The following is a 57,671-nucleotide window of genomic DNA, read 5'->3' as shown; positions in this document are numbered from 1 at the left end:
TTTTGTCGTCTTTTATGTATCTTTGTTCGCTTGACCATGATTTGCCATAGGGGGGATTTGAAAGCATAAAGTCAAATTTCATGTCAGCAAATTCATTGAGTGAGAGTGTGGAGCCGTTTTTGATATTTTCTGGGTCGTTACCCTTTATCATCATGTCTGATTTGCATATAGCGTAGGTTTCGTCGTTTATCTCTTTACCGTATAGATACACGTCGCTTTTAGCTCTTATCTCGCCGTTTTCGTCTTTGATGAAATTTTGAGACTCGGTTAGCATTCCGCCGCTTCCGCATGCGGGATCGTAGATGGTGATAACTGGAGGAAGGGTGTTTTTGATAGGGTTAAAGACGATATGCGTCATCAAATTTATAACTTCTCTTGGGGTAAAGTGCTCTCCTGCTTCTTCGTTGTTGTCTTCATTAAATATTAAATTTTCTTATAAGTTCTTCATAAACGTATCCCATGCCAAGATTTGTAAGTGCAGGCAGTTTTTTGCCATCTGGATCAAGCGTCTCTTTGTCGGTTAAATTTATATATCGCGATGTAAATTTTTCCAAAACATCTAGCAATACGTCTTTGCTTGCCATGTGTTTTATCTGCGCTTTTAGTTTAAATTTGTCGATTATTTCTATAACGTTTTGGCTAAAGCCGTTTAGATACTCGGTAAAATTTGCCTCTAAAATAGCCGATGAGTTTGTCGCGGTGTTGTAGAGTTTTTGAAGCGTCCATTTGCTAGTGTTGTAAAAGACATAGCCACTCGCATCTTTTAGGCCGCTATCATCTAGCTCTTTAAGCCCAGCCGTGTTTATTTGAAAATCTATTTCATCTAACACGGCCTCTTTTGTGGGCTCTAAAAGTGCGTCAAGCCTTCTTAAAACGACCATAGGCAATATCACATCTCTATATTTGCCACGCTTGTAGACATCTCTTAAACAATCATCGGCGATCGACCAAATAAAACTAACTAATTTATTATGCACTGCTTGGTTCATCGGTTAATCCTAAATTTGTATTTTGTAGAATATATTCTGCCCTAAAATAGATTTAAAAAACATATAAAATCATCTGTTTCCCAAAGCACTTTTTGTATATACTGTATTAAGAATTAGCATTAACTTATGTGGCTCTAGAGATAATAAAAGAGTATCATCTAAGCAAAGCAGTAGATACTGCTCTAGCAAGTGATGAAAAACCAGTAAAAGTAAACATGGATGAGCTATGAGCTAGAATTTCCACCAAGCGCTTTAAAAGAGTGGCAAAAGCTTGACAATAGCATAAAAATACAGTTTAAAAAGAAGCCAAGTGATCACTAAAAAACCAAAAGGTTGCTAAAGGTCAGCTGCGAGGCTATGAAGATGTCTACTTGAGGTAAAATTTTATCTAATCAGCAAAAATAAAAGCAAATTTATAGAAAGGATCTTGTAAAATAAATCAATCCTGAAAAATGTACCACTTTTTATAAAAACTGTACCATACTTTTAGGAAATTTTAAAGAAAGGGAAACTGCAAAAAGGGCAGTTAAAGTATCGATAAGTAGGACATTTATGGTGTCACGGGGGAGACTTGAACTCCCGACCTCCGGCTTATGAGACCAGCGCTCTAACCAGCTGAGCTACCGTGACACTTTAAAATAAGTTTCGGATTATATAATTTTTAAACTTATTTGTAGATAAAAACCATCTTTATATACAAACACAAAGTAAAAGTACCAAGAATCAACAAAATGTCTATTTTACAAAATAATTTTGAGCTAGAGATTTATCCTCAGGTGTGATGCTAAATTTCTCGCTATCGATGCTAACTTCAAATTTATTTTCTCTGCTTGCTTTTGTATAAGCAAGTGCGAGCCTTGCTGCTAGCTCTTTGTCGGCTTTACTAGCGTTTTTGCTTATGAAGCTAATAGCTCCTACGATGTCATCGCTCTCTTTAAATTTTACTTGTTCAAATTTATCATTTGGATGCGCTAAAAGAGCGTTATTATCGCTCTCGTCACGCCCTATTATCATTTTTGCACCATCTGGCAAGCGCATATGCCTACCAAGCTTTAGCCACACGACATCGATATCTCGCATCTCTTTATCAAAATTTAGATAATCCTTTATCTTCACAGCAAAGCTCTCGATCGTTAGCAAACATCCGCCTCCAGGCGTTGCAAAGTCCTCAAAGCCAAATTCCTTTGCCAAAGCAAGTTGCGGCTTTCTGTCGCGTCCGCTTATATCAAGCAGCTTCTCTCTATCGACCCAGCCCTCGCGCTCTGGCTTTGTTGGTGGCAAAAGCTTAGCACACATCGGACGAAGCACCAAATCATCCTCATCATCAGCTAGGCGCTTAACTTGAAAGAGTGCGTCTCTTCGCTGACTCATCGGTCTTTGACCCAAAACTTCGCCCGTGATGATGAAATTTGCATTTTCACTTTTTAACATATTTAGAGCTGTTTTAAACATATATCCGTGGCAGTCAATACATGGGTTAAACTGCTTGCCGTAGCCGTATTTTGGGTTAAAAAGTACATCACGAAGATACTCATTTCTCATATCAACCACTTTTAAACTAGCCCCAGCCAAAGCTGCACGGCGTCTTAAAATTTCATGTTTTTCTTCATCTACGCCAAATCCAGTATCCATATAAAGTGCGACCACTTCGATGTTTTGATCGCTTATTATTTTCATAGAGAGCATGCTATCAAGCCCTCCGCTAAACAAAGCTAAAGCCTTCATTTTTGTCCTGAAAGTAAAATTTAAAGCCTAAATTTACTAAATCTAGGCTTTTATGAAGTTTATTTAGCAGCGTTAATTACGATTTTTTTAATGACTTCGCTTGCGGCTTTTAGGCTGCTAACTGGCAAGTACTCGTAGATAGAGTGAAAGTTATTTCCGCCTGTGAATAAATTTAGCGTTGGCACGCCCTTTGCAGAGATCGCAGCGCCGTCATATCCGCCTCGCATTGGCTTTATATTTGGCGTGATATTTAGCTCGCTAAAGGCATCTTTTGCTAGTTTTATAGGCAGTGAGTTTTCATCTTTTAAGAACTTAAAGACGTTTTCATAGCGTGTTTTTAGCGTGATCTCGCAACGATCTCCATAAATTTTATTAAAAGAGCTTGCCATCTCACTTAAAAACTCAAGCCTTTTTTGAAATTTCACCTCATCAAATTCTCTTATGTCGATCTTGAGCGTCGTTTTCGCGCTATTTCCGCTAAGCTCTTTTACCCAGAAATAGCCCTCTTTGCCCTCGGTGCACTCTGGCACTTCGCCGCCTGGCAAAAGCGAGATAAATTTATGCGCAAGAAGTAGCGAATTTACAAGCTTACCTTTTGCATTCATCGGATGAGCCGAAACGCCTTTAAAGACCATCGTGCAGTCAGCTGCGTTCCAGTTTTCATATATTAGCTCGCCTATCTCGCAGCAGTCTAAGCAGTAGCCAAAGTTGGCTCCTAGCAAATTTACATCAAGCGCCTTTGCACCAAGCAAGCCCTGCTCCTCATCAGGCACGAAGCAGATCACGATCTTGCCATGCTTGATCTCAGGATTTTGCATGAAAAAGCTAGCCATATTTACGATACTAGCGATCGCAGCCTTATCATCAGCGCCAAGCAAGCTAGTGCCGTCAGTCACGACTATGTCGTCGCCAACGTATTTTTTAAGCTCTGGGTTGTCGCTAAATTTTAGATAAATTCCTTGCTCTTCGTTTAGGCAGATGTCGCCACCTGTGTATTTTACTATCTTAGCTTTTGTGTCATTTTTTTGCTCACTACTTGTATCTAAATGCCCAAAGAAGGCAATGCTTGGAGCATTTTCGCAATTTGCAGGAATTTTTGCTATCAAGATAGCATTGTCTTGCGAGATGATATCTTTTATGCCTAGCGAGCTAAGCTCATCTTTTAAAAACTTAGCTAGCTCATACTCGGTTGGATTAGAAGGCATGACACCTTTTAACCCATTTTCTTTATTTGTTGTTGTGTTAAATTTTGTGTAGTTTAAAAATCTCTCTACGATATCCATTTTTTATCCTTTTAGATGACAAAAAATGCAATCGCTACAACAGAGACAAACATACCCAAAAATGTTCTTTTAGCGATTTCAACTGGACTAACCATCGCAATGCCTGCACAAACGATAGCAGCACCGGCAATTGGAGAAGCTGATCTACCTAAAGCACCAGCAATAGCTGCTGCCATACCAAGCTTATCTTGCTCAAAGCCAAGTGCAGCGGCGTTTGTTGTGACGGCTTCATTAAATGCAAATGTAGCGGCGTCGCCTGAACCTGTAACTATACCCATGATAAAAGGCACAAATGTTCCGCCAAATTTAACGTAACTTTGATCTGTTTTGAGCCATGCGATGACCACATCAACGGCTCCACATGCCTTTAAGCCAGCGACAAAGACACCAGCTGCGATGATGATACCCATAACATCAGCATAAGCATGGCCCATTCCGTTAAAAAATTCTTTTGTGATCTTTTGGGGATTTGTAAGCGTAGCAAAGATAGCTATGATAGCACCTAGTATCATCGCCTCAGCAACGCCCATCTTTGTCCACGCAAGAAAGCTATAATCTTTCGCAAGGCTTGTTCCGCCAATAACCAAGATAACAAGTGGAACTAGAGGCATAATAGCGTAGATGAAATTTACTTTAAATAGTGGCTTCTCTTCGCTAGCAGCACTACTTTCAAGAGTGAAATTTGTATTTTTTTGATAGTCTTTAAGCAGTATCGCAACAACAACTAACGCGATCACTACGATAACAAGAGCAGTAAATGCACTTGGAATTTGCACTTTTATGACATCTTGAACTGTGTAGCCCTCGACCGTTTTTTTAACAAGATCAGCCACATAGACGTTGTGAGCCGATCCCGGGCTTAAAACTCCACCAAATGTCCCCGCAAAAACAGCAGCGCCAGCCATAGCTGGGCGGATACCTGAAGCCATTAGAAGCGGTATAAGTGTCGCACCAACAGCAGCGGAGCATCCTGCAGCTGAAGGGATAGCGATATTTATAAAATAAGTTAGCACTGTTGTTGCGGGGATCAATATAAAACCCACATTTTTAAGTGGCTTTGTAAGAAGCGCAACAAGGTGTTTATCGCACATTGTGTATTTCATAACAAATGCAAAGCCCATACTCGCACAAATCGCCTTTATAAGCCCTGCTTTAGTCATATAGTCAGTAAAAGCACTTAGTGCCCCCATCGGTTTTAGTGCGATTATACAAAGCACCAAACCAACACCTATTAGCACCGTTCTTGTCTCTTTTTTTAAGATTAGAAGTGCTACAACAGCTGCGATGCCAAGAATGGCAGCAATTAGCTTAAATGTTTCCATGCCTCTCTCCTTGCTTAGATTTTAAATTTAGTTCCAACTTCTATTTTTTCTATCTCTTTTTGATACTCAAATTTTAAAATTTCACTGTGTCCTATGACCTGAGCCTCGTTGTCCGCTATAAGCAGAGCCGTGCCCTCAGGCAGTGCGTAAATGGTCTCTTTTGGATTAGCTATTAAAAATTCCTCCAACCTCTCCTCTCTACTCTCGCCGTTATGGCCTGCTAGCTTGCCACTTATGAAGTGCGGATTGATCTGATATGGGAAGATATTTAGACTATCAAAGGACTTTGGCATGATGATAGGCATATCATTTGTCGTCATCATCGTCTTGCCAGCGATATTTGCACCTGCTGACCAGCCAAAGTATTTTGCTCCATTTGCCACAGCCTCTTTTATAGGCTCGACTAAATTTAGCTTATAAAGAGTGTAAAGCAGCATAAAGGTATTTCCGCCGCCAACTGCGATACTGCTAGCATTTTTGATAGCTGAAATTTTATCCTCGTAGTGATGGATTGATTTTATATTGCTATTTTTTAATCTATCAATTACTTTTTGCTCATACTCGTCATTTGTTCGCCTAACTCCAGCGTAAGGGATAAATAAAATTTCTTCCTTGCCGCATTCATCTAAAAATTCCTTAACCCAGTTTTTGCAGTGCCTTAAATAGCCAGTATCTTGATAGCTTGAAGCACTGATTAGTAAAGCATTTTTCATTTTTTTACTCCATTTAGTTTGTAAGCAGATCTTAGATAGACATCAACCCCAGCCACCAAACACTCCTCATCAAAGTCAAATTTGCAGTTGTGATGGCCTGCTTTTAAATTTGTTCCTATCATCATATAGCCACTCTTTGCGCCCCTATCTTGCAAAGCTCTCATAAAATGAGCAAAATCTTCACAAGCACCAAAATCAAGCTCTTTTACGATCTTGTCATCATCTATAAATGGACTCTCTTTTGCTGCTTCATAGAAAATTTCAGTTACTTCTTTGTCGCTATCGGCTCCGCTTGTGCCACCAGTCATTACGACTTTACTCTCTACTCCGTAAATTTGGCTAACGCCTTTAACGATATCCATGCATCTTTCATACATGAAATCATTTAAATTTGTATCCTCGCCTCTTGTTTCGCAAGCTAGATAGCCGTTTGGTGCTATGACGTTTCTGCCTTCACCTGCTTTTAAAACGCCTACATTTATCCTGGTCACACCCTTTGCATGTCTTGTGATACCATGCATGCTTAGTGCCATTTGAGATGCGGCTAAAAGGGCATTTGCGCCATCTTGTGGTGCTCCTGCTGCGTGAGCTGAACGACCAGTGATATGTACGTCAAATTTTGAAGTTGCAAGTAGCTTATTTGTCCCACAAATGATACCTCTATTGGTTTTTGCTTGAAAGCCGATATGACCGCCCAATAGGTACTCTACACCATCAAGCACACCAGCAGCTTCCATAGCCACAGCTCCTCTTGTGCCCTCTTCTGCTGTTTGGAAGATAAATTTAAATTTACCGTTAAACTCATCTAAATTTTCAGCTATAAGTTTTGCTACACCAAGGCCTATCGATATGTGACCATCATGCCCACAAGCATGCGTGATACCAGCGATATCTGCGCCAAAACCCTCTTTATAAGGTCTGTGAGTAGGCTCATCACTCTCTGTCACATCAACACTATCAATGTCAAATCTAAATGCTGTAAATTTACCAGGCCTTTTTGTGTCGATAAAAGCTGTTAGGCCTGTTAATCCATCTTTCATATAAGAAAGATATTTTGCCTCTTCAGGACTTAGGAGTTTTTTGGCTCTTTCTATTGCTTTTTCGCATTGCTCTTTTGAGCCAAGGCCAAGCCTTGCATCAGCTTTAACGACTTTTTCACCAAGGCTTATTTCATAACCAAGATCACTAAGCCTCTTTGCTAATACGGCGGTTGTAAAAAATGTAAACCAGCCAGTCTCTGGATGTGAGTGAAAATACCTGCGATCCTTGATCAGCTCATCTTTTAAAGAAAGAGCCAAATTTGCTATCTTATCCATAGGTTTCTCCTTATTCATTTGATAGTTTAATTAGTGCATTTGTTAAAATTTGTGTAGCTTTGAAAGCATCATCAAAATTTATAGCTTCTGCTATATTGTGACTGATGCCACCAACGCAAGGTATAAAAAGCATGCCAACGCTACTTGCGAGTTTTGTTAGATTCATCGCATCGTGTCCAGCTCCGCTTGGCAAAGTAAGCGTTTTTATGCCCAGTTTAGCAGCCTCTTCGCTTAGTAAATTTATAGCATGCTCGCTTAGTTTTACTGGCTCATCACTGCTTAGTTCTCTTATCTCATAACTAAATTTTAGCTCACCGCTTAGCTCTTTTATAAAATTTCTAAGCTCTAAATTTAGCTCTTCTAAGCTTACCTTATCAATATCTCTTAGATCAACTCCAAGCCTCGCCTCGCCTGGTACGACATTTAAAACGCCTGGCTTTGCATGTGCGTAACCAACAGTAGCCACAGCTGTTTTTTTATTTTTAGCAAATTTATTGGCTGCGATTATGATGTGTGAAGCAGCTAGCAAAGCATCACTACGCATATTCATCGGCGTTGAACCGCTGTGATCTGCCTTACCATGAATAATAATTTCAAATCTAATAGGAGCGGCGATACCGCTTACTACGCCAACGCTTATACCACTTCGCTCAAGAACTGGGCCTTGTTCAATGTGAAGTTCTAAATATGAATGAAGTGAGTGTTCTTTTAAAATAGAGTCATTTAAATTTTGTGGCTCAAGCCCAAATTTAATCATCGCTTCAAAGAGCGAAATGTCATCTTCGTCTTTTAATTCATGAAGTCTTTGTAGGCCAAGTTTGCCGCTTATTATCTTGCTGCCAATGGTTGCTGTTTTAAACCTACTTGACTCTTCACAGCAAAAGTTAATTAACCAAAGTGGGCGCTTTAATTTAATGCCAGCTTCTTTTATCGAGGTTAGCGCCTCAAGTCCTGCCATGACACCAAGAGTGCCATCATAAAAGCCACCATTTGGCACACTGTCGATATGAGAGCCTACGCAAACCGGCTTTTCACCTGGCTCACAGCCATCATCATAGATGGCAAAGATGTTGCCAACATTGTCAATTTTAAGTTTAAAGCCATTTTCTTCTATTAAATTTATAAGAAAATTTCTAGCTTCCAAGTCTTCTTTGCTAAATGCAAGCCTTGTTAGCCCTCCACCTTTTAATGCTCCAAATCTGCTTATAGCATTAAAATTCGCCTCAAATCTTTTAAAATTTATCATAATAAACCCTTAAAAATAAAACTAATCTTAAAAATATTTATTACTTTGAACATTTTACATTTAGTTTTATGATTTAAAGCTGAATAAGTGTTAAATTTTGAAATCTAATTTTTTTGTAGCTTGTTGTGTAAGCCTTTAATGATCTCTGAAATTTTTTGCATTATTTCGATTTTATTTGGTTTTTGTGATTTTCTGGTATCTTCGCGAAACTTCTCATAGTATTTTAGTTTTAGCTTTAAAATGGCCTCTTTAAGGCTATCTTCACTAGAAGCTATGTTTGAGCTTTCATCAACATAAATTTCTCTAACAAGTACCGCATTATCTTCAATATTTGGCAATAAAACAGCTTGAAAATAATCTTTATGATGCAAGAAGAATTTCTCCTCAAGCTCGTTTAAAACGATAGCTTCGTAATTTTTATTTGCTAGCATGCTCTTTAAAACACTAAATTCCAAAATATCAGTTTTATCTTTTTTTTGAGCCACTTGTTTATTTGTTGTTGCAGCATTTGTAAAATTTTGATCTTGTCTATTTATATATCTTTGTCCATGAAGGCTAAAAGTATTTAGCTCTATTTTGAGTAAATTTGATACCAGCAATTCGTAACTTTTTGCGATTATTGGCTTTAGAGAATTTGTAAATTCCACTATCTCTTCTAAGCATTTTTGCTTTTGCACTGGGCGCGTAATATCATATTTTTTTACAATTTGCTCGATATAAAACTCGCCAAGCTCAGTCCCGGATCCAAACATCTCTTTTAGCTCGTCACTTCTACCTACAAAGACCATATCCGCAGGGTCTGCACCATCTTTTATAATAACAACGCTTCCATCTATTTCGTTTTGCACCAAAAGACGAGATGATTTTATAGCGGCATTTATACCAGCCGAGTCACCATCAAAACAAAGTACTACGCTTATCTCTCCTCTTTTTAAAAGTGGCAAGTGATTAGTCGTAAGCGCAGTCCCAAGCACGGCAACGGCGTTTGTGAAGCCAGCAAAGTGCAGCATGATAACATCTAAATATCCCTCTGTGATGATAATCTGCTTTTTTTCAAAAATACTTTGTCTAGCTAAATGATAGCCGTAAAGTAGCTTTGACTTGTCAAAAACTATGCTTTGTGGAGAATTTACATATTTTGCAGGATGATCTGAGATCGTTCTACCGCCAAAGCCAACTAATTTTGCCGTATGCGCATATATTGGAAATGTGATACGCTCGATAAAACTAGCATAAATTCCCTTCTCGTTTTGCTTTACGATTCCAACTTCAAGCGCCTCTTTTGGTTCGATATTTTCATTTTGCAAAAGTCTAATGGTACTAGCGCTCTCCCCTGCCCAGCCAAGCTCAAATTTCTCGATCATCGCGTCATTTATACCACGAGAATAGATATATCTCACAGCGGCTTCATGCTTGAAAAATTCGCTCCTATAAAAGGCATTTGCCTTTTCTAAAATATGCTTATTTTCTTTTTGTGTTGGGGCTTTGTCGCTTGTGTATTCAAGGCTAAAATTTACAAGACTAGCTATTCTTTCGATAGCTTCTGGATAGGTTAATTTCTCATAATCCATTACAAATTTGATCGCATCTCCGCCGGCCTTGCAAGCAAAACAGTGAAAAATTTGCTTACTTTGGCTTATGCTCATACTAGGATTTCTATCATCGTGAAATGGGCAGACGCATTTATAGTTTGCACCCATTTTTTTGACTGGCAAATAGTGCTCTATAATGTCAACGATATCGATTTGATTTTTGAGTTTTTCTATGGATTTTGGATCTATCATAAGCAAAATTATACAACCGCTTTGTTATAATTAAAGTAAAATTTTATTACAAAGTATGAGCGTGGATATTTTTTTTATTGGGCATAGAGATCCGATATTTAGCCTTATTATTTTATTTAGCATTATTTTGATGATAGCCGCATTAAGCTATGCTTGGGGTATCTTTTCAAGCAAAGATGAGAAAAAACGCATTGAAAAATTTATAAGAAAATTTGATAGCAAAGATGGCATAAGTAGCGAGCATAAACAGATGCTACAAAGCCCAGAGATAGATGCTCAAAGCCTTTGCATGCTAGGACAAACTTTTGCCAAAAATGGTGATTTTGAAAAATCAATTAGTGTTTATCTCATAGCGCTTGGCAAAGTTAGAGATAAAAATGAAAAAGAATTTATCCTAAACGAGCTTGGAGAGGTCTATTTTAAGGCCGGATTTTTGAAAAAAGCTAGCGAAGTCTTTGAAAAAGTGCTTGAACTAAGCCCAAGAAATGTGCTTGCACTTCGCTTTTTAACGATGATAGATGAAAAACTTAAAAACTACAAAGAAGCCCTTTATGCGCTAAATTCTCTTGAAGAACTTGGTGTAAATATAAAAGATCAAAAGGCCTATATAAAGGCGATCAGCACGCTTGATGATAGAAATTTAAGTTTTAATGAAAAGGTAGAAATTCTCTCCCATCTTAGCCAAAATTTTGAGCTTTTAAAACGTATGATCTTAGCACTTTTCATAAGGCACAATGAAAATTTAGAAAATTTAAAAGATTTTGCTCGTTTTGAAGATGTGATCGATCTGCTTTACAACCTAAAAACGCCTATAAATTTAAACGATCCAAAGTACAAATCACTCTTTTACGCAAAGGGCGATATAGATGAGCCATGTGAAATTTATGGCTTTGAGCTAAATGTCATCAAAAAGCTAAAAGACGCTAAATTTGACGCGGCTGGGTTAAGCTTTAACTACGTTTGCAAAAGCTGCAAAAACTCATTTCCTATGCACTTTTACCGCTGTCCGGTCTGTCACGAGCTAGGAAGTGTGAAAATTTTATCCCACATCACAGAAAAACCAAGTGAAGATAGTAACACTTTTTAGCGATGGCTCATGCCTTGGAAACCCTGGAGCTGGCGGCTGGGCTTACATTTTGAGATTTAACGAAGCGCAGAAAAAAGAAAGTGGCGGCGAGGCACATACTACAAATAACCAAATGGAGCTAAAAGCTGCGATAATGGGGCTAAAAGCATTAAAAGAGCCCTGCGAAGTAAGGCTCTTTACAGATAGCTCATACGTGGTAAATAGCATAAATGAGTGGCTTGCAAACTGGCAAAAGAGAAATTTTAAAAATGTAAAAAATGTCGAGCTTTGGCAGGAGTATTTAGAAATTTCAAAGCCTCACAAAGTCGTGGCTAGCTGGGTCAAGGGGCACGCTGGACACCCTGAAAACGAGGAGTGCGACCAGATGGCGAGAGATGAGGCATTAAAAATAAAAGATGAGAATGAAAGATGAAAATTTTAGAAGAATTTGAAAAGAGTCTTGGATATAAATTTAAAAAAACTGAACTTTTAGAAGAGGCGCTGACCCACAAGAGTACCAAGCAGGCGCTAAATAACGAAAGACTCGAGTTTTTAGGCGATGCGGTGATGGATCTGCTTGTGGCTGAGTATCTTTTTAAGAAATTTAGCAAGATCGCAGAGGGCGACATGAGTAAGCTAAGAGCCGCGCTTGTAAATGAAAAAAGCTTTGCAAATATGGCAAGGCATCTAAAAATGGGTAAATTTTTAAGGCTAAGTACGGCTGAAGAGAACAATGGCGGACGCGAGAAAGATAGCATTTTAAGCGACGCATTTGAAGCTGTGATGGGTGCTATCTACCTAGAGGCTGGACTTGATAAAGTTAGAGAAATTTCTATTAGTCTGCTTGAGCTTTGCTATCCGCAGATCGACTTTGCACACCTTGAAAAGGACTACAAAACCGCTCTTCAAGAGGTCACTCAGGCCAGTCTTGGCGTTATACCAACATACGAGCTCATCAGCACGTCAGGTCCTGATCACAAGAAAGAATTTGAGATAGCCTTGCTACTAAATGGCAAAGAAATTTCACGCGCCGTTGGCAGCTCTAAAAAGCAAGCCCAACAGCTTGCAGCAAAAATCGCACTAGAAAAAATCAAAAAATAGGAAAAATTTTGAATACATTTGGCAAAAAACTAACCTTAACAACCTTTGGCGAGAGCCACGGAGTGGCGATCGGTGGCGTGATAGACGGCCTACCTGCTGGGCTAAAGATCGATACAGATTTCATCCAAAGTGAGCTAGATAGACGCCGCCCTGGACAAAGCAACTTTACAACCGCAAGAGATGAAGCCGATAAAATAGAAATTTTTAGTGGCGTCTTTGATGGCATAAGCACTGGGGCACCGATAGGTTTTGCCATTTTTAACAACAACCAAAAATCAAACGACTATGAAAATTTACGTGAAATTTTCCGTCCCGGGCATGCTGATTTTACATATTTCAAAAAATATGGCTTTAGAGATCACAGAGGCGGCGGACGCTCAAGTGCAAGAGAAACGGCTATTAAAGTAGCTGGTGGAGCTTTTGCACAGATGCTTTTAAATGAGTTTAATATAGAAATTTTAAGTGGAGTACTTGGTATCAGCAAAGTTTTTAGCGATAAAATAGACTTTAACTTTGCTAAAAATTCTCAAATTTATGCTCTTGGCAATGAAGAAGCGATGAAAGAAGTGATAAATAAAGCTAGAAGCGAGCACGATAGTGTAGGAGCTGTGGTTTTAAGCGTGGCTAGAGGAGTGCCAGCTGGTCTTGGTGAGCCACTTTATGATAAGCTAGATAGCGCTTTAGCAGCGGCTTTGATGGGAATAAACGGTGTAAAGGCCGTTGAGATAGGTGCTGGCGTGAATGTAAGCTCTATGCTTGGCTCGGCAAACAACGACGAGATGGACGAGCTTGGCTTTTTGAGCAATAACGCTGGTGGCATACTTGGCGGCATAAGTAGCGGCGCTGAGATCGTGTTAAAGAGCCATTTTAAGCCAACACCTTCGATATTTAAAGAGCAAAAGACACTAAATTTAGCTGGCGAAGTGGTAGACTTTGAACTAAGAGGCAGGCATGATCCTTGTATAGGCATACGTGGCAGCGTCGTTGCAACCGCGATGATAAGGCTAGTTATCGCCGATATGTTACTACTAAATACTAGCACAAAGCTTGAAAATTTAAAGAAAATTTACGGCTAAAATCTATAAAAATAAGTAAATTTAGTGGCCAAAAAGCCACTAAATTTTTAGAATCTATAAGCAAACTGAAGTTTTGCGCTACTTTGATCTTTTTTGCCAAAAGATTGTGCTATGCCAAAATTTATGAGTGTTGCATAAGTTGGCGTATATCTTAGACCGACCTCAACCTCTGAGCTTGTGCCTTTTTGAGTTAGGCTGATCTCCTCGTCTTCTTGGATCACTGCTATTTTTGACTTGGTGTTAAATTTATACTCAGCACTAATTTTTCCATAAGGATTAAATTTACCAGCATCATAGGCTATCTTTGAGTAAATTTTAGCTCTGCTTGATGTAACGCTGCTAAATTTTAATGTGCTTTGTCCGATATCTGCCTCATCGCTACCAACATAAGAGAGTGCGTAGTTTAGCCCACTATCAAGTATAAAGCTATCAAATTTTATCTTTTTGCCGATGCCAAAGCTAGCATTGTAATATGGCATTGAGATTTTATAATCCACATCTTTTGCATCAACCTTAGTTTGGCTCCTACCAGCTTTTGCCATGAGATCGATATAAAAATCACGTGGCAAATTTAGTCTTGAAAAAATGCCAAGTCCATAGTTTCTAACTCTGCCATCTATTTTGGCATCTTCATCGCTGTTATCAAATTTAGCGTATGAGTTCTCAATAAAAGCTCCATAAATGTTCTCTTTTGCACTAAATGCTACGCCAGCTGATAAACCAATACCCTTTAGGTCAATCCCACTCTCATCATAGTCTGCCTTAAATCCATTTACATTTGCAAAACTGATCACGTTTTTTTCATCGCTTTCGTATGCTGGCTGATATGCGTCGCTTTTATAACCAAAGTCATCAGCAAATGCATATTTAGCAAGATGAGATGTGCCAAATAAATTTGCAACTTCTAGTGCATTTAGATCAAGCTCAATAGCTCCCATTGAGTCGCTCATAAAGTCATTCATTTTAAAAGTCACATCTATTGGCATAGCAAAAGCCCCAAGCATAGACTCGCCATTTTTATTTTTACTTTTTGATACGAGAGTAGCTTTTACGATTGCATCATCAGCTTTATCTATACTAAACTCATAATCACTCATAACACCAGAAATTTTAGTACTTTTTTTGATATTTCCGTTAGCTAAAATTTTGCTATTTTTGCTCTCTTTTTTTATCAAATTTATACTTTCGCCGACTTTTAAAGATGTAATCTTATCTTGCAATGCTAGATTTACTTCGCTTCCTCTTAGATCAGTATCCTCGTCTGAGCTAAGCGTCAAAAGGTTTAAATTTGCTCCAGCATCTTTTGATATGAGAAAATTGTAAGTTTGAAAATTTCTAACATTTTTTGCGCTTGCTTGTGAGTAGACATTTAGCTTATTTTCTTTTATATTCTCACTACTTTCTGCCTTACCGCCAATTAGCTCGCCACCTATTCTCGCACCATTTTTTAAATTTATCACATTGTTTGTAGCTAGGCCTATATAGCTCTCATTATATCCGCCATAAACATCGCCTTTTATGGTTGAGTTTTCGATAGTTAGCGTATTGTAATTGGTCTCTGGAGTGCTTGGGCCAAATCCAGATCCACTAGCTCCACCATAAACATCACCTTTTACATTTGAGTCTTGGATATATGTTTTATTGTAGCTTGCAGTACCAACTAGTGACTTGCCACCATAAACATAGTCCACCTCACTACGAGTTATCTTTACCTCATTTAAATTTGCAGTACCATTTACTGATGAACCGCCATGAACATCGCCATTTATGGTTGAGTTATCTACAAAAACTAAATTTGAATTAGCATTCGCGCCTTTAATGCCAAATACTCCTCCTTCGTGGATCTTGCCTCCATAAACATTAGAATTTATCAAGGATCTATTTTTTGCATCACTAGTTATGCTCACTTTGTTAAAATTTGCATCACCTCTATCTGTTAAACCACCATAAACACCTGATTGTCTACTCTTTTCGATAGTAGAACCAATTATATTAACTTCGTTGTGCGTTGCATTTGCTCTAGCTCCAGTTGTACTTTTGCCGCCAACTACCTCTCTTGAGAGCGAGTTATTTGTTATAACAACTTTATTAAAACTAACTTCACCATTTTGTGACTCACCGCCATAAACAAAGATAGCATTTGCATTATCTACATGTACTTCGTTATAACTAGCACCTTTATTGCTATAGGTCGCCCAACCGCCATGTACTAATCTTACATTACTTTTTACATCTTTGCTGGATTTTATGATTACTTTATTGTTATTGGCTAGACCATGACGAGTACTTCCACCAGCTACTTTGTCTATAGTTGAAGCCATTATAGACAAGGTATTATAATTTGCTTCGCCCTTATACGAGTGTCCGCCGTACACATCAAGATCATGCCCATTTTGAACGTTTTCTGCAAATAAACTGTTGTTTGAAACGATGCCACTATATGAGCCGGCTGCAAAGACTCCATATTTCTTTCTTTGCGCATTAACATCTTTTAAATTTAATCTATAACCACTAATCGCACCATTATTATTGATATTTGCATCACTTATAGCACCGGCTATATTTCCATTTAAATTACTTTCGCCAGCATTGATATTTTTACCATCACTAACATAAAGATTAAATCTTGTATCTATATCATCTTTAAATTTAGACTGCACGACATCCCAATCAGATGAAGCTTGAGCGACCAAAATACAGGACGCTGCGATCAAACTAGCTTTTATAAGACCTTTATGCAAATCACCTCTAAACTTAAACTCACTAAAAATATCTAAGATAGCCATTTTCTATCCTTTCTAGTAGTAAAATATAAAAATATAATAATAAATGTCATTTAAATATTAGCTGAAATCTTTAATTATTTAAAGTATATTTTCCCTAGATATAGGGATTTATTTATTTAAAATTTACATTGAAGTTTTATTTATTAAAATAATTTATATATTTAAAATATATTTAATTATATTTATTGCTATTTTTATTAAAGTATATAAATATAGTAAAATTTATCCATTTTACTTATTTTGTTTCTAAAAAATTTTATTAGAAATTTTAGCCTTAAGATCGATTTTTCAAAAACGAATTTTTACTAATTTTCATCTATAATCACTCCATGAAAAACAAAGCACAAAAATTTTATGCCGTCATTGATCTAAAGTCATTTTACGCCTCAGTTGAGTGTGTGGAGCGAGGGCTTGATCCGTTTAAAGCCGATCTGGTCGTGGCTGACGATAGCCGTGGCAACGGAAGTGTTTGCCTAGCCGTTAGTCCAGCCCTTAGAGCTAAAGGTGTTAAAAATAGATGCAGGCTTTTTGAAATACCAAAGGCTATAAAATTTATCATTGCACCTCCTAGAATGCAGTTTTACATCGACTATGCGGCTAAAATTTATGAGATATATCTAAAATATGTCTCAAAAGATGATATCTATGTCTATTCTATCGATGAGGCCTTTATCGATCTTACTTCTTATGTTAAATTCTATAATACCGATGCAAAATCCATAGCCAAAAAGATAATGGATGAAATTTTAAATACTACTGGCGTGACGGCCACCTGTGGCATGGGCACAAATTTATACCTCGCAAAAATCGCCCTTGATATCCTAGCTAAACACAGTGATGATGGGATTGCATTTTTAGACGAGCAGCTTTATAAAGAACGTCTTTGGACGCATCAACCGCTAGATGACTTTTGGCGTATCGGTAAGCAAACTAGACTAAAGCTAGAAAAACATGGAATTTTTTGTATGAAAGATATAGCAAATGCTCCGCGAAGCTTGCTTGAGAAATTTTTTGGAGTTGATGCCTATATAACGATAGATCACGCAAATGGCATAGAGCCAACGACAATAGCTGACATAAAAGCATACAAACCAAGCACAAAATCCTACTTTAGCTCTGAAATTTTACCAAGAGACTACGAGCGTTGTGAGGCGGTAGTCGTACTAAAAGAGATGGCTGATAGGCTAGCGCTTAGGATGATAAACAAAGAAGTAATGGCAAGTGGAATAACGATAAATATAAAATTTGCCGACAAACTCGAACCACTACAACGTGCAAGTATTAGGTTTAAGACACCAACAAATATCTCAAGTGTGCTGATGAGTTTGGCCGAAGAGCTACTTTTAAACAAGATAAAAAATGTTGGGCTGATTAGGCAAATTAGCATCAGTGCAAACGACGTAGTAAAAGAGAGTCTAGCTCACTCTAGTCTTTTTGAGGATGATACTAAAGAAAAGGCAGTTTTAAAATCCCTAAATCTCATAAAAGAAAAATTTGGTAAAAACTCGGTTTTAAGAGCGATCGATCTACTGCCAGAAGCCACTGGGCAAGATAGAAATAAAAAGATCGGAGGGCACAAAAGTGGCGAGTAAAGATAGAGCAAAAATTTTTAGCTCGTTTAATCCTCTCTCAACCTTAGAGCGAGCCTTGCGACAAAAAGAGCGAGAGAAATGCGAAAAACTAGAGCTTGATGAAAGCAAAGTCGATGAAATTTTAAAAAAGATAAGCGAGCTAAAGCCAGCTGATGAAGTATATGTGAGCTATCATGACGGCTACACCTATACAAGTGCTAGCGGACTAATCTCTGACGTAAATTTCAAAAATAAAACTCTTATGGTTGTAAAAACTAGGATCAAATTTGAAGATATAAATGATGTGGAGATAGTTAAAATGAGAGTTGAATCTATCTTTTAAACTAGCAAAACTGGGCAAGATCACTCTTACCCAGTTAAAGAATATTAAAATTTAACCTCAAACGAAGCTGTGAAATTTCTGCCATCGCCTAGGTACATATCTGTTGTGCCAGTTCCTGCACCGTCACTTTCACCTGGTCTTACACTGATGAAATATTTTTTATCAAAGATATTATTTACATTAAATCTAAACGTAGTCTCCTTACCTAGCCATGTTTTACTAGTATATCTTACACCAAGATCGGTTGTGAAATATCCATCTACGCTTTTTGTGTTAGCATCATCAACATAACGTTTGCCTGTATAGTGAAGGTTTGTCATAAAATTTAGCTTATTTGTATTTGGCACAGCAAAATCAACTACTAAATTTGACTGAAATTTTGGTACACCAACTACATATTTATCTCTTGCGGCTTCTAAATAGGTATTTCTTAGTTTTGCATCAAGCAGCATAAAGCCACCATAAACACTCACATAGTTGCCTAGCTTTCCGCCAGCTGTCGCCTCAAGTCCGCGGTTAACTTGTTTGCCGTGCTTTTCAAAGACACCGTTGCTAACTTTATAATAAAGTGGCCTTTCGATCTGAAAAAGTGCAGTAGATAGATCAACGCTACCTAGTGTCGTCTTTGCACCTAGCTCATATTGCTCTGTTTTGATCGGTTTTACATAAACAAGTGTCCTACCTGCATCGTAGTTGGCAGGGACTAGTCCGTCGATTTGGATGCTATTTGAGTAGGTAAAGTAGATACTTGTGTTATCAACTGGTCTATATGTAAGACCTGCTAAGTATGTAAGCTCTTTATCTGTGTTATTTCCGACTTGGATTCTTGGGTCGGTGTTGTTTGGCTTATTAGCGTAGCTTTTTTGATTTACCCAGGTGTAAGTTAACGCGCCTAGGAAGCTAAACTGATCGCTTAGTTTGATATCATCAGCCAACGTGGCGTTATAGGTTTTAAAGTAGATCGCTTTTTTTAAGCCACCTGATTTTGTGAAGTTGTTAGGTTTATTATATCTTTGGAAATTTCCCCATTGCTGCGTTCCAAGATTTGCATTTCCAGCGCCTGGATCATTAGTCTTTGACTCATATATGTAGCCGTATGTTGAAAGTCCAAGATTGTGCTCGATGCTACCTGTTTGGATATTACCCATAGCTTTAGCAAACCAGCTTTGCAAGATAAATCTCGGAGCTTTTGCACCTTTATTTTGTACAGATGATGAAATTTGTCCGTTATTGCCACTTAGAGCGTTTGATTGCTCCATTGTGTAGCGGTCTGATACGTGATAGTTATATCCAGTCTCGCTGTACCAGTTATCGTTGATGTTGTATTTAAATTTAACACTAGCATTATAGCTTTCTAGATCCATGCCTGACCAAGTTTGTCCTAAATACTTAGTCTTATTTGAGATCGCTCCTGGGATATCAAATTTAGCCACGCCATTTGTTTGAGGGGAACATCAAGCGTCCGCCATATCCATATCTGATGTAGTTGTAGTAGGTAAAATTTGTCTCAATAGTAAGTCTATCGATAGGATAAAAGTCAAATGAGAAATTTGCAAGTTTGCTTCGTTTAGTGCTATCTTTTACAAATCCCTGACCATCATTAAAGTAAAAAATTCCTCTATATCCAACCTTTTCAAAACGATCTGATGTATCTAGCATCAAGCCAAAATTTGACTTCTCGCTCCAGTCAGCGCGTACGATAGTTTGTCTTGGCACTGGGGATTTGCGAGTATAGTTAAAGATACCGCTTGGATGCTGTGAGCCGTAAAGTGAGCCAGAAATGCCATTTTGAACTTCAAGCTTTTCAAAGATCATCATCGGCACAGCAGTCGTTGCAGTAACCATAAAGCCATCCCAGTAATTGTTACCAATAACGCCACCATACATTCCTCTTGTGCCTGGGCGAGTGACAGAGCCTGAGCCCATGTAGCTCACCGTAGCACTTGGTACAGTTCTCCAAACACCTTCAAGACCAGTCGCGCCTAAATTTTGTGCTAGCTCATTTGTAACCGTGTTGATTTGTAGTGGAATGTCTTTGACCTTTTTATCGATAAGTGGTCCAAAAAGCGCATCCTTTTGCAAAAAATGCTCCGCTATACCTGAGTCTGAAATGCCCTCGCCAGCTGAGTTTGTAACCTCAACTGTCTCAAGTGTCGTTTGATCAACCGCACTTGCTATAGTGCTTAATGACAAAATCGCACACGTTATAAATGAGATTCTCATTAACTTTTTCCTTTGATAAAAATTTAAATTTGCGGAGATGTTACAACTTGATTCCTTAATACTTCGTTTATTTTTTATTATTAATTTAAAAAATATATTTAAATTATTTTATTTTTATACTTTAATGTATAATAAGCAGTTATTTAATAATAAAGGTTAAAAATGAAGAAAATTTTAATGTTTTTAGTGCTATTTTTTGCTCAAATATGCACATTTGCTCAAGAGTCAATTGTCTTAAAAGACTTGTTAGGAAACGATATAAAACTAAACGGCGAAGCAAAGTCTATCGCTGCTCTTTGGCATGCGAATAATCAAATCATCTTGATGCTTGGCGGCATGGATAAAGTGGTGCTTACGACCGATCCTATCAAGAAAAACGTTTGGTTTAACCTTGTCTATCCGAATTTAAAAAACATCCCATCTGCGTTTAACAACAACGACATACAAATCGAAGAGGTGATCAAACTAAATCCAGATATCACCATAGTTTCAAACAAAAACTATCTCGAGCAGCTTAAAAAGCAAGGCATAAAGGCTGCGTATCTGTCATTTACAAACTACGATGAGATGCGTGATAGCATCTTGCTGACTGCAAATTTAGTCGGTGGTGACGCATTAAAGAGAGCAAAAATTTTTGATGAATATATAAACGAAAAAATATCTTTTGTAAAGTCAAAAACAGACAAATTAAGAAAACGTCCAAAAGTTTTACACGTCGCAAATGGCTCAAATTTCTTAAAAGTAGATGGAGCTAATACCATAATAGACGAATGGATAAAGATAGCTGGTGGTGAAAATGTGATTAAAAAGAGTGGAAATATGATAGAGATCACTAGCGAAGAGATCTTAGCAGATGATCCAGATATCGTCATTATAGGCGACAAAAATGGACAAAAATCAGTTGAGGAATTTTATAAAGATCAGAGATTTTCAGGGCTAAAGGCTGTAAAAAATAAACAAGTATATGCTAATCCAAATGGAATTTTTAGCTGGGATAGATATGGTGCTGAGGGGGCACTGCAAATTTTATGGGCAGCTAAAACTATACATCCAGAAATTTTTGGAGATATAAATTTGCTTGATGAGGCGAAAAAATTTTATAAGAAATTTTTTGATTTTGATTTAAGTGATGAGCAGTTTGAGCTTATAATAAAAGGGCTTGATCCAAAGTGATAAATTTGATTTAGCCCCCCAAGCGAGGGCTAAATTTATATAAATTCTACAAAGATTGTAAAATTTTTGGTTTAGAAAACGCAGTTATTGGTTTGATCTCGCCTTTATATTTTTCAAGATCCGCTAGTATCGTATGTCCGCAGTTACTTTGAGCGATGCTAGACGTGCCTTTGTCGCGTGTTAAGACATTGATGCAACCATGCTTACAAAGGCTCTTTTCACCTAGCACTTCAGGATCATACCATGCGCCCTCGCAGATGGCGATGACGTGCTCTGGGATAATGTCAGTGACAAGTGCTCCTACTAAAATTTCACCCCTATCGTTAAAGACTCTCACTACATCACCAGTTGCGATGCCTTTTTTCTTAGCGTCGTTTGTATTTATTAACATAGGCTCTCTTGCGCTCACTTCAGCGTAGTTTCTGATTATTGAGTTATTTAGCTGAGAGTGGAGGCGATATCTTGAGTGTGGGGTTGTGATGCTAAATGGATATTTCTTAGCTTTTTCACTACCAAGCCACTCAAACGGCTCGATCCAAGCAAAGTGTGGAGCAAAGTCTTTGTAGCCAAATTTAGCAATAGTTGGAGAGTAGATCTCTATCTTGCCTGATGGCGTGCCAAGGCGATTTTTGTGTGGATTTTCTCTAAATGCACTAAGTCTTGTGTAGTATTTTGTATCTTCATTGTCTTTGTCAAATTTTACATAGCCCTCTTTCCAAAACTCATCAAAGTTTGGCATTTTAAGATCTAGTGCCTTAGCTTGTTCCACCGCATCTGCGTAAAATTCTTTTGCCCAGCCAAGCTCATCTTTACCCTCAGTAAAGACCTCTTCTCTACCCCAGCGTTTGCAAATTTGTGAGCATATCCAGTAGTCGCTTCTGCTTTCTCCCATTGGCTCAACTACTGGTTTGTATGCCACTATGTATTCGCTTGATGGGACGCTTTGGTTGATGTCATTTCTCTCTACCTCAAGCGCCACTGGTAAGACGATATCGCTTAGTTTAGCTGTGCTTGTCCAAAATGGCTCAGCAGTTATTACAGTATCAAATTTACGCCATGCTTTAACGGCGTTATTTACGTCCTGGTGTCTTGTAAACATCGAACCAGAAGCCATGTAAGCCACTCTCATGTGTGGAAGTTTGATCTTAGAGCCATCATAGTCTATCTCTTTGCCAGGATTTTGCAAAGCTTCGATTGATCTTGAAGATGGGATGGTTACGTTTTTAAATTTCTTCCATGGAGCACCATCTACGTTTTCATATTTCTCGCTTATCCTAGTGCTGATACCTTTTAGAGCAGGTGCTATCTTATCAGTGCTGCCGTTTCCGTAGTAGAGGTTAAACTCAAATCCAAGACCCTCTTTACCGATATGGCCAAGCATCGCACTAAGAGTTACGATACCCCAAAAGCCCATCTCGCCGTGATCTTGTCTTTGAAGAGATCTACCAGCGATAATAGTGCTTGGCTCTTTTGCAAGCACTGTTGCAAATTTTGCAATCTCTTCAGCTTTTACACCACAAATTTTACTAGCCCAGTTTACGTCTTTTACCACTTTGTCGGTTGTGCCAAGCAGATAGTCTTTAAATTTATTAAAACCAACTGTGTATTTTTTGATAAATTCCTCGTCATAAAGCTTGTTTTCATAAAGATAGTGGCACATACCAAGCATCATTGCTACGTCGGTATTTGGACGAACGATGATAGTTTCAGAGCCAAGGTATCTTGTGGTGTCGTTTTTAAAGACGCAAACGCTATAAGTTTTAATGCCAGCATCTTTTATCTTTTTAATGCCAAGATAACCATCATGTGTTGGTGGTTGCCATGAAATTTGACCAGTTACAAGCGGGTCAGTACCCCAAAATACAACGTTTTTAGCATTTTTAGCGATGGCCTCCCACTTTGTCGGAGCGTCATAAACGGCGCTGTTGCCTAAAACGTGAGGCATGATGACAAGACCAGCACCTGTTGAGTAGTCACCGCTCTCTTCAACATATCCGCCAAGCACTTTTAGCATCCTGTGACCAACAGTTCTGCCCCAGCTGATCTTACCACTGCCGCCCCACCAGTAGCACTCGCCGTAGATGCTCTCGGGGCCATATTTGTCAAAATTTTCTTTTAGGGCTTTTGCTGCTAGGTCAAGTGCTGTGTCCCAGCTAACACGCACAAATTCTTCTTTGCCACGAAGCTCACTTTTTGCCGCGCCTTTTGCCTTTAAGTAGCTTTTTCTTACGTACGGATAGAGTACGCGACTTTCATTTTGGATGAGGTCTGGCAAACTATTATTCATTGTATTTGGAAATTTATCGCCCTCAAATGGATCGACAGAGACGATTTGGTTTGAGTTGGTATTTGCCCAAAATAGACCAAATCTATTTGCTCCAAAAGTTTTGTTTTGGTCAAAAATGGTTTTTGTCACGCCCTCTATCTTGTTTGCCTGCGCCGCAGTGGCTGCAAGTGCAGAAAATTTTATGAAATCTCGTCTTTTCATATTTTCTCCCTTATGAAAATTTATTTTACTTTTTTGGCATTGTGTTGTAGGTATTTGAGCACTAAATTTAGGTTAGTTTCATCTAGTGCTACAAATTTTGCATCGACCATTCCAGCTAAATTTGCTGGCCACTGAGCCGCTGTAAAGCTATTTGGTTCATGAAGTCTATGACATGCGGAACAAGTCTCTTCGTAAATTTGTTGTGCTTTTACGTAAAGTTTTTTTGTATCGCCACCAAGCGCGTCATTTGGCACTTCGTAAACGCCCTCTGCTTGGTACCAGATCTCGCCATACTCATCTTCAAGATCTTTTAATTTTTTGAAATTTGACTCATTCTCATTGTCAAAAGCTACAAAAATTTCTGGATCTTCTATGCTCCTTTGAAGCTGGGCTAAGTAATTTGCCGAAACTACGCCACTAACCTTGATCTTGCTCGTTTTATCGCCTTTTTCTAAGACTTCAACTGGCGTTAAAACCTCGATCTTACCGATCATTTTGCCATCTAGCGTTATATTGGCATCTTTTGCGATGACATCGGCACTAAAAGCAAGACTACATGCTAACGCAGGGGCTAAAAATAGCATTTTCATGTTGCAATCCTTAAAAATAAAATTTAAAAAAATCTTATAACCTAATGGCTTAAAATTACATTGTTATATTTAGCTTTATTTAAGAAAACTAATATTTGCTTTTGTTAAAAATAAGGTTTAGTAGAAAATTTATCAATGAGTTTTGTTGATTGTTTTGATAGCTAAAAATATAAGCAAACACAAGCTCTGTAAAAATTTTACTTTTGAATCTAGTGAAGTAAAAATTTAACTTTACTTCGCTAACTACTATAAAAAAGTATGGCAAAGTTTTTATAAACTTAAAAACATAAATTAGTAAACCTCTTACAGTATTTATAAATATGCTAAAAGTTACTACTCTAAATTACTAGCTATGTTAAGACTTTATAGAGTTTTATCGTTTTAAAATTTTTGTTAAAACGCCTTATTGTTAACTTAGCAGCTTTGCTTATCGCCTAGCTCGCAAGCCTTTTTTCGCATTTGCTTTGCCTTTTTCGCGTCTTTTTTTACTTGCTCGTATCTGTTTTCGTTGAAATTTCCCTCATACAGCCACGCCGCTCGCGCGCAGCCGCCTACGTAGCCTAGCTTACACGAGCGCTCGTAATACTCCATCATCTCGCCTATATCGCCTCCCGTTCGCTATATCATCCAGCCTACGTTGTAGCATCCCGGAGCGTATTTTTTGTTGCATAGGGTATTGTTTATCGCAAACGACTGCACCTCGTCGCCCAGCTCTTCTTGCATGAAATTGGCTAGCGCCAAGCAACCCGGCAAATACTCGTAAAGGACGCAGCTAGCCTTGTAATACGCGCTAATCTTGGTCTCGCGCTCGCTCTTATCCGCGGCCTTTACTAGGTTATTTTTATAAAGTTCGCCAAGATAAAAGCAGCCCTCGCCGTCTCCTTTGGCGCAGGCTAGACTAAATAGCCCCTCTGCCGCGCCGTAGTCTTGCTTTAAGCTTGCCGCCATACCCGCTTGCACGCACTCTTTGGTAGCGTTTAGGTCGGGGTTTTGCATTTTTTGAGCTTTTCTAGCGTATCTGCAGCCAGCAATGGCGAAAGGCCGGGCTCGCTAGAAAATAAATTTAGCGCCGCAAGTAGCGCAAATAATAAGATTTTCATTTTTATCCTTTAAATTTACCTAACCCCTCGCTTTGGCGATGCAAGCAGCGACGGCATCCATCAAAGCGCCGCGAAATCCGCCTTTTTCAAGCGCAGCAAGTCCCTCGATCGTGGTTCCCGCCGGCGAGCAGACCTCGTCTTTTAGCGCGGCCGGGTGCTTGCCGCTTTGGATCAGACGCACCGTCCCCTCTATCGCCGCACAGACGGCATCGTAGCAAAGCCGCCTAGGCAGTCCGCCCCGCACGCCGGCATCGGCCGCAGCCTCGATAAAGGCGCACGCATATGCGGGCAGACTTCCCGCGATACCCGTAAATGCGGCAAACCCGGCCTCGTCTATCTCGTAAATTTTGCCTATTTTAGCGATTATCTCGCGCACGGTCTCTTTCTTGGGCTCGCTAAATCCAGCGTCAAAGCAAAGAGCCGTGGCCGACGCGCCGATGCAAGCCGCGACGTTCGGCATCGCGCGAGCGATATAAACGCCCTCGCCAGCAATTTGCCTAGCGCGATTTATGTCAAAACCCGGTGCCAAAAGAAGCAAAATTTTGCCCGCAAGCTCGGGCGCGATCAGACGCAAGATAGCCTCGTAGCTAGCGGGCTTAGTAGCCAGCACGACCACGTCCGCTTCGCGCGCTAGATCCGTTTCGCTCGCGGCTATTTTTACGCCGAATCTCTGTCGTAAGGCTTCGTTTTTGCTTCTGGCGCAGGCTAGGATTTCAAATTTCGCCTCTTTTTCATATTCGCGCTGACTCGCGTTTTTATCCGTTTACGCTAAATTTTCCGCCCCGTGCACCTCGCTACCGCCGTCAAATTTTCGCTCGTCCTCGGCCGAGTTTTGCCCCGCGTTAGCTGCGCTGCACTGCGCTCGCCAAAGCGCCTCTATCATCGCGCCGCCCATATTTCCGCCGCCGATGAAGCCTATTTTTACGTTTTTCATTTCGCCGACTTTTTTAGAGTGCCTATTTTGACCGCCTTGCCCGCGATCGCCGTATTTACTGCCGCGCTATCCGCCCAGATCGCCCCCGTGACCTGCCCCGGCGCCAAGGTATAAACGCCGCCCGTTTGCGCCTCGTCGCTCGCCTTAAAGTCGTTGCCCGCGACCAGCTCATAAACGACGTTCGTGTCGTTTTCAAATTTGATCGCCACTTTTAGCGTCGGCTCCATTTTCTGCTTCGCCGCGCCCGCGTACTGCTCGAGTATGTTTTTGCTAAGCTTGCCGTAGACATCGCCGTCTTGGCTTAGATATATCCGCACGGCGCGCTTATCCGAGTTTTTGCCGCCCTTTTCGCCCTTGCCGACGCTAACGCTCATCTCATAGGCGGTTTCTCCAGTCGGGAAATCCTTAAATTTAGCGTCCGGGACAAAAACCCGCACGTTGTCCGTTACCGTTTTCGTAACGTGCGTCTGCGGCGTTATATCCGTTAGCACGATCATGGATTTCACGTCCGAGCCTTTGTCCGAAACAAGCGCGGAGATCGGTACGCGCGTAAGCAGCGTCGTCTAGTAGCAGCCGCTAAAAATAAACGCGGCGGCGAGAGCAAAGATAAATTTTAGTTTTTTCATCGGTTTCCTTTAAATTTTCGCCGATTCTAGCATAAACTAAGCATTTTTGTATTGATTACATTAAAAGCAAAAATAGAAAAGTAAGTATGGTATTTTAAAGTAAAAATGGTTTTAAGGTTGATAAATTTTAAATAAGAGAGAATGACTCTATTTCGTCTTGAACAAAGCCAACTTAAATAAATAATGCAAAAAAATATGAGAAATTTATAGAAATTTATTTGCTGTTTTTAGAGTTCAATTATTAGCCCCTTTACAAAGGGGCTGAAATGATAAAATTTGATTAGAGTTTTGCTTTTCTTTTGCGTTCTGTTGGATCTAAATAGCGCTTGCGAACGCGGATATTTATAGGCGTAACCTCGACCAACTCGTCATCTTCTATCCACTCTAGCGCGCGCTCAAGGCTTAGCTTTCTAGGTGGGACAAGCTTGATCGCATCGTCACTACCGCTAGCACGCACGTTTGTTAGGTTTTTACCCTTGATAGGGTTTACGTCAAGGTCGTTTGGACGGCTGTGCTCGCCGATGATCATACCCACATAGACTTTTGCTTGTGGATCAAGAAATAGCACGCCACGATCTTGCAAGTTAAATAGCGAATAAGCAAGCGTTACGCCGTTTTCCATCGAAACTAGCGCACCATTTGTTCTGTGCTCAACGGTGCCACTAAGTGGTCTAAACTCCAAAAAGCTGTGGTTCATAACGCCCTCGCCTTTTGTATCAGTCAAAAACTGGCTTCTAAAACCGATAAGGCCGCGCGCTGGGATCTCAAACTCGATCCTTGTTTGGCCATCTCCTGTTGGGTTCATAGAGACCATTTCAGCCTTTCTTTTGCCTAGTTTTTCTATGACTGTGCCTGTCGTATCATCAGGTGCGTCGATAACCAAAAGCTCATATGGCTCGCATTTTACGCCGTTTATCTCTTTTACGATGACCTCAGGTCTGCCAAGTAAAAACTCATAGCCCTCACGGCGCATATTTTCAGCCAAGATAGTGATCTGAAGCTCGCCACGACCGCTTACTTTAAATTTGCCCTCGCCGATGTTTTCGTATTTCATCGCGATATTTGTCTTCATCTCGTTTGCAAGGCGCTCATCGATCTTATTTGATGTGACGTGCTTGCCCTCAGTGCCTGCTAATGGGCCATCATTTACAGAAAATACAACGCTAAGTGTTGGCTCTTCGATATGGAGAGGATCTAGTGGATGAGGATTGTTTGGATCAACGACGCTATCGCCAACGTCAAGCGCATCAAAGCCAGCGATCGCTACGATGTCGCCAGTACCAGCTTCGTTAATATCGGTTCTTTCAAGACCCATAAAGCCAATTAACTTTGAAATTCTACCAGTTGTCTTTGTACCATCAGCCTTTGCAAGCATGACATTTTGATTTTTTGATATCTTACCGTTAAAAATTCTTGCAATACCGATCTTGCCGACGTAGTTATCATAATCAAGCGTGAAAACTTGAAGCTGGAGTGGGTTTTCATCGCTACCGCTTGGAGCTGGTACGTGAGCTAGGATAGTCTCAAAAAGTGGCTGCATATTTACATTTTCATCACTTAGTTTTAGCTTTGCATAGCCATTTTTAGCAGCGGCATAAACGACTGGAAATTCTAGCTGCTCATCATTTGCATCAAGTGCAACAAAAAGGTCAAAAATTTCATTTATAACGCGGTCTGGATCACCTGCTGGCTTATCTATCTTATTTACGACGACGATTGGACGAAGCCCTAGTGAGAGTGCCTTTTTGACGACGAATTTAGTTTGTGGCATAACGCCCTCTTGCGCATCAACAAGTAGTAAAACGCCATCAACCATCTTAAGAACACGCTCAACCTCACCACCAAAGTCGGCGTGACCTGGGGTGTCGATGATGTTAATCTTTGTATCTTTGTAGCGAATGGCAGTATTTTTAGAAAGAATCGTGATGCCACGCTCTCTTTCGATGTCGTTGCTATCCATTACACGCTCGCCAAGGTTTTGATGCTCGTTAAATGTTCCTGACTGTTTCAAAAGCTCATCAACCATTGTTGTTTTACCGTGGTCGACGTGTGCGATAACGGCTATATTTCGTATCTTTTCCAAATTTTTCTCCGTTTATTAGTTTGCTATTTTTCGTTTGTCAGTTTTAAAATAGGGGCAGATTATAGCCAAATTTTTATAAATTTTAAGCTGATATCAAGAAATTAATTTTTGGAATAGATTTTGCATGCTTGGCATTAAGTTTAAAAATTTGAAAGGTTTAAATGCAAGCTTACACAGCGAAAAACAACGTAGATTTGCTAGCTCCTGCGGCTACTAAAAAGCCTGCAGCTGCGAAGAAGTCTCAAAACAACGGCGAGTTTTTGTCGATGGTTTTGGATGCGGCTGCGAGCAAGGCAAATAGCGGTCAAAAGATTACCGAAAAGGATGTCAAAGAGATAGTAAAAACGGTTACCACTCAAAAAGAGACACTGCAAAAAGCTCAAAGCGAAAGTGCGGCAAAAATTTCAACCGCACTTGAAGAAAATTTGGACGAAAATACAAAAAATGAGCTTTATGAAAATGCAAATTTCATGCAACTTTTGCAAGTTTTAGAAATTCTAAACGGCAATGAAAAAGTAAGTAAATTTCCAAATTTCAGCGACAAAATAGCGAATTTCTTAAGTGTGCCTGAAAACGTCGAAGAGCTTAGCAACGTTAAAAGTGTTAGCGATCTTATCGACCTTGCTAAGAAATTTGACCTTGGCCTTGAAAATATAGAAATTTCAAATGATGATGTTCCAAAACTAAATGAGATGTTTAAAAGTTTAGGCAAGCAGGAATTTTTCACGCCGATAAAGACTGAGGATAAGCCTTTTTACCTAAAAGAGCTAAAAAACAAGGTCGAGCAAACTATCATCAAAAACGAGCCAAAAGAGGTCGTAAAGCTTGATACTTTACTAAAAGAGGTAGTGGCAAATCCAGTCAGCGAAGTTAAAAATTTAGTCAAAGAAGAGCCTAAAAAGCTAGATGATAGTGAAGTAAGGCTTGATGATGAGATAGTGGATGTTGAGCCCAAGGAGCAGCCAAAAGAGCCAAAAGTAAAGGTAAATTTACACGAGCAAAAGGTGCAAAAAGCCCCAACTCTTGAGTCGTTACTCTTTCCAGAAAGAGAGCAGATGAGCGAGACTGAGCCAAGTGAGGAGACCTTTAGCAGTGATAATAAATCAGAGCTAAATCAAATGGTAAAAGATATCGCTAGTAGCGCTAAACACCAGCTTCAAACAAAGGCGGAGATAAAAGAGACGCTTAGTAACTTCTCTTCTACGCTAAAAGAGCAGGTGCAAAACTACAAAGCGCCAATCACTCGCTTTAACATCACACTTAATCCCCTAAATTTAGGCGAGGTTGAGATCACAATGGTAAATCGCGGCAATAACTTACATGTAAATTTTAACTCAACCACGGCTACGATGAATCTCTTTTTACAAAATCAAGCCGAGTTTAAAAACAGCCTTGTAAATATGGGATTTACCGAGCTTGAGATGAATTTCTCAGATCAAAATCAAAGACAAGATAAAAAAGAACAAGCAAAGAATAAATACAGCTCAAATCAAAGCGATGAGAGCGAAAACACTCAAGCGGAACAAAGCTTGCTTGAGCTAGTAATACCAAGATATATTTAGGAGAGATAATGGCTTCAGTTTCAGATATAACTACACAAACAACACAACAAAAAAACGCCGAGAAAAAGGCAAAAGCAAAGCAAGATGCGGCAGCTGGCACAGGAACTAACCCAAATGCACAGCTAGATAAAGATGCATTTATGAAGCTACTTTTAACAGAGCTTCAGTATCAAGACCCAACAAGTCCTATGGATACTGAAAAGATGCTTACACAAACTAGCCAGCTAGCATCACTAGAGATGCAACAAAATACAAACTCAGCTATGAAAGAGCTTGTAAATCAGTTAAAATCAAATGCAAATGCCTACGCCATATCAGCTCTTGGAAAAATGGTCTCAACTGGTTCAAACTCAGTTTTACTAACAGATGAGCAAAAAACTGTAAATTTTGCACTTTATTTTAAATCAGATCTTGCAAATGGTAAGCTCGAAATTAAAAATGCAAATGGAGAGGTCGTTCGTTCAATCGATATAAAAGATCTAAAGTCAGGAGTTCGCAGAATATCTTGGGATGGCAAAGATGATTCTGGAAAACAATTACCAAACGGAGCATATACAGTATCTGTTAATTACACTGGAAAAGATGGTAATTCATACAAGACTCAAGTAGGTAGCTATCCTGTTGAGGCAGTAAAATTTGTAGATGGCAAAGCCATGATAAAAATCGCGGGCGAATATATCCCAATGGATAAAATATCTGAATTTTACGAAGGATAAAAGCCATGATGAGAGGTTTTTACAACGGAATTAGTGGCATTAAAACACAAAGCTTTGGCATGGATGTTTGGGCAAATAATATTTCAAATATCAACAATGTAGGTTTTAAAGCTTCAATCCCTGAGTTTAAAAATTTAATCAATCAACATATGGCTTCAGCTGGAAGTGGTCCAACTAACAATCAAGTAGGTCTTGGAGCTACAAAACAAACGACAGCTTTAAAGATGACAAATGGTAGTTTTCAAAATACTGATAATAACTTCGACCTAGCCATAGGCGGTAAAGGCTTTTTTGGTGTCGTTGATAAAAATGGTAGAAACTACTACACAAGAACAGGTAGCTTTGATATAGATGGGGCTGGAAATTTAGTAGATAATAAAGGCAACTTGCTTCTTGGTACATTAACAAGTTTTACTCCAGTCACCCCAAGTGCTAATGCTCTTAGAAAATATGGTCAAACAAAAGGTACCACGCAGGCATTTACTGCAAAAGAAGAGGATCTAAAACTAGGCGATACTGGCTCACAAAAAGGTATAAATTTACCTCATTTTTTATATATGCCAGCCAAGCAAACAAAAAATATAAATTTAAAAGGTAACCTAGATTCAAGCCTTATAACAGATAAGCGAACAACAGCCATTGATGCGGCAAATTTTAATTATACACTCGATAATACAAACAAAACTATCTCACTAAATGGACAAATCCCACTAAGTCAGACGAACTTTGGTGCAAAAGCAGGTGATAGCGTAGTGGTAAAAGTAAAAGACGGTGATGGTAAATTTAGTGAGTTTTCAACCACGCTAGAGAGCGATGGCAGCTGGCATATAAACAATAAAAGCCTAAAATTTATGAATTTTGCTAGCTTAGATGTAAAAGCTGAAGTTACATCACTAGTTGAAGTAGCTAATAAAGAAAAACTAAGCTCAGAGATATATAACAGTGATGGTACAAAGAGCTTAGTAACTATAAATTTTACAAAGCAAATCCCTCAAGGTGGCAATCAAACTACCTGGAATGCCACAGCTACGATAACTGATGCTAATGGTGTTGTACAAAATACAGCTATGGGAACACTTACTTTTGATGGTAGCGGTAGGCTTATTACAAATACATTAACAAGCGTTGGAAACGTAGCTTTAAATTTTCTTGGCGATGGAGATGCAAATGTCTATAATGGCATAACAAGCTCGGCCAATTCAAAAAAAGACTTTGTCATAAAAGCAGATGGCTACGCCGAAGGAAATCTCACAAAATATAGCGTCGATGATCGTGGAAATATCATGGCAAATTTTGACAATTCTCGCTCATTTATAGTTGCAAAAATAGCTCTATTTCACTTCCAAAATGAACAGGGCATATCAAAAGTAGGTGATAATCTCTATGAAGCAACTCCAAATTCAGGTGAAGCATTTTTTTATAAAAATAAAGCTGGTGAGACCATTTATGGCTCACAAATTCTTGCAAATAAACTTGAAATGAGTAACGTCGATCTTGGTCAAGCGCTAAGTGAGGTTATAGTCACACAAAAGGCTTATGAGGCTAGTGCAAAAAGTATCACAACAAGTGATGAGATGATTCAGACTGCTATTCAGATGAAGAAATAATTTTATGCTAGTTGATGATTAAAAATTTAAAATGAATGATAATTTTAAGAATAGAGTTTAACTTCGTTTATTAAAAACTCATAAACTCTTTGCTGAACTAAAATTTCTTCCTCACAGCCACTCATCAAGCGACGAAGATGAGAAAAATCTATCTTTTTGGCGTATCTTTTATGATCTTTTAGGTCTTTATCAATGCTTAAAAGTAGTGCATCAAGTGTGATCCTATCGTTTCTTTTAACTCTTGCTACATATTCTTTAACAGTTTGGATCAAAAAGTCTTTTCTGGTTTGGTCATTTTCATAAATTTCATTTGTAATGTCATTTAAAACAAAAAAATCATCTTCGTCTGGGTCAAATTTAGCAGAGATCATAGCGGCAAAAATTTTTGCACGAAACTCTAAAGATTTGTGATGATAGATAAAAAAATCTCTAAAAGCTGATAAAAAACGAAGTTTAAACTTTCCAGACATTACTCTACTTTTTGTGAAATTTTGGCTGATTATATACTTTTAAAGCTAAATTTTTAAAAATGTAACTATAAAACAAAATTTAAGTATAGTTTCTGTATGATTGCGAAGCTCCTTCTTAGACCTGTGCAATGCTTTTTATGAGCACCGCTTCAGGGTGGGAACACAGCAGAGCACTTGTATTAAGTGTGTGCCGCAGTTATCTGAGAGGGGGTCTTTCTAAACCAAAATGCTCATTAAAATCATCACAAATTTCTAAAAAATCCACTCCGTCGATCTTAGGTTTTTCGCTAAAAAATTTATACATATTATTAAAGCCATCAGTTAGTTCTTTTGACTTGACACCGTAGCTTATAGAAATTCCAGCTTCTATGTAGGCTGAGAGTTTGTCGCAGTATTTTAGTGCTTTGCCATCGATCGGGTTAAATTTATCCTCATTTACGTTTTCCATAGTCCCTTCGTGGCAGATGATCTTGCGCTCATAAGTTCTATTTTCAAACTCATCTTTTATAAATTTTTCACCATCTTTTCTGATACCAAGGATGTAACTAAACTCATCTTTTATTTTTTCTGGTACAAATGGCAAAATCCTCTCATCAATAAGCCTCATCTCATACTCGCTGATAATCTCATTTAGCCCCTTTACACCGTATTTTACAGGGCTTATGATGTCCCTTGTGAGGCTCTCTGGTAGGTCGTGAAATAGTGCACAAAAGAAGTTATTTTCTAGGCGTTTTTTGCAAGCTTTTGCTTTTAGTGAATAAAAATAGCTAAGTATCGCAACTACTAGCATATGTCCTAAGACCGCAGTTTCAGGGATACGAGGCGTTTGCGCCCAGCGTTTTTGAAACCTTAGCCTACCACTTAGATCAACAAGGCGGGCTAATTTTTGATTCATAGCGATCTTTCTAACGCCAATTAGCTCGTAATAATCCTCCATCTCCTCCTCAACCTTGGCTTTAAGCTCTTCTATATCGCTTAAAAACTGGCTTGTTTGATAGACGATAGAAAATTCCCACCTCGTGGCAAGATAGCTGGCTGCTTTTAGGATGAGGCGCTCTTTTTCATGCTTTTTATCACTTTTAAAATAATTTTTAAATCTCTCTAAAAACTCCCCATCTTCAATATCTGAAATAAGGCTATCAAGATTACTTAAAACCCAGCTATTTATCTGCTCTTTTTTTGTCTTTTGGATGTGATGAAAGACGTCTGGACGTATGTCTGTGACTACGACCCTACTTAAAAACTCAAAAATTCCAGCCTCAATGATATAGTTCATATCGGCGTCTTGTTCTTGTTTTGCTATGAAATAAGCGATGATAAATTTATGAGCTTGCTTATCAAGCTCGACTAAATTTGTCATCTTTGGATAGTCGTTCCAACGTGATATAGATGCTGCTTTAAAGATATGTTCTATAAGCTTAGCACTTATCATTATTTATCCTTTTTGACTACTTTTGGCTTCTTATCATCGGCATAGCTTATCTTTCTAAAGCCCTCTTTGTTTGAGCTTCTTCTTGGTTTATCATCTTTTTTAAATTTATCATCTCTGCTGCTTCTATTGCCACGATCACTTGTACTTCGTCTCTCGCGTGGCTTATCACTAAAGTTTCTCTCCCTACTTTTTGGAGCAAATTCTTTCTCTTCAGCTGGCTTTTTTACGACTAGATCAGAGCTGATCTCGATAACTGTATGAACATTTCCACGTGGGTTAAAGTCGCCCACTATCTTCATAAATTTAGGCTCAAGCTTTTTCTCTAAAACAGAGTAAATTTCATTTATACTATCTTCATGGCTGATATTGCGGTTCATAAAGCTATTTATATAAAGCTTTATCGCTTTTAGCTCGACAACCAACTTATTTGGAATGTATTCAAGATATATGGTCGCAAAGTCAGGATAACCAGAGCGAGGGCAAAGGCAACAAAACTCAGGCAGAGTGATCTTTATGACATAGTCCCTTGTTTGCTTATTTTCCCAGACCTCAAGGTCACTCTCTACATCAAATTCTTTTAAAATTTTCTCGCCATACTTCATCTCTTCGCTCATTTTTTATCCTTTTTCTTTTAAATATCCAAGTGTTTAACGTCTTTTGCGTGGTCTTGGATGTAGTTTCTTCTTGGCTCGACCTCATCGCCCATGAAGAGATTAAACGTATCAGAAGCGCTTATAGCGTCGTTTATATCGATCTTTAAAAGTCTTCTGTTCTCAGGATTCATCGTAGTCTCCCAAAGCTGCTCAGGGTTCATCTCACCAAGACCTTTGTAGCGCTGGATATATGCACCTTTTTTTGCATTTTTCTCTACTTCATCAAGCACGTCTATAACGTCACTATGCAAGTCTAGGCCGCGCTCTTTTATCTTTTGGCTGATATAAAGTGCCTCTTCGTAAAGTGGGTTTGTGAATAAATTTTCATTTACCACAAGCTCTTCTAAGCCACTTTCAGTTTGGACATAAATTCTAACCTCATCTTCACTAACGTAGTGGTTTAGTATGTTGTGGCCCTCAGCTTTTAAGAAGTCTCTTAAAATTTCGAAAATTTCATTGTAGCTTTTTGAAACGATGTCTGGATTTTCTATCATATAGCGGATCGCTGAAAGGACATTAAAGCGTTTTTCAAGCTCTTTTAAGACGCTTCTATAAGCTGCAACGATCTTTAAGAAATCAATTAAATCTGCACTACCGATACCCTCTATATCAACGCCCTCGATACCAGTTTCGATAAGAAATTCATTTAGTGCCTTTTCATCTTTTAGATAAATTTCTTTCTTACCTTTTTTATAGCGGTAAAGTGGCGGCTGAGCTAGGTAGATGTGGCCGTTTTCTACAACTTTATTTAAAAATCTAAAGAAGAATGTTAAAAGTAGCGTCTGAATGTGGCTACCATCGACATCAGCATCGGTCATGATGATGATCTTATGATATCTAAGCTTTTCAGCGTCAAATTCATCTCCTATGCCGCAGCCTAGCGCTGTTATCATATTTTTTATCTCATCAGACTTTAAAATTTTATCCAGTCTTGCCTTTTCAACGTTTAGAATTTTACCCTTAAGCGGCAATATCGCTTGGAAAACTCTATCACGTCCTTGCTTTGCAGAACCACCCGCAGAGTCACCCTCCACTAGATATAGCTCGCTAATTACTGGATCTTTGCTTTGGCAGTCAGCTAGCTTACCAGGTAGTGTGCCTATGCTCATGCTCTCTTTTTTGCGAGTTAGATCCCTAGCTTTTTTAGCGGCCTCTCGACCACGAGCTGCCATTAGGGCTTTATCCATTATTGCTCTTGCTTCGATAGGATTTTCTTCAAAATACTTTGTAAGCACTTCAAAAACCATCTTTTGAACGATAGGTTTTACATAGCTTGAGCCTAGTTTGCCCTTTGTTTGTCCCTCAAACTGCGGCTCTGGTACTTTTACGCTAACAACTGCGATAAGTCCCTCGCGGATATCTTCGCCAGTTATCTTTGTATCTTTTTCACGTGCAGCAGCATTTGCTTGAACGTAGTTTGTGATAACTCTTGTAAGGCCTGCTCTAAATCCAGCTTCGTGTGTACCACCATCTGGAGTTTTGATGTTATTTACAAAGCTTAATAAATTTTCACTATAAGTGTCGTTGTAAAGTAGTGCAAAATCAACCATAACGTCATCTTCGCCACCGCTAAATGATACTGCTTTACTGACAGCATTTGCCTTGTTCATATCAGTTACAAAGCTCTCAAGTCCGCCCTCAAAATGAAAGCTCTCGCTCCTGCCATTTCTTTGATCTTTAAAATTTATAGTTATCTTTGGGTTTAGATAGGCTAGCTCGCGAAATCTTTTTACTAAAATTTCGTCATCAAATTCAGTCACTTCAAATATACTATCATCTGGCCAAAACTCGACTTGTGTGCCTGTGCGGTTTGTAGTTTTTATAACTTCAAGATCGCTTTGTGGGATACCTTTTGCAAATTCTTGTCTATGAAGTTTACCATCACGTTTGATATTTACGACTAACTTTTTAGAAAGGGCATTTACTACAGATACACCAACGCCGTGAAGACCGCCAGAGACCTTATAAGTGTCCTTGTCAAATTTACCACCAGCGTGAAGCACTGTCAAAACAACAGTCGCAGCTGAAATTTTCTCAGTCGGGTGCATATCTACTGGGATACCACGGCCATTATCGCTGATGATCGCTGATCCCTCGCGTGTAAGCTCAACGTCTATCGTATCGCAGTATCCTGCCATCGCTTCGTCAATAGAGTTATCAACGACTTCGTAGATCATGTGGTGAAGACCGCTTATATTAGTATCACCTATATACATGCCTGGGCGCTTCCTGACCGCCTCAAGCCCTTTTAGTACTTTGATATTTTCTGCGCCGTAATTATTTTCCATAATCTTGCCTTATCTTATAAATTTATCGGCATTATTACTGTTGTTAATTCTTTTGAATTTACAACAAATGCTAGTGAGCTTTCATTAAATCCAAGCTCAAAATTTTCATCCTCTATGCTACTTAAAAAGTCAAGTAAATATCTATTTTTTATACCTATGAAAAATTCATCTCCAAGCTCTAAACCAGTTTGATAATCTATCGTAGTTTTTGCTTCAGAGTTATCTTCTATAACACTTTCAAATGTTATATTGTCTTTTGCAAAGGATATTTTCATTGTATCACTTAGCATTGAGATAGTTTTTATACCCTCTATCATCTTATCTCTACTTAGTTGAAGTCTTTTTCTGACCTCTTTTGGTATGACACGCTCGTAATCTGGGAATTTACCATTTATAAGTTTTGTGAAAAATTCAAAATTTTGGCTTTGAGCGATTAAGATATTTTCATCATAGTAAATTTCTATCTTGTCAAAAAATAGTTTTTGTATTTCATTGATAGCTTTTTTAGGGATTATTAGTGAAAATTCTTTTTCAGTTGGTGTTTGAAATTTAAATACACTAAGTCTTCTCGTATCAGTACCGACTATATTTATAAAGTCTTGTTTAATATCAAGGAAAGCACCATTTAGTTCAAATTTTGGGTTATTACTATCAATACTTGGTAAAATTTTCTTTAAACTTCTTCCTAACATAACAGCATCAACATTAAATTTTGATTTACCCTCAATCGTTGGAAATTCTGGGAAATCTTCAAATTTATACATTGGAAGTTTATATTTTGAGTTTTTTTGTTTTATATAAAGATAGTTATTTACAGTTTCTAACATCACTTCTTCGTCTTTTAGACTTTTTATAATGTCAAGTAGTTTTTTGCCATTTGCAGTTGCGTAACCTTCATCTACGATTTTTACGTTACTTAGTTTATATGCTAGACCTATTTCATGATCAGTTGCTTTTATATTTAAAACTCCATCTTTTGCTGAGATATAAATGTGAGAAGTTATAGCACTAAGATCTCTTTTTTCAAGATATGGATTTGTATTTGTTACTATGCTTTCAAGCATATTTTTGTTTATTAAAACCTTCATTAAAAACTTCCTTCTATTTTTAAATTTAATTTTTTTGTTTTAGTAGGTGATGTTAAAAAGTGAAAATTACTTTTAAACATCGAAATACAGCTATTTGAAATGTGAAAAATTATATTTTCTTTTTCACATTTATTCACAAATTTCATATTGTATTTTATCCTTTTGTCAAAATTTTATTTTTTAATTCAGTAACTTTTAGACTAAAAATTTCATTAGTTTGTATTAGCTCATTTATCTTTTTAATATTATGACTAACGGCACTGTGATCTTTCATACCAAAATAGTTTGCAATTTGTGGCATTGAGTTTGTTGTAAGCATCTTTGCAAGATATATGATGATTCGTCTTGCTTCTACGATATTTGTAACTCTTGATTTGCTTTTTATATCACTTTGTTTGATATTTAGTTCTTTACTAACTATTTCAACGATAGTATCGAAATTTATATTTTCACGTTTTTCTTTGATCAAATCTTTTAATATACTTTTTGCAAGATCAAGTGTTATCTCTTCTTTCATAAGAGTTTTAAATACGTTTAAATTTATGATAGCTCCCTCGATCTCACGGATATTATCTCCCATGTTTGTAGCTATGTAGTTTATGACCTCTTTATTTAAATCGATTTTATCAAACTCACATTTTTTGATGATGATAGCTATCTTTGTATCAAGTTCAGGCGGCGTAATATCAGCCATAAAGGCTTTATCAAATCTTGAAATCATCCTATCCTCAAAGCCTTTTAGTGTCTTTGGAGGTCGATCTGAAGTCATAACTATTTGACCATTTTTTGCTAAAAGTTCATTATATGTGTTGAAAAATTCCTCTTGGATTTTATCAGTCTTACCAAGAAATTGTACGTCGTCTATTAGCAAAACATCACAGTTTCTATACTTTTCACGAAATTTTGGCATTGAGTGGTTATTTATGTGACTGGTAAAATCTATCATAAATTGTTCGCTAGTTACGCAAATAACGGTTTTTCCTTTATTTAAACAATGATTTCCGACTGACTGGAGTAAGTGAGTCTTGCCAAGTCCCGTCGTGCCATAGATAAAAAGTGGGTTGTAAAGCACGCCTGGTTTTTCAGCGGCTGCTTTTGCGCTTAAAAATGCGTATTGATTTGATGCACCGCAGACAAAATTTTCAAATGTGTAGCTTGGATTTAAAATGCTACTTTGTGTTTTTATTTGCTTAACATTTATTTGATTTTGTTTTGATACCTTGCTACTTTTAGTAGATGAAATTTCAATATTTGGTTTTATGCCTGTTTTAACTTCATATAGATGAGCGATTTTATCAGCATATCTTGTATTTATAAATTTAGCCATCAACTCATTTGGTGCAGTAAATACGATAATATGATCGTCTGAAGCCTTTTCGTTAAATTTTAATTGCTTGATATAACTTTGGTATTCTTCAGGTGAAATTTGTGTTGAAAGATTTTCTAAAATTTCGTCTGCTATCAAATTTTTATGCCTTAAATTTCGAGAATTTTTATAGTGATACTATCTTAATTTTAATAAAACCTTTGTTAAACTCTGACAAACTTTTTCACATCGTGAAAAAGTCGTGAAAAAGTATTGAAAAGATAGTGATGAAAATTTTAGGAATCGATCCAGGAACGAAGAATTGTGGTTATGCAATACTCGAAAAAAATAAATTTAAAACTACTCTTCTTGAAGCAGGACTCATAAAAATAAAACCAAACACACTTCAGTATCAGATTACCGAGCTTTGTGAGGGGCTTGATCTCATCTTTAAAAACCATAAATTTGACGAGGTCGCAATTGAAGATATATTTTTTGCCTACAACCCAAAAACGGTTTTAAAGCTCGCTCAGTTTCGAGGAGCACTTAGCCTTAAAATTTTACAGCTTCATGGTGATTTTGCCGAGTATACGCCACTTCAGGTAAAAAAAACTGTCACTGGCAAGGCCAAAGCTGACAAAGAGCAAGTGGCATTTATGGTGAAGAAAATTTTAGGTATAAACAAAGAGATAAAACCACTTGATATCACCGATGCAATCGCGATCGCACTAACTCACGCAAATAATTTAAGAATAAGCTAAATTTTGATAGGAAAAAGATGGCAATAGTAAAAGCATTATTAATTGGCGAGGTGAAAAATTATGGCTCGCAAAGTGCTACTAATAAGCTAAATACACCATGGAGCTCAGCTATATTTAAAGTAGCTCAAAATGGCGAAATTTTCGCAAATGAACTTGGCTTTGTGGGTGATAGTGTCGCTGATACAAAGCACCATGGCGGCCCTGAAAAGGCAGTTTTTGCAAATTCATTTGCAAATTACGCCGATTGGGAGAGTTTTTTAGGATTAAAAAATATGGCTTATGGAGCTATGGGTGAGAATTTATGCATTGACGGTCTTGATGAGAGTAGTGTATATGTAGGTGATATACATAAAATCGGCTCACTAGTCCTTCAAGTATCGCAGCCAAGAAAGCCTTGCTTTAAGCTCTCAAAAAGATGGGGTAATGAAAATATGGCTACTCACATCTTTGAAACTGGCCTTACTGGCTGGTATTACCGTGTCATAACACCAGGATCGTGCAAAGTGGGCGACGTGATAGAAGTTATAGAAAAAGATCCAGTTCATATGAGCATTTTAGAGATAAATAGGCTCTTTTTCACTCCAAATAAAAATTTAAATTTACTAGAGAAATTTAACTCTCTTACTACTCTTCCAAAAAGTTGGTATGGTGACATGAAAAGACGTATTCAAGGTATTTATAGTACAGAATATATGAGAAATTTATAATAGTAAGTAAAATTTTTATTATTTTAATACCCACAAACATTCAAATATTACAAGGCTTATGTAAAATTTTTCATGAGCCTTTAAATTTTTAAACATTTTTTTCGCTAGAATTACCAAAAATTTAAAGGAGAATATATGCCACTACTTGATAGTTTTTGTGTAGATCATGTGAAAATGCAAGCCCCAGGAGTAAGACTAGCAAAAAGTATGAAAACGCCAAAGGGCGATGATATCAGCGTTTTTGACTTGAGATTTTGCAAGCCAAATGAAGAAATTTTACCAGAGAAAGGTACTCACACTTTAGAACACCTTTTTGCTGGTTTTATGAGAAATCACCTAAATGGCAACGGCGTAGAGATCATTGACATTTCGCCGATGGGCTGTAGAACTGGCTTTTATATGAGTGTGATTGGCACACCTAGCGAAGAAGCCGTAAAAGAGGCATGGCTTGCTTCTATGAAAGATATCTTAGAGGTCAAAGACCAAGATAAAATTCCAGAGCTAAATAAATTTCAATGCGGCACTTACAAGATGCACTCACTTGATGAAGCACACGCCATAGCAAATAAAATTCTTGATCTTGGCTTAGTCATCATAAACAACGATGAGATCAAGCTTGACGTTGATACTATGGGACTAAAAAAGCACTAATTTGAAGCCAGCTAAACAAGAAAATCAAGCCTATCTAAAAGAGCAAATTTTAACCTATCTTGGTAATAAACGCTCTCTTTTAGGCTTTATAGATCTAGGCGTAAAATACGCAAAAGACGAGCTTAAAAAAGAAAAACTTAGCTGCTGCGACCTCTTTAGTGGAAGTGGCGTGGTGGCTAGGTTTTTAAAGCAAAATAGCGAATTTCTAGTCGCAAACGACTTGGAACTTTACAGCTTTATCACAAACTCATGCTACCTGCAAAACGCCACAAATGAACTAAAAAATGAGATAAATTTCTGGCAAAAAAGACTTGAAAAAGAGATAAAAAATAACCTTTCTGAGGGCTTTATAACAAGGCTTTATGCCCCACAAGATGATAAAAATATTACCGAGGGCGAGCGGGTCTTTTACACGAAAAAAAATGCCATATTCATTGACACCGCAAGAAGGCTCATAGATGAGCTAATGCCGGCTGAGATGAGAAAATTTTTCATAGCTCCACTTCTTTATAATGCAAGCGTGCATGCAAATACAAGTGGAATTTTTAAAGGTTTTCATAAAAATAAAGATGGCATCGGTCAGTTTGGCGGCAGGGGGCAAAACGCCATTTCAAGGATCACTTCTAATATAAATTTGACTAAGCCAATTTTCTCAAATTTCAGCGTACCATTTGAGGTCTATCAAAAGGACGCAAATTTGCTCGCAAAAGAGCTTGATGGTCTTGATCTAGTCTATCTTGATCCGCCTTATAATCAGCATCCATACGGTTCAAACTATTTCATGCTAAATCTCATCGCAAGCAACACTGAGCCAAGTAAAATTTCAAAAGTTTCAGGCATCGCAAAGGACTGGAACAGATCAGTTTTTAATAAAAAATCATCAGCAAGCGAGGCATTTTTCGAGCTGATAGCAAATTTAAAGGCAAAATTTGTACTCATTTCGTTTAACTCAGAGGGCTTTATCAACCAAGATGAATTTGATCAAAATTTAAATAAGATGGGCAAGGTTCAACTATTGCGCCAAAAGTATAACGCCTACCGTGGCAGCAGAAATTTAAAAGCTAGAAACATCCACGTAGACGAGCTTCTTTACGTTTTACAAAAGTAAATTTAGCACTCGTTTCATCACTTCTAAACCACAAACCACACTAACGTAAATGTTAGTTTTGCTCATCATCTGGCAAGCATTTTTCAAAGATAAATTTATGTTCTTCAGGTAAGACATCGTAGATGGCATTTGCTAAATTTCTTATCTCCCAAAGGGCTGATTTTGAACTTCTTAGAGAGATGAAATTTTGCAAGCTTCTAGCGTTTATGCTCCATGTAAGCTCAGTTTTATAGCACTCTGGCAGGCAGTATTTAACTATATCAAGGCTTTTTGTAGTTGAGGCTAAAATTTCACGTAAATTTTCAAGTGCTTTTATGCTTGCGTTATCGACCATTTCGTCATTTGTTAGCACGATAAATTTAGCCGCACGCTCAAACTGCCCTACTTCAAATTTTTCCTCTTTTTTTAGCTCTTTTAGTGTGTAGCGGGTTGATTTGACGCTTAGGCTCGCTAAGCGGTGGCGAGCTAGCTCTTGAAGTAGTGCACGAGAAATACCTTGGATGTAGAAGTTATAGTATAGGTGCTCTAAGGTCGAAGCGTGTTTAAATTTATTGCCTACTCTATCTATTAGCTCAACATCTTTTTCGCCGCCATTGTCGCCTTTTTCAAAGCTTTGCCAGCATGTGCGGATAGCGTGAGAACAGATATTTAGTGGAGTGTGATTTAGAAGTGTTACTTGCATTTTTTCTCTTTTGTAAAATTTTTTAACATTTTACAAAAAGAAGGCTGATTTTATTTGTAAATTTAAAGCATAAATTTCAAAGGGAGACGAACGCTCCCTTTTGTAAAAGTCTTAGTTATTATTGTTTTAATTGAAGAAGTGTATTTAGCATCTCGTCACTTGTTGTGATCGTTTTTGAGTTTGCTTGGAAACCTCTTTGGATAACAATAAGATCTGTTAGCGCACGGCTTAGATCGACGTTACTAGCTTCAAGTTTTGAAGCTGCGATCGTTCCCTTATCGCCTGTACCAGCTGCACCGATAACTGCTTCACCTGAGTTTGCAGTTTGTGAAAATACGTTTCCTCCCTCACTTTGAAGACCTTCGTTGTTTGTAAAGGTAGCAAGTGCTACTTTAGCTAGGCCAAAGCTTTGACCATTTGAAAATGAGCCTATTATCGTTCCAGTCTCATCTATTTTTATGCCGTTTAATGTGCCGCCTGTGTAGCCATCTTGTGAGATTGACTCAGTTGATGAGTCTTTATCAAAGCTTGTTAAGCCGTTAAAGTCAGTTCCAAGACCAAAATTTAAGCTAATGTTTTGGCCACTTTGTGAGCCGTTGTTAGCTGAAAATGTTATCGTTGCTGGATGGAAACTTGCAAGTGAGCCATTTGCGTTAAATCTAGCTGTTCCAGTTATAACGTTATCTGGACCCTGACCTGAATAGTTTATCTTAGCTGGCTCTGGTACTTGGATGATCATGCTCCACTCAGTTCCACCATCTGTTGTGGTACCAGTTTTTGCCCATTTGATACTAACTGTGTGTTTTGATCCAAGTGAGTCAAAAATTTCTGCCGTTGAGCCGTGGCTTGACATCATCATCTTTCCACTTGCTCTTAGAGCTTGGCCTGGGCTTAGTGCGCCATCAAGTGCTTTCATAATAGTTGTAAGTCTAACGTTTTCATTTACTGCTGAATTATTTGTACCTTGAGCTGGCTTTGTAAGACCAGTTGTTGTCATATAAAGTGCATGATCTGCTACTTCATTTGATGGATTTTCTAGTTGAAATTGACCTAGTTTATTTACAGTGATCTTTACACCATCATTTGTATCATCACCTGCAAGTGCTTGAAGTGCCGCGATACCAGCTGCATGACCAGCAGCTTGCTTTTGATTCACCGTACCAGTTGTATTATTATAAGCAGTGTTATAAGCATTATTATAGGCTGTTTGATATACGGTGCTAGTTATGGCTGCCCCGCCAGTTCCAGGCGTTCTTCTATGTGCCGCTATTGCTTGTTTTGCAGCGTCAAGTGCATCTGAGTTTGCTCTTATTTGACCATCACCGTTGTAGTCAATGTAGTTCCTTGCATCTTTTTGCATAGCAGCACGAAGATCTTCTGTTGTAGTTACTTGTCTTTCTTTCGCATCATTATATTCGTGAACTGCTGTTGTTTGTGAGCTTGTATAGACATATTGATAAGCTGTGATAATATCTCGATTTTCTAAACCGGCATCTGCCGGCGGCAGTACTCCCATTGCTCTCGTTGCTGCTACTAATTCATCACCAGCATTGACAGTTAAGTGAATATTTTTTGTCTCTTTTGTAGTACCTGAGTTATTTCTATTTATAAGTGTTAGTTTATTACCTTCTGAAATTTCAGCTCTAACACCAGTTTTATTGTATTGAGCGTTAATAGCAGCAGCAACATCACTTATGTTTGTTACATCTCCAGTTATATTTACACCATTTAATGTTATATTTAATTTTTTTGTAGTTCCATTATTAGTAAGTGAACCAACATTATTTGGTGACCCACTACCTATAGTAAATTTTTCAGTTTTAGCATTTGCATAGCTCACCCAGATGCCTTGTCCATCTCTTAACGCAAGACCATTTCCAAGCTCATCAAATGTAACACCAAGATCTACACCACGCTCTGTTAAGCTTTGTTCTTTTCTTGAGTTTGTATAAAACTGATCATTATTTACATCATTTTCATTGTGGACTTCGTTTGGATCTAAAATCCCGTCATTGTTATAGTCACGTCCGCCAGCAACCGAGTCTAGTGAATAAATAGGAGTGCTTCTTTGGTCGATGGTGTTGCCTGAGTCAAGGTTGCCTTTTATCTTTACTTCTGTTGTGGCTCTTGCTGGAGTTGTAAGACCCTCTTTGATCACAATATTTTTTATCGGACCTGTTGAGTCGATAGTGCCAGTCTCTTCATCTCTTGTCCAGCCTTGAACGACATAGCCACTATTGTTTACAAAATTTCCAGCTTTATCACGGACAAAGTCACCATTTCTTGTATAGTATCTTGTAGTTCCACCATCTGGAGATACGACAAAGAAACCATTTCCTTGAAGTGCAAGGTCTGTTTGCTTATCAGTAGATGTTAGTGTACCTTGTGAGAAAATTCTCGTAGTTGAGTTTATAGTCGTTCCTAGACCTATTTGCATAGCGTTTTGACCGCCTAGCTGACCTTGTGGAGCAGTAGCGACTCTTGGAGTTTGGCTTAGTATATCAGCAAAATTTGCACGGTTGTATTTATAACCATAAGTATTGACGTTTGCGATGTTGTTGCCCTCTACATCCATCGCTATCTGGTGGGCTTGTAGGCCTGAAACACCAGACCAAAGTGATCTCATCATTGACTTATCCTTTTTGCATTTTAAATTTTTATATTTTTCAAAAGCAAAAGATGTTCCAAAATTTATATTGATAAAAAGTAGAAGAAATAAAAAGAAATTTGGCGTTAGTTACGCCAAATTTTATCCAAGTATCATAGCTCCAACGATGCCACCGATGATAAGTGGGATATTGAAAAATATAAATGTAGGTACACAAGTATCATATATGTGGTTGTGCTCACCATCAGCATTTAGACCACTTGTTGGCCCAAGTGTGCTATCGCTTGCAGGACTTCCAGCATCTCCTAGAGCCGCAGCTATGCCAACTAACAAGATGATGGCTGGTACGCCAAAACCAAGGCTAACACATAGTGGCACATAGATAGAGGCTAAGATAGGGATCGTACCAAAGCTAGTACCTATGCCCATTGTTACAAGAAGTCCGATAAGAAGCATCAAAAATGCTCCGCCTATCTTGCCGCCAGATACCAAGCTAGCGTATTTTACAAGCTCGTCTATGCCACCACTCTCTCTTAGGATAGTGCCATAACCTGCAGCAACTAGCATGATAAATGCGATAAATCCCATCATAGCAAGGCCATTATCCATGATCTTATCTACTTTTTTGTATTCGATACCACCAAAAACGACCATAACCAAAAGTCCAAGTAATGCACCAAGAGGTAGTAGCTCAGTATAAATTTGCACACCAAAAGCCACAACTGCACCAGCTAAAACTGCCCACTCTTTTTTAGTCATCTCAAGGCTTTTTGCACGCTCGATCTCATCAAGCTCTTCTTTTTCAAATTTTGAAGTTTTATAAGCTCTTTTCTTGCCGTAAAAAAGTATAGCGAGGATAAGTCCGATAAGCATAGAAGTGCCACCTATCCACATAACAGAAGAGATATCAGAAATAGATGTGGTTATGCCGTTATTTGCTAACTCTTTTTTTAAGATATTGTGAAAAAGCAGACCAAAGCCAACGCTAAGGCTTACATAAGGTGCTTGAAGACCAAATGTCAAAGCACAAGCTACGGCACGTCTATCTATTCCCATTTTATTCATAATAGCAAGAAGTGGCGGGATCAAAATAGGTATAAAAGCTATGTGAACTGGGATTAAATTTTGAGATAAGCACGCTATAAATGCAATAGTTAGTATAAAAATCACTTTATTTGAGCTAAGGAATTTACTCAAAGCATTTATCAAGATAGCAGTTAAATTTGTATTTGCGATGGCGGCTGCTAAAGCACCAAGCAAAATATAACTAAGCGATGTTTCAAGATTGCCTTGCATACCGCTTATGAGGCTTTGTGTAGTCTCTTTTAGGGCTGTAAAGAGGCTATCGATCCCACCTGCAATACCACTTTCAAATCCACTAAATCCATGCTTATACATTACTCCCGCAACAAGAGCAGAGATAAGGATAGAAAGCAAAATGTTAAAACGCAATAGACAAAGTATCGTCATTACCAAAATGCTAAAAACAACAGGGTTAAATATAAGCATGAGCGTCCTTTTTGTGAGTGTTGAGAGATTATACAAATGTGTGGCTTATTAAATTTTAAAAAGAGTGGCTTAAGTGGGCTTGTGTTAAGATTTTGAGTAAATTTTAAAAGGAAAAAACGATGGATTTAGAGAAAATTTATAAAGAGGCTGGGGCATATTTAGAGGGACATTTTTTACTAAGCAGTGGCAATCACTCGCAGTTTTATCTCCAAAGTGCAAAGGTGCTTGAAGATCCAGCTTTGGCTGGAAAGCTAGCTGATGAGCTTGCCCGTGTGATAGAGAAATTTGGCATTAAATTTGATAGCGTTTGCTCGCCTGCACTTGGAGGAATTTTAGCTGGCTATGAGCTAGCTCGCGCAGCAAAGAAGCGTTTTATCTTTACAGAGCGAGTTGAAAAGGTAATGAGTCTTAGACGTGGTTTTGAGGTAAAAAAAGGTGAGAAATTTATCGTTTGTGAAGATATCATCACGACTGGCGGCTCGGCACTTGAAGCAGCGCACGTGATAGAGAGCCTTGGTGGTGAGGTAGTTGGCTTTGCAGCACTTGCGAATCGTGGCTTTTGTAAGGTTACAAATTTAGACAATAAGGCCAAGCCAAATGCCAAACTGCCAAGCGATAAGCCATTTTTTGCTTTAGGAAATTTTGAGTTTGAAATTTATGAGCCTGAGCATTGCCCACTTTGTAAAAATGGAAGCAAAGCGATCAAACCTGGAAGCAGAGGCAACTAAAATTTATACTATAAATATAGCTATCTTTCTTTTTCAAATTGATTGATAGCTAAAATCTTTAGAAAAATCCAAAAATAGTTCTCATATAAAATTTTAATCAAGACTTCAAATCACTTCAACAAAAATTTATAGTTTAATTTTTAAAAGTAATCTGTTTTTTATATTGGTATGAATTATTTTTTAGATAATCTTATTTTTTAAGCTACCAAGTGATAATATCTGCTCAAAAAGCGAGATGAAGCTATGCAAGAATATGATATTTTAGACGTTTTATCAAATAAAAAGGTCCTTTGCCTTGAAGATGAAGAGGCGATTTTAAAAAATATTTGTGCTTCTTTGGAACTATTTTTTGCCGAAGTAAATGGTGTAACAGATGGCTATGATGCACTTGAGCTAGCGATGAGCGATGCTTATGATGTTTTGGTGCTTGATATAAGCGTGCCAAACATCGATGGACTAGAGATCGCTAAAAAAGTAAGAACCATAAATCAAAAAATTCCTATCGTGATCTTATCAAGCCATGTCGAGCAAGAGTATTTGTGGAGAGCGGTTGAGCTAAAGATCACAAGATATCTTGCAAAACCATATGATAAAAAATCATTTATAAAGGCCCTAGAAGACGTTGCTTTAGAGCTTGTTGGACGCAAACCTACTCTTAGGCTAAATGATGAATTAGAATACGATTTTGGCAAAAAAGTACTTTATATAAATGGTGAAATTTCTCATCTAAGTAAGAGTGAAAGTAGGCTTTTAGAGTATTTTTTAAACAACAAAAATCAAACTATAACTTATGAACAAATTTTTGATTATATTTGGGAGTATGAGCAGCCAAGCAAAGAGGCGATAAAGACGATCGTAAAAGAGCTTAGAAGGAAGCTTGGCAAAGATGTGATTAAAAATTTATACGGTGTAGGTTATCTTTGTGAAATATAAATTTCAGCTAATCGTAAGTGTTTTTATCTTTGTTTATCTCTTAATATCCGCACTTGTTTTAAATTTTTATAGTAATCTTGCAATGAAAGATGCCAAAAAAGAGGCGTATTATGTGCTTGAGAGTATAAATTCTGTAAGAGAGTACATTGCAGGCGTTCAGCGTCCGCTAATAGAGCAGCTAAAACATGATGGCATTATAAAAGAGGATTTTTTTGACGAGAGATTGCTTTCATCTTCATATATAAGCCGTGAAATTTATAATATCCAAAAGAAAAAATACAATCTTGACTTTGACTACAAACTAGTCGCCATGGCGCCTTTAAATAAAGCTCATGAGCCAAATGAATTTGAAGCGCAGGTGTTAAGAGGCTTTAAAGAGAATAAATTTAGTGAGTTTTCAAAGATTATAAAAGATGAAAATGGCTCACAATTTTTTGTAGGACTTCCTATAAAAAGTCAAAATACATCTTGCTTAGCCTGTCATAATAGCGAAAGTGCTCCAAAACAGATGTTGGATCGTTATGAAATTTCAAATGGAAAAATTTCTGAAGCAAGTGAGATGATGGCAATGCTATCTTTTAAAATCCCACTACGTGCCATTTTTTCTTACCATTTAAAAGAGGTTGTCATCATAATGAGTGCGATAGCCTTTGTATTTGGGATATTTTTGCTACTTGTTTATAAGATGCATAGGCGTGGCGAAGAGAGCAAAAGACAGACTGAGCAGCTAATGATACATCAAAGCCGCCTAGCCTCAATGGGCGAGATGATAGGCAATATCTCACATCAGTGGAAGCAGCCTTTAGCTCAAATCAGCTCAGCTTTAATAAATTTAGAACTCTATCAGGAGCGAAAAAAGCTTGATGAAGCAAAAATTTATGAGTTTATAGAAGAGACTAGCAAGCAGATAAATTTTATGTCTGAAACGGTTGATGATTTTAAAAATTTTTTTAAGCCAAATACTTTAAAAAGGGAGTTTAGCGTAGAGGAAGTGGTAAATCAGACTATAAAAATTCTAAACGCCTCACTTAAGAAATATCAAATAGAAATAGAGATCGATATAAGAGAAAATTTTACGATTTTTGCAAATTTTAATGAAATAATCCAAATTTTAATAAATATTATAAACAACGCAAAAGATGCATTTAAACAAAGCTATGTAAAGCCAAGAGTAATAAAAATTTATACTTTTATAAAAGATAATCGTAAAAATTTATGCGTTCAAAATAATGCAGGAGCGATAAAGGCTTCGTTTTTAAAGGTTATCTTTGAGCCACACTTTAGCACAAAAGAGTCTGGCAGTGGGCTTGGCCTATATATGAGCCGGCTAATCGCTAGCAAAAATAATGCTCTAATCTTTGCTAGAAATGTAGATGAAAATAGTATTACATTTACAATTAGTTTCGAAAATTTATAATTTATTAAAATTCCCCCTTTTCTACCCTTTTTTGGTGTTAGTATTATCAGTATGAAATCATTTTGATTTTAGGATAAAAAATTTAAAGGAGGGCACATGAGAAATCTACAAAAAGCCTTAGCTGGTTTGCTCATGGGTGTTAGCATCTTCGCTTCACAAGCCTGTTGTGAAGAGCATAATATGCAGATGTCCGATAAAGCACGTGATGTTATCGCAAATCCTAAAGGCACACTGCAAAGTAGAGGTGTTATCTCCTTGCAAGACTACGTTGTAGAAGAGCAAGAGATGTATAACTGGTTATTTAAAAACCACCCTATTTTTACAAAGTATGGTGGTAAAACCGTCGGTAAAATGGTCGTTCACGACCGTGGCTTAGAGTGGCTTGCCGAGGGACATGGCTTTGATATGTCAAAGCTTAGTAAAAGAGATGGCGGTAAGGGCTATAGCTCTATGATGTATAGAATTCCAGCCACTTCATCACTTCAGTTTCCTAACAAATTTGTAGGACCAGAAAAGTGCGGTGAGTGTCACCCAGCCCAGTATGAAGTGTGGAGCAGATCTCGCCACGCAACTACTATGCGCTTCCCTGGCGAGCACCCAGAGGTTAATAACAACCTAACTGAGCCAGTATTTGACAAAGATACCGCTTCTATCCTTCCAAAAGGTATCACACCAGATGTGATCTATGCAACTGTTGGTCACTTAAGAACAAAAATGGGCTACGTAGATGCATGGTTACTTCGTGGTACTTATTACGTTGAGGGCGGCTTGCTAAGAGATGGCACAGGTCAGATCGTAGCTGGCGGTAACCAATGGCAAAGAACATGGGCGTTAAATTTAGACGACGCTACTGTTAAGAAAATCAAAGAGCTTGTTCCAGAATTTCCTGGCACTCTTGAAGAGTATGGTGATAATGGCGGATATGTTAGAGGTCTTGCCTCATACGCCGCAAAACATAAAAAGTCGATGTTTTTCCAAGCAAACTCATCATATTGTGAAGTTTGTCACCCAGTTAAATTTGATTTCAAATCAAAAGCAGAATTTTACGCAGCACTTGGTAATGCTAAAGAGCTTCAAAAACACACTATCTCAAAAGGCGTAAGCTGTGAGGAGTGTCACGGAGCTGGCGGTCACCTTGATGGGGCTACAAATTTTAGAACATCAAACTGCGAACGCTGCCACCAAAGGTTTAACTTTAGCCCAGATCTAGCTCGTGCTAATCCTCTTAATAACGGCAAGCTTGATCTTTCTTTAAGCTCTAAATTTAAATCAATGGGACCAGGATGTGGTTCTGAAGGTTCTCAATCATACTTTACAGCTCACTATGATAAAGGTATGAGATGTGTTACTTGCCACGATCCACACGACAACACAGGTCCAGTTGTAGGCGATAAGAGCGTAACAGGTATGAACTATAACTCAGAGCAAGGCTATCTAAGCTCATTCTATACTAAGCCAAAAATTAGAAAAGAGTGTAAAGATTGCCACGAGACTCAAGCATATATCGCATCTAAAGCAGATACTCACAAAGACAACACTTGTGCATCTTGCCACATGCCATTTATGATGAGTTGTGAGAATTTCTATGCTGTTCAGTTCCAAGACAACGCTGGCTTTGATACTCAAAGAAGATCTCACATCTGGAAGATCATGGTTGATCCAAAAGAGAAATCTCTAGTACCAGGCGATGCTGCTAAAGGTCCGAGAGATGCTAAAGATTGGCACTTTGAGAGAGATAAAAATGGCCATAACTACGTTGACTTGATGTGGGCGTGCGCTAGAACATCTTGGGCTGATAAAGATATGAAAGATACCAAAGGCTGCCACAGCCCAGTATTATCTGAGCTAAAACCAACACTTCACTTCAAAAACCAAAAACAAGTTTATGATGAAGTTATGGGATGGCAAACTCCAGTTAAGAATGAATTCTCTGAAGTTAAGATTGGTATTGAAGGACTTTACTCACTACTTGAGACTAAAAAACTTGATGCAAGTGATAAAGTAAGAGTTTATGAGCTTATCCAAAATGCTCAAGAGATCATCGATATGGTTGAAAAAGATGGTTCGTGGGGTATGCACGGATTTAAATTTACTAAACAAAAACTCGATGCATCAAAAGAGTATATAAAAGAAGCTCAAAGAATTTTGAATAAAAATTTATAGCATTTAGGGGCTAGTTTTAGCCCCTTTAATCTTAAGGGTTTGATATGAAAAATAAGGTTTTAAAATTTACGCTACTTCTTAGTTTAAGTGCTTCTGGTTTGCTTGCAAATGTAGATTCAAATGAGTCTTATGCTATGGGAGCAACAAGTGGTGGATATGTTTTAAAAGGGTTACTTGAACAAAAACAAATAGGCATTAGCTACGATGCTGAGGCCGTTATCAAAGGTTTTAGTGATGCACTAAAAGGAGAGCTAAAACTAAGCGATGATGAGATAGCAAAGCTACTAAATAAAAGAGCTGAAAATTTAGACAAGATAGTAAAAGAAAAAGAAGCCGCCATACTTAAAGAGAATTTAAAGCAGGGCAAGGCTTTTATGGATAAAAATGCAAAAAATAAAAATGTAAAAACGACAAAATCAAAATTGCAATATGAAATTTTAAAATCAAGCAAAAAGGGAGCGACTCCAAAACAAGAGAGTATCATCATAGCAAACTACAAAGCTAGCTTTATCGATGGTAAGGTCTTTGATGAGACAAAAGAGGCTCCAGCTCATCTTTCTATGCTAAATTTGATCCCAGGTCTTGAAGAGGGCTTAATGCTCATGAAAGAGGGCGATAAGTTTAAATTTGTTATCCCGCCAGAACTTGCGTATGGCGATAGCGGCATGGAGGGCATACCTGGAGGCGAGACTATCGTTTTTGAGATAGAGCTTGTTAAGGTCTTAAAGCCAGGTGAGTTAGCCGAGGCTGCAAAGAAAATTCACGAGAAAGAACTAAATGAGGGCATTAAAAAGCCTCATTAAGATATAAAAATGGAGTTAAAAATGCAAAATCAAAAAAATAGAAGAGCCTTTTTAAAAAGCATGGTAGTTGTGGCTGCTGGTGCTGGTGCGGCAAGTAGTGGTTTTGCTTTTAAGAGTGAAGAAAGTGTAAAAAAACCACACTTTGGTATGATATTTGACCAAAATAAATGTGTTGGCTGTACAGACTGCGAGATAGCTTGCAGAAAGGTAAATTTAGTCCCAAAAGGACAGATGAGACTTTTTATAGAAGATAAGACTAATCCTAAAAATTTACTCGATAAAAGATTTGTAAGAGTATCTTGTCAGCAGTGCGTCGATGCACCTTGTGTAGCTGTTTGTCCAACCAAGGCTTGTCATAAAGACGAAAAAACTGGCATACAAACTACAAATATAGATGATTGTATCGCCTGTAAATACTGCATCGTAGCCTGTCCATATGATGTGAGATATATCGATAAGGTTACGCACTCAGCTCAAAGCTGTAACTTTTGCGTAGATACAAATTTAAAGGACGAAAAAGAGCCAGCTTGCGTAGAAGCTTGTAGATACGAGGCGATCGTCTTTGGTGATCTTAACGATGAAAATTCGCACATCAGCAAGCTACTAGCCGTAAAAGACAGCATAAGGCTAAGAGCAGAGCTTGGCACAAAACCAAGCCTTAGATATATTCCTAAAGTAAAAATGGGGGTGTAAGATGGATGGTGCATTAAATTTTACTGCAACATTTTCGCATGGAGTAGAGTGGGGCTGGCCGATCGCTGTTTATCTTTTGCTAGCTGGTATGAGTGGTGGAGCACTAATCGCTGCCATACTTTTAAAACACTATAAAAAGCAAAAGAGCTTTAGCCCATTTTTCAAGGCTGCTTCGCTTTTAGCCTTTGTTAGCATCATGCTTGGTATGGTTTGCTTGATAGCTGATCTTGAAAAGCCGCTTTTATTTTGGAAAATTTTGATTAATTATAATTTCACATCAGTTATGTCTATCGGTGTTGCTGGACTTTGTGTATTTATACCGCTTAGCTTTTTGATGTGCCTTTATGCATTTAATGATGAGATTTCAAATTTTTTAACCAAAAGTTTAAAATCCTTTAGTACTCTTTTTGCACTAACAATGAAAATTTTAATACCACTTTATCCATTTTTAAGTCGTATTTGTCTTATTTTTGCTGTAATAATTTGTGCTTATACTGGATTTTTGATCTCAGTTTTGATTAGATTCCCACTCTTAAACACAGCTGTGCTTCCAGCTTTATTTATAGCTTCAGGACTAAGTGCTGGCATAAGTGGCAGTAGCTTGGTTGCAGCAGCTTTATTTAAAGAAGATCCGCACTCAAGCGACCTTCATTCGCTTCATAGCGTAGAATTTAGCGTTTTGGGAGCTGAAATTTTACTCATTTTAATGCTTTTTGTATCGCTTTTACTTGGTTCAAGTTATCAGCAAAATGCAGCTGTTGCTTTTTATAGCGGTGTTTGGGCAAATTTCTTTTGGCTTGGTGTTGTGCTAGTTGGCTTTATTGTGCCTTTTGTTTTAAATTTTGCATTTGGCAAAAAAGTAGCTAGTCTAAAATTTAGCTTTTATATCAGTTCATTAGCGGCTGTTATCGGTGTTTTACTGCTTAGGGTGTTTATACTTTATGCGGGACAAACTTATAGCATTTAAGGTAGAGGCGAGCGATGAGAATTTTAAATATCTACCGCTTGTCTTTGATATTATTATTTATCCTTGCTTTTGGTGCAGGACTTGCGACCTTTTTAGAAAATTTTTATGACACACAAACGGCCAGAGTGCTTGTCTATGAAGCGCTTTGGTACGAGTGTGTTATGTTTGCTTGCACTATTTGTTTAGCCATTAGTATCGTAAAAACCAAGATGTATAAAAAATTTGGCGCATTTTTGATACATCTTGCTTTTATTGTTATCTTCATCGGGGCTGCGTTTACAAGGTATTTTGGTGAAGAGGGCGTTATGCATCTTAGAACCTTACAAAGCTCAAATGTAATGCAAAGCGTCAAGCCTTATCTTATAGTCGAAATGCTTGGAGAAAATTTTAGTTATCCATTAAAATTAAGCTTGTTTGGTAAAAACGACTTTGAGTTTAAAAATTTTATAGACGGCAAGGAATTTATAATTAACTTGCTTGGATATAAAAAAGATGAGAAAAACGCTCCTGCTACGCTTAGTTTAGAGATAAGTTTTAACGGTGAAAAAAAGAGCGTTAAGCTAAAAGGTGGAGCTGGATATGAGCTGGAGCCTAGTGTGCTAAGTTTTGGTGGGCAAGAGGTGAAATTTTACTTTAGCTCAAAGGCTTTAAATTTACCATTTTCATTAAAGCTTAACGAGTTTATTTTAGAGCGATATGCAGGGCTAAATAGTCCATCATCTTATACAAGTAAAGTAAGTATCGCTGGCGGCAAGTACGACATCTCGCTAAATAATCCACTGACAATTGATGGCTATAAAATTTTTCAGTCTTCATACGATCCTGACGAGCTTGGAAGTGCTTTTGAGATCAGCCGTGATCCTGGCAAAATCCCAACTTATATCGGATATTTTTTGCTTTGCCTTGGCTTTGTGGCAAATTTATTTAGTAAAAAGAGCCGATTTTTTAGGCTGCTAAATTTCATAAAAGGCTCTCAAATAGCATTTTTGGCTGTTCTTTTATTAAGCGCAACTCCAAATTTTGCTAATGAAAATAATAAAAATTTAGACGCCCATGCAAGCAAATTTGCCAAAATTTTAACTCAAGCTGATAGCAGAATCGCTCCAGCTGGCTCTTACTCAAGAGCTGTGATAAGTAAAATTTCAACCAAAACCACGCTATTTGGGCTTAGCAGCGAGGAGCTAATGCTCTCTTTTGCCATCTCACCAAAAGAGTGGATGGATAAAAGATTAGTAAAGATCACAAGTGAGCGCGTAGGCGAGCTTTTTGGAGTTAATGAGA

General features: G+C 38.0%; 51 protein-coding genes, 1 tRNA gene, 1 other RNA gene and 2 pseudogenes (2 of these 55 running past the window's edge). 24 read left to right on the top strand and 31 right to left on the bottom strand.

The window, feature by feature from the left end; translation table 11 throughout:
* Both CYO92_RS00885 and CYO92_RS09385 read right to left on the bottom strand, forming a co-directional pair.
* Positions 1–361, bottom strand: partial view of an HsdM family class I SAM-dependent methyltransferase gene (locus tag CYO92_RS00885; RefSeq protein ID WP_343218560.1) — the 5' portion only. It extends 1,367 nt beyond the left edge of the window; the window shows 361 of its 1,728 coding nt (coding positions 1–361); its start codon is at positions 359–361; the stop codon falls past the left edge of the window.
* A gap of 55 nt (positions 362–416) precedes the next feature.
* Entirely contained in the window at positions 417–989 is a 573-nt protein-coding gene (locus CYO92_RS09385) for a type I restriction-modification system subunit M N-terminal domain-containing protein (protein WP_219808123.1), read from the bottom strand.
* Positions 990–1,208: 219 nt separating this feature from the next.
* Between CYO92_RS09385 and CYO92_RS09620 the strand changes: the two genes are divergently transcribed.
* Complete coding sequence (locus CYO92_RS09620; protein WP_369406596.1) at positions 1,209–1,310, top strand: type II toxin-antitoxin system RelE family toxin; 102 nt, start codon at positions 1,209–1,211, stop codon at positions 1,308–1,310.
* Between the two features lie 232 nt (positions 1,311–1,542).
* On the opposite strand, the gene CYO92_RS00870 is transcribed toward CYO92_RS09620, so the two are convergent.
* The 8 genes from CYO92_RS00870 to dnaG all read right to left on the bottom strand — a co-directional run bounded on the left by CYO92_RS00870 (position 1,543) and on the right by dnaG (position 10,378).
* Positions 1,543–1,619 (bottom strand) — tRNA-Met (locus tag CYO92_RS00870).
* A gap of 105 nt (positions 1,620–1,724) precedes the next feature.
* Positions 1,725–2,714, bottom strand: a complete 990-nt coding sequence (locus tag CYO92_RS00865) for an argininosuccinate synthase domain-containing protein (RefSeq protein ID WP_103589252.1) — start codon at positions 2,712–2,714, stop codon at positions 1,725–1,727.
* A gap of 59 nt (positions 2,715–2,773) precedes the next feature.
* A complete protein-coding gene (gene pepT, locus CYO92_RS00860) occupies positions 2,774–3,997 on the bottom strand; it encodes a peptidase T (protein WP_103589251.1) in 1,224 nt (407 codons plus the stop codon).
* A gap of 11 nt (positions 3,998–4,008) precedes the next feature.
* A complete protein-coding gene (gene dcuC, locus CYO92_RS00855; RefSeq protein ID WP_103589250.1) occupies positions 4,009–5,319 on the bottom strand; it encodes a C4-dicarboxylate transporter DcuC in 1,311 nt (436 codons plus the stop codon).
* A gap of 14 nt (positions 5,320–5,333) precedes the next feature.
* On the bottom strand, positions 5,334–6,032 hold the full coding sequence (gene pepE, locus CYO92_RS00850) for a dipeptidase PepE (protein WP_103589249.1): 699 nt from the start codon (positions 6,030–6,032) through the stop codon (positions 5,334–5,336).
* The gene (locus CYO92_RS00845) at positions 6,029–7,348 is read right to left on the bottom strand and encodes an amidohydrolase (RefSeq protein ID WP_103589248.1); all 1,320 of its coding nucleotides are present in this window, start codon (positions 7,346–7,348) and stop codon (positions 6,029–6,031) included. Before CYO92_RS00845 ends, pepE begins: the two co-directional genes overlap by 4 nt.
* A gap of 10 nt (positions 7,349–7,358) precedes the next feature.
* Positions 7,359–8,594: a M20 family metallo-hydrolase gene (locus CYO92_RS00840; RefSeq protein ID WP_103589247.1), complete on the bottom strand. Its 1,236-nt coding sequence runs from the start codon at positions 8,592–8,594 to the stop codon at positions 7,359–7,361.
* Between the two features lie 104 nt (positions 8,595–8,698).
* Positions 8,699–10,378 (bottom strand): DNA primase, encoded by a 1,680-nt coding sequence (gene dnaG / locus CYO92_RS00835; RefSeq protein WP_103589295.1) that lies wholly within the window; start codon positions 10,376–10,378, stop codon positions 8,699–8,701.
* Between the two features lie 55 nt (positions 10,379–10,433).
* On the opposite strand from dnaG, the gene CYO92_RS00830 reads away from it, so the two are divergent.
* Genes CYO92_RS00830 through aroC form a run of 4 tightly spaced genes read left to right on the top strand, consistent with a single transcriptional unit; the run spans position 10,434 to position 13,621 of the window.
* The gene (locus tag CYO92_RS00830) at positions 10,434–11,465 is read left to right on the top strand and encodes a tetratricopeptide repeat protein (RefSeq protein ID WP_258030507.1); all 1,032 of its coding nucleotides are present in this window, start codon (positions 10,434–10,436) and stop codon (positions 11,463–11,465) included.
* Positions 11,443–11,877, top strand: coding sequence for a ribonuclease HI (gene rnhA / locus CYO92_RS00825; protein ID WP_103589245.1), 435 nt, complete (start codon positions 11,443–11,445; stop codon positions 11,875–11,877). The genes CYO92_RS00830 and rnhA overlap by 23 nt, the downstream gene beginning before the upstream one ends.
* A complete protein-coding gene (rnc, locus tag CYO92_RS00820) occupies positions 11,874–12,545 on the top strand; it encodes a ribonuclease III (RefSeq protein WP_103589244.1) in 672 nt (223 codons plus the stop codon). Before rnhA ends, rnc begins: the two co-directional genes overlap by 4 nt.
* An 8-nt stretch (positions 12,546–12,553) precedes the next feature.
* Positions 12,554–13,621 (top strand): chorismate synthase, encoded by a 1,068-nt coding sequence (gene aroC, locus CYO92_RS00815; RefSeq protein ID WP_103589243.1) that lies wholly within the window; start codon positions 12,554–12,556, stop codon positions 13,619–13,621.
* Positions 13,622–13,668: 47 nt separating this feature from the next.
* Here the strand turns inward: aroC and CYO92_RS00810 are convergent, their stop codons facing one another.
* The gene (locus CYO92_RS00810; protein ID WP_103589242.1) at positions 13,669–16,407 is read right to left on the bottom strand and encodes an autotransporter outer membrane beta-barrel domain-containing protein; all 2,739 of its coding nucleotides are present in this window, start codon (positions 16,405–16,407) and stop codon (positions 13,669–13,671) included.
* A 329-nt stretch (positions 16,408–16,736) separates the two neighbouring features.
* On the opposite strand from CYO92_RS00810, the gene CYO92_RS00805 reads away from it, so the two are divergent.
* On the top strand, positions 16,737–17,999 hold the full coding sequence (locus tag CYO92_RS00805) for a DNA repair protein (RefSeq protein WP_103589241.1): 1,263 nt from the start codon (positions 16,737–16,739) through the stop codon (positions 17,997–17,999).
* The gene (locus tag CYO92_RS00800) at positions 17,989–18,321 is read left to right on the top strand and encodes a YolD-like family protein (protein WP_258030565.1); all 333 of its coding nucleotides are present in this window, start codon (positions 17,989–17,991) and stop codon (positions 18,319–18,321) included. The genes CYO92_RS00805 and CYO92_RS00800 overlap by 11 nt, the downstream gene beginning before the upstream one ends.
* 44 nt (positions 18,322–18,365) lie before the next feature.
* Here CYO92_RS00800 and CYO92_RS09420 read toward each other — a convergent pair whose 3' ends face one another.
* Positions 18,366–19,754: a TonB-dependent receptor gene (locus tag CYO92_RS09420; protein WP_258030566.1), complete on the bottom strand. Its 1,389-nt coding sequence runs from the start codon at positions 19,752–19,754 to the stop codon at positions 18,366–18,368.
* The gene (locus CYO92_RS09415) at positions 19,747–20,544 is read right to left on the bottom strand and encodes a TonB-dependent receptor plug domain-containing protein (RefSeq protein WP_258030567.1); all 798 of its coding nucleotides are present in this window, start codon (positions 20,542–20,544) and stop codon (positions 19,747–19,749) included. Before CYO92_RS09415 ends, CYO92_RS09420 begins: the two co-directional genes overlap by 8 nt.
* Before the next feature lie 162 nt (positions 20,545–20,706).
* Here CYO92_RS09415 and CYO92_RS00790 point away from each other — a divergent pair, with 162 nt between their 5' ends.
* Positions 20,707–21,717: an ABC transporter substrate-binding protein gene (locus CYO92_RS00790; RefSeq protein ID WP_103589240.1), complete on the top strand. Its 1,011-nt coding sequence runs from the start codon at positions 20,707–20,709 to the stop codon at positions 21,715–21,717.
* A 46-nt stretch (positions 21,718–21,763) separates the two neighbouring features.
* On the opposite strand, the gene CYO92_RS00785 is transcribed toward CYO92_RS00790, so the two are convergent.
* From CYO92_RS00785 to typA, 9 genes and pseudogenes are all read right to left on the bottom strand, one after another.
* A complete protein-coding gene (locus CYO92_RS00785; RefSeq protein ID WP_103589239.1) occupies positions 21,764–24,205 on the bottom strand; it encodes a molybdopterin-dependent oxidoreductase in 2,442 nt (813 codons plus the stop codon).
* A gap of 20 nt (positions 24,206–24,225) precedes the next feature.
* Positions 24,226–24,795 carry a hypothetical protein gene (locus CYO92_RS00780; RefSeq protein WP_103589238.1) on the bottom strand — a complete coding sequence of 190 codons (570 nt, stop codon included), beginning with the start codon at positions 24,793–24,795 and terminating at the stop codon, positions 24,226–24,228.
* Between the two features lie 414 nt (positions 24,796–25,209).
* Positions 25,210–25,386 (bottom strand): hypothetical protein, encoded by a 177-nt coding sequence (locus tag CYO92_RS09260; protein ID WP_159070456.1) that lies wholly within the window; start codon positions 25,384–25,386, stop codon positions 25,210–25,212.
* A 27-nt stretch (positions 25,387–25,413) separates the two neighbouring features.
* The gene (locus CYO92_RS00775; protein WP_103589237.1) at positions 25,414–25,791 is read right to left on the bottom strand and encodes a hypothetical protein; all 378 of its coding nucleotides are present in this window, start codon (positions 25,789–25,791) and stop codon (positions 25,414–25,416) included.
* Entirely contained in the window at positions 25,773–25,895 is a 123-nt protein-coding gene (locus tag CYO92_RS09410) for a hypothetical protein (protein WP_258030568.1), read from the bottom strand. Before CYO92_RS09410 ends, CYO92_RS00775 begins: the two co-directional genes overlap by 19 nt.
* Positions 25,896–25,914: 19 nt before the next feature.
* Positions 25,915–26,619 (bottom strand): annotated as a pseudogene (gene proC, locus CYO92_RS00770) (pyrroline-5-carboxylate reductase); the annotation flags it as partial.
* Between the two features lie 39 nt (positions 26,620–26,658).
* Positions 26,659–26,829, bottom strand: a complete 171-nt coding sequence (locus tag CYO92_RS09405) for an NAD(P)-binding domain-containing protein (protein WP_258030569.1) — start codon at positions 26,827–26,829, stop codon at positions 26,659–26,661.
* Positions 26,826–27,335, bottom strand: a complete 510-nt coding sequence (locus CYO92_RS00765; RefSeq protein WP_258030570.1) for a hypothetical protein — start codon at positions 27,333–27,335, stop codon at positions 26,826–26,828. The genes CYO92_RS09405 and CYO92_RS00765 overlap by 4 nt, the downstream gene beginning before the upstream one ends.
* Before the next feature lie 400 nt (positions 27,336–27,735).
* Positions 27,736–29,538: a translational GTPase TypA gene (typA, locus tag CYO92_RS00760; protein ID WP_084109967.1), complete on the bottom strand. Its 1,803-nt coding sequence runs from the start codon at positions 29,536–29,538 to the stop codon at positions 27,736–27,738.
* A 1,205-nt stretch (positions 29,539–30,743) separates the two neighbouring features.
* Here typA and CYO92_RS09615 point away from each other — a divergent pair.
* The 3 genes and pseudogenes from CYO92_RS09615 to CYO92_RS00745 form a co-directional block, all read left to right on the top strand.
* Positions 30,744–30,987: pseudogene (locus tag CYO92_RS09615) on the top strand (flagellar hook-length control protein FliK); the annotation flags it as partial.
* 121 nt (positions 30,988–31,108) lie between these two features.
* A complete protein-coding gene (locus tag CYO92_RS00750; protein ID WP_103589235.1) occupies positions 31,109–31,816 on the top strand; it encodes a flagellar basal body rod modification protein in 708 nt (235 codons plus the stop codon).
* Between the two features lie 5 nt (positions 31,817–31,821).
* A complete protein-coding gene (locus tag CYO92_RS00745; RefSeq protein ID WP_180997819.1) occupies positions 31,822–33,423 on the top strand; it encodes a flagellar hook protein FlgE in 1,602 nt (533 codons plus the stop codon).
* A gap of 44 nt (positions 33,424–33,467) precedes the next feature.
* Here CYO92_RS00745 and CYO92_RS00740 read toward each other — a convergent pair whose 3' ends face one another.
* The gene (locus CYO92_RS00740; protein ID WP_072595304.1) at positions 33,468–33,893 is read right to left on the bottom strand and encodes a hypothetical protein; all 426 of its coding nucleotides are present in this window, start codon (positions 33,891–33,893) and stop codon (positions 33,468–33,470) included.
* A gap of 112 nt (positions 33,894–34,005) precedes the next feature.
* On the opposite strand from CYO92_RS00740, the gene ffs reads away from it, so the two are divergent.
* Positions 34,006–34,103: signal recognition particle sRNA small type (gene ffs, locus CYO92_RS00735), an RNA gene on the top strand.
* Here ffs and CYO92_RS00730 read toward each other — a convergent pair.
* From CYO92_RS00730 to dnaA, 5 genes are all read right to left on the bottom strand, one after another.
* Positions 34,090–35,325, bottom strand: a complete 1,236-nt coding sequence (locus CYO92_RS00730; RefSeq protein ID WP_103589234.1) for an HD domain-containing protein — start codon at positions 35,323–35,325, stop codon at positions 34,090–34,092. The two genes, ffs and CYO92_RS00730, sit on opposite strands and share 14 nt — an antisense overlap.
* Positions 35,325–35,939, bottom strand: coding sequence for a preQ(1) synthase (queF, locus tag CYO92_RS00725; RefSeq protein WP_258030571.1), 615 nt, complete (start codon positions 35,937–35,939; stop codon positions 35,325–35,327). The genes CYO92_RS00730 and queF overlap by 1 nt, the downstream gene beginning before the upstream one ends.
* Before the next feature lie 17 nt (positions 35,940–35,956).
* Positions 35,957–38,266 (bottom strand): DNA topoisomerase (ATP-hydrolyzing) subunit B, encoded by a 2,310-nt coding sequence (gene gyrB / locus CYO92_RS00720; protein WP_103589233.1) that lies wholly within the window; start codon positions 38,264–38,266, stop codon positions 35,957–35,959.
* A gap of 14 nt (positions 38,267–38,280) precedes the next feature.
* Positions 38,281–39,354: a DNA polymerase III subunit beta gene (gene dnaN / locus CYO92_RS00715; RefSeq protein ID WP_103589232.1), complete on the bottom strand. Its 1,074-nt coding sequence runs from the start codon at positions 39,352–39,354 to the stop codon at positions 38,281–38,283.
* Between the two features lie 154 nt (positions 39,355–39,508).
* Positions 39,509–40,819 carry a chromosomal replication initiator protein DnaA gene (gene dnaA / locus CYO92_RS00710; RefSeq protein WP_103559520.1) on the bottom strand — a complete coding sequence of 437 codons (1,311 nt, stop codon included), beginning with the start codon at positions 40,817–40,819 and terminating at the stop codon, positions 39,509–39,511.
* Between the two features lie 122 nt (positions 40,820–40,941).
* On the opposite strand from dnaA, the gene ruvC reads away from it, so the two are divergent.
* The 4 genes from ruvC (at position 40,942) to CYO92_RS00690 (ending at position 43,887) form a co-directional block, all read left to right on the top strand.
* Positions 40,942–41,421 (top strand): crossover junction endodeoxyribonuclease RuvC, encoded by a 480-nt coding sequence (gene ruvC, locus CYO92_RS00705; protein WP_178140253.1) that lies wholly within the window; start codon positions 40,942–40,944, stop codon positions 41,419–41,421.
* 17 nt (positions 41,422–41,438) lie between these two features.
* The gene (locus tag CYO92_RS00700; protein ID WP_103589231.1) at positions 41,439–42,128 is read left to right on the top strand and encodes an MOSC domain-containing protein; all 690 of its coding nucleotides are present in this window, start codon (positions 41,439–41,441) and stop codon (positions 42,126–42,128) included.
* Between the two features lie 135 nt (positions 42,129–42,263).
* A complete protein-coding gene (gene luxS / locus CYO92_RS00695; RefSeq protein ID WP_103589230.1) occupies positions 42,264–42,779 on the top strand; it encodes an S-ribosylhomocysteine lyase in 516 nt (171 codons plus the stop codon).
* A gap of 1 nt (position 42,780) precedes the next feature.
* Positions 42,781–43,887 carry a DNA adenine methylase gene (locus tag CYO92_RS00690; protein WP_103589229.1) on the top strand — a complete coding sequence of 369 codons (1,107 nt, stop codon included), beginning with the start codon at positions 42,781–42,783 and terminating at the stop codon, positions 43,885–43,887.
* Between the two features lie 52 nt (positions 43,888–43,939).
* On the opposite strand, the gene thyX is transcribed toward CYO92_RS00690, so the two are convergent.
* The 3 genes from thyX to CYO92_RS00675 form a co-directional block, all read right to left on the bottom strand.
* Positions 43,940–44,569 carry an FAD-dependent thymidylate synthase gene (gene thyX, locus CYO92_RS00685; protein WP_103589228.1) on the bottom strand — a complete coding sequence of 210 codons (630 nt, stop codon included), beginning with the start codon at positions 44,567–44,569 and terminating at the stop codon, positions 43,940–43,942.
* 118 nt (positions 44,570–44,687) lie between these two features.
* A complete protein-coding gene (gene flgE, locus CYO92_RS00680) occupies positions 44,688–47,198 on the bottom strand; it encodes a flagellar hook protein FlgE (RefSeq protein ID WP_103589227.1) in 2,511 nt (836 codons plus the stop codon).
* A 120-nt stretch (positions 47,199–47,318) separates the two neighbouring features.
* Positions 47,319–48,686 (bottom strand): Na+/H+ antiporter NhaC family protein, encoded by a 1,368-nt coding sequence (locus tag CYO92_RS00675; protein ID WP_103589226.1) that lies wholly within the window; start codon positions 48,684–48,686, stop codon positions 47,319–47,321.
* 119 nt (positions 48,687–48,805) lie between these two features.
* On the opposite strand from CYO92_RS00675, the gene pyrE reads away from it, so the two are divergent.
* From pyrE to ccsA, 8 genes are all read left to right on the top strand, one after another.
* Positions 48,806–49,414: an orotate phosphoribosyltransferase gene (gene pyrE, locus CYO92_RS00670; protein WP_087586511.1), complete on the top strand. Its 609-nt coding sequence runs from the start codon at positions 48,806–48,808 to the stop codon at positions 49,412–49,414.
* A 243-nt stretch (positions 49,415–49,657) separates the two neighbouring features.
* Entirely contained in the window at positions 49,658–50,347 is a 690-nt protein-coding gene (locus tag CYO92_RS00665) for a response regulator transcription factor (RefSeq protein WP_072595294.1), read from the top strand.
* The gene (locus tag CYO92_RS00660; protein WP_103589225.1) at positions 50,337–51,764 is read left to right on the top strand and encodes a c-type heme family protein; all 1,428 of its coding nucleotides are present in this window, start codon (positions 50,337–50,339) and stop codon (positions 51,762–51,764) included. Before CYO92_RS00665 ends, CYO92_RS00660 begins: the two co-directional genes overlap by 11 nt.
* 96 nt (positions 51,765–51,860) lie before the next feature.
* Complete coding sequence (locus tag CYO92_RS00655; protein ID WP_021090404.1) at positions 51,861–53,927, top strand: multiheme c-type cytochrome; 2,067 nt, start codon at positions 51,861–51,863, stop codon at positions 53,925–53,927.
* Positions 53,928–53,971: 44 nt separating this feature from the next.
* The gene (locus CYO92_RS00650) at positions 53,972–54,730 is read left to right on the top strand and encodes an FKBP-type peptidyl-prolyl cis-trans isomerase (protein WP_072595292.1); all 759 of its coding nucleotides are present in this window, start codon (positions 53,972–53,974) and stop codon (positions 54,728–54,730) included.
* A 21-nt stretch (positions 54,731–54,751) separates the two neighbouring features.
* Positions 54,752–55,423, top strand: coding sequence for a 4Fe-4S dicluster domain-containing protein (locus CYO92_RS00645; protein ID WP_021090331.1), 672 nt, complete (start codon positions 54,752–54,754; stop codon positions 55,421–55,423).
* 1 nt (position 55,424) lies between these two features.
* Positions 55,425–56,390 carry an NrfD/PsrC family molybdoenzyme membrane anchor subunit gene (nrfD, locus tag CYO92_RS00640; protein ID WP_103589224.1) on the top strand — a complete coding sequence of 322 codons (966 nt, stop codon included), beginning with the start codon at positions 55,425–55,427 and terminating at the stop codon, positions 56,388–56,390.
* A gap of 14 nt (positions 56,391–56,404) precedes the next feature.
* Positions 56,405–57,671, top strand: the start of a protein-coding gene (gene ccsA, locus CYO92_RS00635) for a cytochrome c biogenesis protein (RefSeq protein WP_103589223.1). The gene runs 1,349 nt beyond the window's last position; only the first 1,267 of its 2,616 coding nucleotides appear in the window; its start codon is at positions 56,405–56,407; the stop codon falls past the right edge of the window.

It is taken from the genome of Campylobacter concisus, assembly GCF_002913715.1.
Classification (GTDB): Bacteria; Campylobacterota; Campylobacteria; order Campylobacterales; family Campylobacteraceae; genus Campylobacter_A; species Campylobacter_A concisus_AG.
This window is presented reverse-complemented; position numbering and strand designations above follow the sequence as displayed.

Coding starts and splice junctions, on each gene's coding strand:
- CYO92_RS09385 (WP_219808123.1), bottom strand. CDS start 989: ATGAACCAAGCAGTGCATAATAAATTAGTTAGTTTTATTTGGTCGATC.
- CYO92_RS09620 (WP_369406596.1), top strand. CDS start 1,209: ATGAGCTATGAGCTAGAATTTCCACCAAGCGCTTTAAAAGAGTGGCAA.
- CYO92_RS00865 (WP_103589252.1), bottom strand. CDS start 2,714: ATGAAGGCTTTAGCTTTGTTTAGCGGAGGGCTTGATAGCATGCTCTCT.
- pepT (WP_103589251.1), bottom strand. CDS start 3,997: ATGGATATCGTAGAGAGATTTTTAAACTACACAAAATTTAACACAACA.
- dcuC (WP_103589250.1), bottom strand. CDS start 5,319: ATGGAAACATTTAAGCTAATTGCTGCCATTCTTGGCATCGCAGCTGTT.
- pepE (WP_103589249.1), bottom strand. CDS start 6,032: ATGAAAAATGCTTTACTAATCAGTGCTTCAAGCTATCAAGATACTGGC.
- CYO92_RS00845 (WP_103589248.1), bottom strand. CDS start 7,348: ATGGATAAGATAGCAAATTTGGCTCTTTCTTTAAAAGATGAGCTGATC.
- CYO92_RS00840 (WP_103589247.1), bottom strand. CDS start 8,594: ATGATAAATTTTAAAAGATTTGAGGCGAATTTTAATGCTATAAGCAGA.
- dnaG (WP_103589295.1), bottom strand. CDS start 10,378: ATGATAGATCCAAAATCCATAGAAAAACTCAAAAATCAAATCGATATC.
- CYO92_RS00830 (WP_258030507.1), top strand. CDS start 10,434: ATGAGCGTGGATATTTTTTTTATTGGGCATAGAGATCCGATATTTAGC.
- rnc (WP_103589244.1), top strand. CDS start 11,874: ATGAAAATTTTAGAAGAATTTGAAAAGAGTCTTGGATATAAATTTAAA.
- CYO92_RS00810 (WP_103589242.1), bottom strand. CDS start 16,407: ATGGCTATCTTAGATATTTTTAGTGAGTTTAAGTTTAGAGGTGATTTG.
- CYO92_RS00805 (WP_103589241.1), top strand. CDS start 16,737: ATGAAAAACAAAGCACAAAAATTTTATGCCGTCATTGATCTAAAGTCA.
- CYO92_RS09415 (WP_258030567.1), bottom strand. CDS start 20,544: ATGAGAATCTCATTTATAACGTGTGCGATTTTGTCATTAAGCACTATA.
- CYO92_RS00790 (WP_103589240.1), top strand. CDS start 20,707: ATGAAGAAAATTTTAATGTTTTTAGTGCTATTTTTTGCTCAAATATGC.
- CYO92_RS00785 (WP_103589239.1), bottom strand. CDS start 24,205: ATGAAAAGACGAGATTTCATAAAATTTTCTGCACTTGCAGCCACTGCG.
- CYO92_RS00780 (WP_103589238.1), bottom strand. CDS start 24,795: ATGAAAATGCTATTTTTAGCCCCTGCGTTAGCATGTAGTCTTGCTTTT.
- CYO92_RS09260 (WP_159070456.1), bottom strand. CDS start 25,386: ATGGAGTATTACGAGCGCTCGTGTAAGCTAGGCTACGTAGGCGGCTGC.
- CYO92_RS00775 (WP_103589237.1), bottom strand. CDS start 25,791: ATGCAAAACCCCGACCTAAACGCTACCAAAGAGTGCGTGCAAGCGGGT.
- CYO92_RS09410 (WP_258030568.1), bottom strand. CDS start 25,895: ATGAAAATCTTATTATTTGCGCTACTTGCGGCGCTAAATTTATTTTCT.
- CYO92_RS09405 (WP_258030569.1), bottom strand. CDS start 26,829: ATGAAAAACGTAAAAATAGGCTTCATCGGCGGCGGAAATATGGGCGGC.
- CYO92_RS00750 (WP_103589235.1), top strand. CDS start 31,109: ATGGCTTCAGTTTCAGATATAACTACACAAACAACACAACAAAAAAAC.
- CYO92_RS00745 (WP_180997819.1), top strand. CDS start 31,822: ATGATGAGAGGTTTTTACAACGGAATTAGTGGCATTAAAACACAAAGC.
- CYO92_RS00740 (WP_072595304.1), bottom strand. CDS start 33,893: ATGTCTGGAAAGTTTAAACTTCGTTTTTTATCAGCTTTTAGAGATTTT.
- CYO92_RS00730 (WP_103589234.1), bottom strand. CDS start 35,325: ATGATAAGTGCTAAGCTTATAGAACATATCTTTAAAGCAGCATCTATA.
- queF (WP_258030571.1), bottom strand. CDS start 35,939: ATGAGCGAAGAGATGAAGTATGGCGAGAAAATTTTAAAAGAATTTGAT.
- gyrB (WP_103589233.1), bottom strand. CDS start 38,266: ATGGAAAATAATTACGGCGCAGAAAATATCAAAGTACTAAAAGGGCTT.
- dnaN (WP_103589232.1), bottom strand. CDS start 39,354: ATGAAGGTTTTAATAAACAAAAATATGCTTGAAAGCATAGTAACAAAT.
- CYO92_RS00700 (WP_103589231.1), top strand. CDS start 41,439: ATGGCAATAGTAAAAGCATTATTAATTGGCGAGGTGAAAAATTATGGC.
- luxS (WP_103589230.1), top strand. CDS start 42,264: ATGCCACTACTTGATAGTTTTTGTGTAGATCATGTGAAAATGCAAGCC.
- thyX (WP_103589228.1), bottom strand. CDS start 44,569: ATGCAAGTAACACTTCTAAATCACACTCCACTAAATATCTGTTCTCAC.
- flgE (WP_103589227.1), bottom strand. CDS start 47,198: ATGATGAGATCACTTTGGTCTGGTGTTTCAGGCCTACAAGCCCACCAG.
- CYO92_RS00675 (WP_103589226.1), bottom strand. CDS start 48,686: ATGCTTATATTTAACCCTGTTGTTTTTAGCATTTTGGTAATGACGATA.
- pyrE (WP_087586511.1), top strand. CDS start 48,806: ATGGATTTAGAGAAAATTTATAAAGAGGCTGGGGCATATTTAGAGGGA.
- CYO92_RS00665 (WP_072595294.1), top strand. CDS start 49,658: ATGCAAGAATATGATATTTTAGACGTTTTATCAAATAAAAAGGTCCTT.
- CYO92_RS00655 (WP_021090404.1), top strand. CDS start 51,861: ATGAGAAATCTACAAAAAGCCTTAGCTGGTTTGCTCATGGGTGTTAGC.
- CYO92_RS00650 (WP_072595292.1), top strand. CDS start 53,972: ATGAAAAATAAGGTTTTAAAATTTACGCTACTTCTTAGTTTAAGTGCT.
- CYO92_RS00645 (WP_021090331.1), top strand. CDS start 54,752: ATGCAAAATCAAAAAAATAGAAGAGCCTTTTTAAAAAGCATGGTAGTT.
- nrfD (WP_103589224.1), top strand. CDS start 55,425: ATGGATGGTGCATTAAATTTTACTGCAACATTTTCGCATGGAGTAGAG.